This is a genomic window from Hydrogenophaga sp. GW456-12-10-14-TSB4, assembly GCF_059424305.1.
Map to the genome: position 1 here is coordinate 1 of NZ_JBWKZH010000030.1, position 52,724 is coordinate 52,724.

Consider the following 52,724-nt stretch of genomic DNA (forward strand, 5'->3'; position numbering starts at 1 on the left):
CCCCCGGCCCTTCCAGCCGCAAGCGTCGATCAGCCAGCCCGCCGCCAGCTTGATGCTGCCGTCGGCCATCGGGTAATGCACCACCTTCGGGTCGCGCGCGATGATGTCCGCGCACTGCTCCACGCTCACCGTCGGATTCTTGAAGAAACTGCCCGCGTTGCCGATCACCGCCGGATCCGGCAGCTTGGCGCGCCGGATCGCGCAGATCCAGTCGAAGATCTGCTGCGCATCCGGGCGGGCCACACCCGTTTCGTCCATCTTGCGCTCCAGGTCCGCATAGCCCAGCACCGGCTTCCAGGGCTTGGGCAGCCAGAAACGCACCCGCGTGATCAGGGCACGTCCCGCCAGGCCCAGGCCCTTCTCGCCCGCCGGCGTGTGCTTGAACACCGAGTCCCGGTAACCGAAACCGCACTGCGCCGCGTTCAGGGTGAAACGCTGCCCCGTCTGCAGGTCGATCGCGTCCAGCTCATGAAAACGGTCCTGCAGCTCCACGCCATAAGCGCCGATGTTCTGCACCGGCGAAGCGCCCACGCAACCCGGAATCAGGGCCAGGTTCTCCAGCCCCGGCCAGCCCTGCGCCAGCGTCCAGGCCACGGTCTCGTGCCAGTTCTCGCCCGCACCGGCCTCCACCAGCCAGCCCCGGGCGGATTCCTCCACCAGCCGGCGCCCGCGAATCTCCACCTTGAGCACCATCGGCTTGATGTCGCCCGTCAGCACCAGGTTGCTGCCGCCGCCCAGCACGAACGGCGGCGCCTCTCGCGTCAGCGCGGGCCATTCGGCGCCCGCCATGAGCGCAAGCAGATCCGCTTCGTCGCGCACGCGCGCCAGCCGCAGCGCGCGCGCCACGATGCCAAAACTGTTGTATGGCTGGAGCGCCACGTTGTTCTCGACTACCATCCCCGGATTGTCTCACCCACCCTCAGGATTCATCAGCCATGCCTTCTTTTGACACCGTTCTCGAAGCCGACTTCGTCGAAGTGAAAAACGCGGTGGACCAGGTGACGCGCGAGATCGGCACGCGCTTCGATTTCAAGGGCACCGGCGCCGCCATCGAGCTCAAGGAAAAAGAGAAGGAAATCATCCTGCACGGCGATGCCGATTTCCAGTTGCAGCAGATCGACGACGTGCTGCGTGGCAAGCTCACCAAGCGCGGTGTGGACGCGCGTTTCCTCGACGTCGGCAAAGTTGAAAAGGCCGGCGGCGACAAGGTCAAGCAGGTCGTCAAGGTGCGCAACGGCATCAGCACCGAAGACGGCAAGAAGATCCAGCAGGTCATCAAGGGCAGCAAGCTCAAGGTGCAGGGCGCGATCCAGGGCGACGCGGTGCGCGTGACCGGTGCCAAGCGCGACGACCTGCAGGCGGCCATGGCGCTGATCCGCAGCGAGCTCAAGGACCTGCCGCTCTCGTTCAACAATTTCCGCGATTGAGGTGAAAACCGCCCTCGCAGCGCTGGTTTTTTGCATGGCGCTGCCGGCCCTCGGCCAGCAGGTCGCGCTGTCGGGCGTGGCCGGCGGCAAAGCACTGGTGAACATCGACGGCGCCGCGCCCCAGTTCATGAGCCCGGGCCAGACCCAGCAGGGCGTGAAGCTCCTGAGCCTGCAGGGCGAGGCGGCGGTGTTCGTCATCAACGGCCAGCGCCTGACCCTGCAGGTGGGCGACGCGCCGGTCAGCCTGGGCCGGTCCTCGGCCGGCCAGGACAGCGGCGCGCAGCGCATCGTGCTCACCGCCGACGCGCAGGGCCACTTCCTGCCGACCGGCCAGATCAACGGGCGCGCCGTGCAGTTCATGGTGGACACCGGCGCGACCTCCATCGTCCTCAGCGAGTCCGACGCCAAGCGCATCAACCTGGCCTACAGCAAGGGCCGCAAGGTGCAGGTGGGCACGGCCAACGGCCACGTCGTGGGCCACCAGGTGCAACTGGACTCGGTGCGCGTGGGCAATGCGCAGGTGCACGGTGTGGCGGCCATCGTGCTGCCCCAGCCCATGCCCTACGTGCTGCTGGGCAACAGCTTTCTCACGCGCTTCCAGCTGCAGCGCAACAACGACCAGCTGACGCTGGAGCGGCGCTATTGATCAGGCCGCCTGCTGTGCGGCTGTGACCACGATCTCGATGCGCCAGGCCGGGTTGGCCAGCGCCGCCTGCACCGTCGCGCGCGGCGGCGCGGTGCCCGGCACCACCCAGGCGTCCCACACGGTGTTCATGGCCGCGATGTCGCGGATGTCGGTGAGGTAGATCTGTGCGCGCAGGATGCGCGACTTGTCGCTGCCCGCTTCCTGCAGGCGCTGCTGCACCTGCTCCAGCACGTCCTGCGTCTGACCGGCGATGTCGGTGTCGCCGCGCTCGGGCACCATGCCCGCGAGGTAGACCACGCCGTTGAACACCGCGGCCTCGCTGTAGCGCGCGGCCATGCCGATGCGGGTGATGTCGGTGCTGCTCATTTCTTCTTTGCTCCCAGTTTGCTTTCCTTGCCGGCCAGCAGGCGGTTGATGTTCTCCGAATGCCGCCAGATCAGCAGCAGGGCCATGACGGCCAGGCTCAGCACCTGCACGCCCGGCGCCTCCCACACCACCCGGTTGCCGAGCAGGAAGAAGGCCGGCGCGAACACCGCCGTGACGATGGACGCCAGCGAGGAATAACGGAAGAAGACCGCGATGATCAGCCAGGTCGCGAGCGCGGCCAGGCCCAGCCAGGGGTTGAAGCCCAGGATGACGCCGGCCGCCGTGGCCACGCCCTTGCCGCCCTGAAAACGGAAGAACACCGGGTAGAGGTGCCCGAGGAACGCCGCCAGGCCCACCAGGGCCACCGTGCCGTCGCCCAGGCCGTAGGCCTCCCCCCACCACTTCACGGCCACCACCGGCAGCCAGCCCTTGAAGGCGTCCAGCAGCAGCGTGACGATGGCCGCCGCCTTGTTGCCCGAGCGCAGCACGTTGGTGGCGCCGGGGTTCTTGCTGCCGTAGGTGCGCGGGTCGTTCAGTCCCATGAGGCGGCTCACCAGCACGGCGAAGGACAGCGAGCCGATCAGGTAGGCGGCCAGCGTGGCCAGCAAGGGGTAGGTCATGAAGGGAGCTCCTCGTTCTTGTCGGACCGCTTCGCGGCGGTCGTGGGGCTGGTTATTCTGCCAGCGCGCAGTTCACCGGCCTGGCGCCCAGGGGACCAGCGAGCACCGCGGGGTCGATGCCGACGAGAAAGCCGCGCCGTCCGCCGTTGATCCAGATCTTCGGCAGCGCCAGCACCGTGGCTTCCACCCACACCGGCATGTCGCGCTTGAGGCCGAACGGCGAGGTGCCGCCCACGAAGTAACCGCTGTGGCGGTTGGCCACCTCGGGCTTGCAGGGCTCGACCGACTTGGCGCCGATCTGCCGCGCCAGGTTCTTGGTGGAGACGGTGCGGTTGCCGTGCATCAGCACCGCCAGCGGCTTGGCCGCCTCGTCCTGCATGATCAGGGTCTTGACCACCGCGAAGGGGTCGAACCCGAGCACTTGCGCGCTGTGCTGCGCACCGCCGTGCTCCAGGTACTCGTAGGGGTGCTCGGTGAACGCCACGCCATGCGCCTTGAGCCAGGCGGTGGCGGGCGTCTCACTCACGTGCGATTTCTTCGCCAAGCTTCACCTCATTGAGCGGGGTCGCGGTTCTCCCAACGGATGGCGTCGATCGCAGCCAGCAGCTCGGGTGAGAGCTTCGTGTCCCAGGCGTCCAGGCACTCGTCGAGCTGGGCCAACGTGGTCACGCCGATGATGGTGCTGGCCACGCGCCGGTTGGTGTAGCAGAAGGCCAGCGCGAGCTGCGAGGGCGTGAGGCCGTGTTTGCGCGCCAGCGCGTTGTAGCGGCGCGCGGTGTCCAGCGCCTCGGGGCGGCCCCAGCGTTGCTTGCGCATCGATTCGTAGATCGCCATGCGGCCGGCGTTGCCCACCAGGCCGGTCTCGTCGTACTTGCCGCTCAGCAGGCCGAAACCCAGCGGCGAATACGCCAGCAGCGACACGTCCAGGCGGTGGCAGGTTTCGTCGAGCCCGTTCTCGTAGCTCCGGTTGATCAGGCAGTACGGGTTCTGCACCGTGGCCACGCGCGGCAGGCCGTGCTGCTCGGCCAGGCGCACGAACTCGTGCACGCCGTACGGGGTTTCATTGGACAGGCCGACGGCCTTGACCTTGCCGGCCTTCACCAGCTCGGCCAGGGCCTCGAGCTGCTCCAGCACCGAAGGCGCCGGCTTGTCCTTGGCCGGGTCGAAATAGATCGCGCCGAAGGCCGGCACGTTGCGCGCTGGCCAGTGGATCTGGTAGAGGTCGATCACCTCGGTCTGCAGGCGGCGCAGGCTGGCTTCGCAGGCTTCGATGATGCCTGCCTTGCTCATCTCCGGCCGCAGCCAGGGCATGCCGCGCGCCGGCCCGGCCACCTTGGTCGCCAGCACCAGCCTGTCGCGCACGCCCGGCCGCCTGGCGAACCAGTTGCCCAGGATGGTTTCCGTCGACCCGCTGGTTTCGGCGCGCGCGGGCACCGAGTACATCTCGGCCGCGTCCAGGAACGTGACCTCGCGCTCCAGCGCACGGTCCAGGATGCGGTGCGCGGTCGCCTCGTCCACCTGCTCGCCAAACGTCATGGTGCCCAGGCAGATCGGGGGCACGGTCAGCGCGCTGGTGCCCAGTGAAACTTTTTTCATGCAAGTATTTGTAAATAGGAACAGGAGGAAGGTTTCGTTGCAAACCCGCAGGGGTATAAGTTTAGGGTGCGTTGCACGTTTCAGCTGCCCATCAACAAACAGTGGAGAAAAACCATGTCCAACTTCAACATCCGACTCACCCGAGGCCTGACGGTCACCACCCTCGCCGCCGCACTGGCCCTGGCCGGCTGCGCCAACATGAGCGAAACACAGCAAGGCACGGCCAAGGGCGCCGGCATCGGCGCGGTCGCCGGGGCGCTGCTGGGTGCCGCCACGGGCGGGTCGAAGGGCGCGGCCACGGGCGCGGTGCTCGGTGCGGGTGCCGGTGCGGTGGGCGGCTATGTCTGGTCCAACAAGATGCAGGAGCAGAAGAAGCAGATGGAAGCCGCCACGGCGGGCACCGGCATCGGGGTGAGCCAGACCACCGACAACCGCCTCAAGCTCGACGTGCCGGCCGACGCCGGCTTCGCCACCGGCCGCTCCACCGTGAGCCCCACGCTGCAGCGCGTGCTGGGCCAGTTTGCCGGCACGCTCAACGCCAACCCGGTGACCGCCGTGGCCATCGTGGGCCACACCGACAGCACCGGCAGCGACTCGGTGAACAACCCGCTGTCGTTCGACCGCGCCAACGCCACGCGCGACTACCTGGTCTCGCGCGGCGTCGCCGCAAGCCGCATCGCCACCGACGGCCAGGGCTCGCGCCAGCCGGTCGCCGACAACGGCACGCCCCAAGGCCGCGCCGCCAACCGCCGCGTCGAAATCTACGTGGCCGAACCCGCACAAACCGCAGCGCGCTAAGTCGGAGCGAGGCAGCCCCAACCAGTGACACCGAGGAACCGGCTTTGCCGGGCCTCTGGTGTCGCCCCCCTTCAGGGGGGTCGCGCGAAGCGCGGCAGGGGGTGCTTCAAAGTTTCGCCATGATGTGCCGCGCGACCGTGTAATCCTCCAGCGCGTACATCGACATGTCCTTGCCGTAGCCGCTGGCCTTCATGCCGCCGTGCGGCATTTCATTGGCCAGCATGAAGTGGGTGTTGATCCAGGTGCAGCCGTATTGCAGCTTGCGCGCCACGCGCAGCGCGCGCGACACGTCCTGCGTCCACACCGATGAAGCCAGGCCGTACTCGGAATCGTTGGCCCAGGTCACGGCCTCCTCGGGGTCGGTGAAGCGCGTCACCGACACCACCGGGCCGAACACCTCGCGGCGCACGATCTCATCGTCCTGCCGCGCCCCCGCGATCACCGTGGGTTCGTAGAAGAAGCCCCCGCCCGGGCGTATCTTGCCGCCGGCCGTGATTTCCATGTGGCCCAGCATCTGCGCGCGCTCCACGAAGCTGGCGACGCGGTCGCGCTGGCGGTCGGTGATCAGCGGGCCCAGCTCCACGCCCGCCTCGTCCTGCGTGCCCATCTGGATGGTCTTGACCGCGCTGCTGAGGTCGGCCACCAGCCGGTCGTACACCTTGGCGCCCGCGTAGAGCCGGCAGGCCGCCGTGCAGTCCTGCCCCGCGTTGTAGTAGCCGAAGGTGCGGATGCCTTCCACCACCGCGTCGATGTCGGCGTCGTCGAACACCAGCACCGGCGCCTTGCCGCCCAGCTCCAGGTGCGTGCGCTTGAGCGTGCCGGTGGCGGCCTGCAGGATCTTGCGGCCGGTGGACACATCGCCGGTGAGAGAGACCATGCGCACCAGCGGGTGCTCCACCAGCGGCTGGCCCACGCTGGGCCCCCGGCCGCAGACCACGTTGAACACGCCCTTGGGCAGGATCTCGGCCACCACGCGCGCGAGCATCAGCGTGGTCAGCGGCGTCTGCTCGCTGGGCTTGAGCACCACGGTGTTGCCGGCCGCCAGCGCGGGCGCGCATTTCCAGGCGGCCATCATCAGCGGGTAGTTCCAGGGCGCGATCGAGCCCACCACGCCGATGGGGTCGCGCCGGATCATGCTGGTGTGGCCCGGCAGGTACTCGCCCGCCACCGAGCCCGTCATGCAGCGCGCCGCGCCCGCGAAGAAGCGGAAGCAGTCGACGATGGCGGGAATCTCGTCCTCCAGCGCGCGCAGATACGGCTTGCCGCAGTTGAGCGATTCCAGCCGCGCGAACTGTTCGGCGCGCTGTTCGATCGCATCGGCCACCTTGAGCAGCAGGCGCGAACGCTCCATGGGCGTGGTCTCGCTCCAGCTGTCGAACGCGCGGCTGGCCCCCAGCACCGCCTTGTGGATCTGCTCGTACGAGGCCTCGGGCACCTGCGCGATCACGTCGCCCGTGGCCGGGTTCAGCACGCGCTCGCGCTCGCCCTCGCCGGCCACGAACTGGCCGTCGATGAACAGCTCGGTCGATATCGGGACTTGGAAATCGGGGGTCTTGCCCATGGTGGTCTCCGTCGGGGTGGAAGGGGTTCGGGCTCAGCGCCCGTTGGGTTGTTCGTCGGCGCGCGTGAGGACATACGCGGCCAGGATGGGAATGAAGGTGAGCGCGATGATGACCACCGCCACCACGTTGGTGACGGGCCGCTGGCGCGGGCGGATCAGCTCCTGCAGCATCCAGATCGGCAGCGTGGTCTGCTGGCCGGCGGTGAAAGTGGTGACGATGACCTCATCAAAGCTCAGCGCAAACGCCAGCAGGCCGCCGGCCAGCAGGGCCGAGCCGAGCTGCGGCAGGATCACGTAGCGGATCGTCTGGAAGCTGTCGGCGCCCAGGTCCATCGAGGCCTCGATCAGCGAAGGGCTGGTGCGTCGCAGCCGCGCGACCGCGTTGTTGTAGACCACCACCACGCAGAAGGTGGCGTGGCCGACCACGATGGTCCAGAAGCTGAACGGGATCTCCATCGTGTGGTACGCGGTGCGCAGCGCGATGCCGGTGATGATGCCGGGCAGCGCGATCGGCAGAATCAGCAGCAGCGAGATCGCGTCGCGGCCGAAAAATCGGGTGCGCGCCAGGCCGGCCGCCGCCAGCGTGCCCAGCACCATGGCCAGCGCGGTGGCGATCAGCGCAACGCGGAACGACAGGCCGATGGCGGCCCACACGTCCTCGCGCGCCCAGGCCGCGGCGAACCACTGCGTGGTGAGACCGGGCGGCGGGAACACGTAGCTTTTGTCTTCGGCGCTGAAGGCGTAGAGGATGATGAGCGCCAGCGGGATGTGCAGGAACAGCACGCCGGCCCAAGTCGCGGCCTTCAGGCCCCAGCCGGCTCTGGACGGGTCAGAGCGCATCGAAAGCCCCCAGGCGTTTGGCGATCCACAGGTAGACGCCGATCACCACGATGGGCACCAGCGAGAACGCAGCCGCAAAAGGCACATTGCCCGCCACACCCTGCTGGCGGTACACCACCTGACCGATGAACAGCGTGGAGTCGCCGATCACCTGCGGAATGATGTAGTCGCCCAGCGTGAGCGAGAAGGTGAAGATGGAGCCGGCCGCGATGCCCGGCATGGCGAGCGGAAAGATCACCCTCCAGAACGTGGTGCCGCTGCGCGCGCCGAGGTCGCTGGAGGCTTCGAGCAGCGAGCCCGGGATGCGCTCGATGGCGGCCTGGATCGGCAGGATCATGAAGGGCAGCCACATGTAGACGAACACGATGAACGTGCCCAGGCGCGAGAACGAGAGCGAGTTGCCGCCGATGCCGGGTGTGGACAGCACGAGATCGAGCAGCCAGGTCATGTGCACCTCGGCCAGCACCCAGGAGATCGCGCCCTCCTTGGCCAGCAGCAGCTTCCACGCATAGAGCCGCACCAGGTAGCTGGACCACAGCGGCAGCATGACCGCGATGTAGAGCAGCGCCTTCTGCGGGCCGCGCGCGTATCGCGCCATGTAGTAGGCGATGGGGAAGGCGATCAGCCCGCAGGCCAGCGTGACGCTGACCGCCATGGCCACGGTGCGCAGCACCACGTCCACGTTGGCGGGGTCGGTCATCTCGCGGAAGTTCTGCAGCGTGAAGCGCGAGCGGTCCACCACGCCGGAGAACTCGTCCAGCGCGAAGAAGCTGTTGGCCAGCAGCGCGAACAGCGAGCCCAGGTAGATCACGCCGAACCACAGCAGCGGCGGTCCGAGCAGCGCGGCCATCAGCAGGCCGCGGCGGGTGTAGAGCAGGTCGGAAAGCCGGCGCAGCGCGCCGCCGCGCGGCATCGGCGGTGGGGAGGCGGACAAGGCCAGGCTCATGGCGCCGCGCCTGGCTGCAACGGGTGCACCGCGTCGGCCTGCCAGTGCAGGTGCACCGTGTCACCGGGCGTGGGCAGTTCGGGGTTCAGCTCGGGGCTGAGGTCCACCGACACGGCCTCGCCGCCCCAGTCCACCCGCACGCGCGAGAACGAGCCGAAGTACTGCGCGTCGATCACCGCGCCGCTCAGGCGCGCCTGCGAAGACGCGCCCAGGCGGATGCGCTCGGGCCGCAGCATGACGCTGTCCACGCCCGCGATCTCGCGCGCCCGCGCGCCGTCGAACACATTGGCCGCGCCCACGAACTCGGCCACGAAGCGCGTGGCCGGCTGGTTGTAGATCGCCTGCGGCGCACCCACCTGCTCCAGCCGGCCGTTGCTGAACACGCCGATGCGATCGCTCATGGACAGCGCCTCGTGCTGGTCGTGCGTGATGAAGAGAAAGGTGATGCCCAGCTGCCGCTGCAATGCTTTCAGCTCGGTCTGCATCTGCTCGCGCAGCTTGAGGTCGAGCGCACCCAGCGGCTCGTCGAGCAGCAGCACCTGCGGCTGGTTGATCAGCGCGCGCGCCAGCGCCACGCGCTGGCGCTGCCCGCCCGAGAGCTGGCCGGGGCGGCGCGCGCCCACGCCCGAGAGCCGCACCAGGTCCAGCATCTGCTCGGCGCGCGCGTGCCGCGCCGACTTGTCAACGCCCTGCACCATCAGGCCGTAGGCCACGTTGTCGCGGATGTTCATGTGCGGGAACAGCGCGTAGTCCTGGAACACCGTGTTCACCGGCCGCGCGTACGGCGGCAGGTGCGACACGTCCTGCCCACCGATGAGGATGCGGCCCGAGGTCGGCAGCGTGAAGCCGCCGATCATGCGCAGGCAGGTCGTCTTGCCCGAGCCCGAGGGCCCGAGCAGGGTGAAGAACTCCCCGCCTTCGATGGTGAGGTCCACGCGGTCGACCGCGCGCACGGCCTGCGCGCCGCTGCCGAACACGCAGGAGACGGCTTCCAGGGTGACAGCGACCGTCATGGGATCAGCGACCTCCGAGGACCGCGATGTAATCCGACACCCACTTGTGGTACGGCACGCAGTTGTTGTTCTGCGTCGTGCACTTGCTCGTCGGCGTCTTCCAGAACGAGATCTTCTCGAAGCTGTTGTAGCCCTGGTTGGCGCAGCCCTGGTCGCCCAGCAGCTTGTTGCCCTTGCAGGCCGCCGGCACCGAGGGCACCGAGCCGAACCAGGCCGCGAGGTCGCCCTGCAGCTTGGTGTTGAGCGAGTGCTCCATCCACATATAGGCGCAGTTGGGGTGCTTGGCGTCGGCGTGCAGCATGGTGGTGTCGGCCCAGCCGGTGGCGCCTTCGGCGGGCACCACGGTGGCCACGGGGCGGTTCTTGCTCTTGAGGATGTTGGCCATGAACTGCCAGCTGCTGGAGGCCACCACGCCTTCGTTGGTGAAGTCGTCGATCTGCACAAAGGCGTCGTGCCAGTACTTGCCCACCAGCTTGCGCTGGCCGCGCAGCAGGTCCAGCGCGGCCTTGTACTGCGCCTCGTTGAGTTCGTAGGGGTCCTTGATGCCCAGGGCCGGGTTCTTCTTCATCAGGTAGAGCGCGGCGTCGGCGATGTAGATCGGGCCGTCGAAGGCCTGCACGCGGCCCTTGTTGCTCTTGCCGTCGGGCAGCGTGGTTTCCTCGAACACCACGTTCCAGCTGGTGGGTGGCTTGTCCTTGAAGACGGTGGTGTTGTACATGAGCACGTTCCAGCCCCACTGGTAGGGCGTGCCGTAGTGCGTGTTGTTCACGTAGTGCCAGGGCGCCTTCTGCAGGCGCGGGTCCACGGTCTTGTAGCTGGGGATCAGATCCACGTTGACGGGCTGCACGCGCTTGCCGGCGATCAGGCGCATGGAGGCGTCGCCCGAGGCGGTGACGAGGTCGAAGCCGCCTTCGTTCATGAGCGCGACCATTTCGTCGGAGGTGCCGGCGGTCTTCACGTTGACCTTGCAACTGGTCTTCTTCTCGAAGTCGGTGACCCAGTCGAAGTTCTTGTCGGTCTGGCCGCGTTCGATGTAGCCCGCCCAGGCCACGATGTCGACCTGGCCTTCGCCTTTGCCCAGTTTCTTGAGGGCCGATTGCGCCTGCGCGGCGGGGGCCAGGGTGGCCAGGGTGAGGGCCGTCGTCAGCAGACCCGCGACGGTGCGGGCGAGAGGGCGTTGTGCGAGTTTCATGGATCGATCACCTATGGGTTGATAGCGGTTTCAGAAACGCAGCCCACCGCCCGGCGGGCCGACTGCAGCGCATCGTAGGAAGGCCGGCCCGGCTTTCAAAATTCAATATTGCTGCGGTAAGCTATCTCGAAAATAGAGAGCAAGGGTTTACCCATATCTTTTTTGCACCGCAACAGGGCAGCTCCCTGGCGTGGTGCGCACCAGCATGAACCGGCACATCACGCTCAAGCAGTTCCGCTACTTCCTGGCGGTGGCCGAATCGGACTCCGTGGCCGCGGCCTCGCGCATGCTGAACATCGCGCAGTCGGCGATCACCAAGAGCGTGCTGGAGCTGGAGGACGGCCTGGGGCTGGTGTTGTTCGAGCGCAGCCCCAAGGGGATGCGGCTGACGCCGGAGGGGCACCGGTTTCTGGTGAAGGCGCGGCGGGTGATCGGCGCGGTGGCGGATGCCACGCGGGGTGTGCACCAGGGGGCGACGCCGTTGGCCGGTTCGCTCACGATCGGGGTGACGAGTCTGGTGGCGGGGTATTACCTGTCGGAGGTGTTCGCGCGGTTCCGGCGCACGTGTCCGGGGGTGGATCTGCAGGTGGTGGAGGATGCGCCGCCCTTTCTGGAGCACCTGTTGATCAACGGCGAGCTGGACATCGCGATCATGGTGAGCAATGCACTGGGTGAGCCGCAGGCCTTGGTGGCAGAGACGCTGACGCGTTCACCGAACCGGGTGTGGATGGCGGCGGACCACCCGCTGGCGTCGCAGGCGGAGGTGGGGCTGGCGGAGTGTGCACAGCACGATCTGGTGGTGTTGCAGGCGGACCGCATCGAGCTGCTGATGCGCAGTGTGTGGGCGCGCCATCAGCTCAAGCCGCGCACGGTGTTGCGCACGTCGTCTCTGGAGGCGGTGCGCTCTCTGGTGGGGGTGGGGGCCGGGCTGGCGGTGCTGCCAGATTTTCTGTACCGGCCTTGGACACTGGATGCGGAGCATGTGGAGGTGCGGACCTTGCGCGATGCCGTGCCGACTGTGGATGTGGGACTGGTGTGGCGGCGGGGGTCCCAGCCCCGGGCGGAGGTGCTGGAGTTCATCGAGGTGGCCCGGGATCAGTCTCGGTCTCGGCGGCCTTTGGCTTAGTGCTTTTCTTGCCTGGACCTCGCGCTGACGGCTGGCGTGGTCCGCGTTCTCCGGCGCTGCTCGCGGACGACTGCCCGGGTCCGCCAACATCACTTCGTCAACACCACCCCCTCACTCACCCTCTGTGGCAACCGCGAATCGGCGCCTGCGCCCGCGAACCCCACCATCCGTCGAGAGGGCGAGCGATTCAATCAAAAGTTGAATCTGGACTTCCCTTTTGCGCACCCACCCGCACCAGCGGCCCCGCACAAACGCAGGCTAAAGAGAAGCTCGCGCCCGCTCCTCCTCCAGCAACCGCAAAACCCGCCGCTGCACCTTCCCCGTGGTCGTCATGGGCAGCGCGTCGATGAACTCGATCTCCTTGGGGTACTCGTAAGGCGCCAACATCCCCTTCACGTGCAGCTGCAGCGCCTTCACCAGCGCATCGTCCCCGGAGCAGCCCGGGGCCAGCACCACAAAGGCCTTCACCACCGCCCCCCGCTCGGCATCCGGCTTCGGCACGACGGCCGCGTTCGCCACCGAAGCGTGCTTCACCAGACAGTTCTCGATCTCGCTCGGCCCGATGCGGTAACCCGCCGCCTTGAACACGTCGTCCGCCCGCCCCTGGTACCAGAGATAGCCGTCGGCATCGCGCGTCGCCAGATCGCCCGTGCGGCACCAGCTGTCTGCCGGGTCGCCCGTGTACTTCGCGCGCGTCGCGCCCTCGTTCTTCCAGTAGCCCAGAAAAAACACCGGGTCGGGATCGCCATGCCCATCCAGCCGGTGCACCGCCACATCCCCCGGCACCCCCACCGGGCATTCCTGGCCCTCGTCGTCCAGCACCGCCACCCGGTGCCCCGGGTAAGCCTTGCCCATGCTGCCCGGCTTCGCTGGCCACAACGGCGCGCAATTGCCCACGATGTAGTTGATCTCGGTCTGGCCGAACATCTCGTTCACCGTCACCCCCAGCTGATCGCGGCACCACGCGAACACCGCATCCCCCACCGCCTCGCCCGCGCTCATCAGTGCCTGCAGCTTCAACCGGTAACGCGGCCGCACCACCGGCACCGACTTCATCATCGCCTTCAACGCCGTGGGAAACAGGAAGCTGTGGGTCACCCCATGCCGCTGCATCAGCTCGAACGCCAGCTCGGGCGCAAAGCGCCCGCTGTAGCCCACGATGGGCCGGCCGAAGTACAGCGTGGGCAACAAGGCGTCCATCAGGCCGCCGGTCCAGGCCCAGTCGGCCGGCGACCAGAACACCGCTTTCGACACCACCGAGGCATCGAACGGGTCGAACCCGAACCAGTTCTGGCTGCACACGAAACCGCTCAGGTTGCCGATCAGCGCGCGGTGCGGGATCAAGGCACCTTTGGGGTTGCCGGTCGTGCCGCTGGTGTAGATCAGCACCGCGGCCTCGTCGGCATAGGTGTTCACGGGCGCGAAGTCCGTGGGCTCCTGCGCCAGCAGCTCGGTCCAGTCGAGGTCGGCGCGCATGCCCTCGGGCGTGCCGTCGCCATCGAGCCCGATCACCGCGCGCAGCAAGGGGCAGCGCTCGCGCACGCCCAGCAGCGCGGGCAGCGAAGGCTGGTCGCAGATCGCGACCACGGCCTCGCTGTCGTGCAGGCGGTACTCCAGCGCGTCGGGGCCGAACAGCTGCGACAGCGGCATGCCCACCGCGCCCAGCTGCAAGACCGCCATGTAGGCCACCGCGGTCTCGAAGCGCTGCGGCAGCACGATGGCCACGCGGTCGCCGCGCTGCACGCCCAGCGCGGCCAGGGCGTTGGACAGGCGGTTGGCCTGCTCCAGCAGCTCCATGTAGCGGTGGTGGCGCGGTTCGCGGCCCGGCGCGCAGGCGATCACCGCCGTGCGCAAGGCGGTGGCCGGCCGCTCGGCCCAGCGCCGCATGCAGACATCGGCGATGTTGAAATGCGTCGGCACCTGCCAGCCGAAGCGCCGGTGCAGGGGGTCGTAGAGGTCTTTCGCGGACTGGGGGAACTTGTCTCTGGCTTGACTCGATCGCATGGCCGGTCTCCGTCTCGTTCTCTATGATCGATCGAATGTACCAAGCCCTGAAACCATCCCGCACCGAGTTCGTCCCGGTGCGCCACCTCAACTACCACGTGCGCCAGTGGGGCCAGCCCGATGCCGCGCAAGCGCCCCTGGTGCTGGTGCACGGCTGGATGGACGTGTCCGCCTCCTGGCAATTCGTGGTGGACGCGATGCGCAGCGATCGCTGGATCATCGCGCCCGACTGGCGCGGCTTCGGCCTCACCAAGGCCGATGGCCCCGCACCCGACAACTACTGGTTCCCCGACTACCTCGCCGACCTCGACATCCTGCTCGACCACTTCGCCGGCGAGCGCGCGGTGGACCTGGTGGGTCACAGCATGGGCGGCAACATCGCCATGATGTACAGCGGGGTGCGCCCCCAGCGCATCCGCCGGCTCGTGAACCTCGAAGGCTTCGGCATGCCCGAGACGCGGGCCGCGCAGGCGCCCGGGCGCTTTGCGCAATGGATCGACGAGGTCAAGGCCCTGCACCGGGGTGAGAACGGCCTGAAGGCCTACGACTCGGTCGACGGCGTGGCGCAGCGCCTGATGAAGACCAACCCGCGCCTGCCGCGCGACAAGGCCGACTGGCTGGCGCGCCAATGGGCCGCGCAAAACGCCGACGGCGGCTGGGAGATCCTGGGCGACGCGGCCCACAAGGTGATCAGCGCGAACCTCTACCGGCTCGACGAGGCCCTGGAGCTCTACCGCCGCATCGGCGCGCCCGTGCTCTCGGTGACCGCCAGCGACGACAGCCTGAGTCAGTGGTGGAAGGGCAAATTCACCCTGGCGCAGTACCACGAGCGCCTGCAGGCCGTGCCCCGGCTGCGCAGCGCCGAGGTGCCCGATGCCGGGCACATGATGCACCACGACCAGCCGGAGGAACTGGCGCGCCTGATCGAGGATTTCCTCCAATCCCCGGACTGATGTACGGATTGTTGCAGTCGCAACGCCGGTGGCGTGCATACTTGTGCACTATGGTTCACACCTCGCCCACGACCCACGCCCGCCTCAACCTCACACGCCCTCTGGCTGCCTTCGCCCTGCTGGCGGCGCTGTCCACACCGGCCCAGGCGATCGACTGGACGCTGTGCCCCGGCATCGACGATCCGGTGGCGAAAGGCGCCACCGAACCGCGCTACGAGGCCTTTTTCTCCCCCTACACGCACCACTGGTCTCACGATCCGGAACACAAGCCCGTGTTCGCCTTCAGCCTGAGCCGCCTGCTGCCGAACGACCGCAGTTGCGGCATCAGCCTGTTCCGCAACTCCTTCGGCCAGCCTTCGGCCTACGCCTTCGTGGGCAAACAATGGCCCGGCCTGCTGCCCAGCCAGCCCAAGGTGTATGTGTCGGTGACGGCCGGCATCCTCTACGGCTACGTCGGTCAATACAAGGACAAGGTGCCCTTGAACGTGGGCGGTTTTTCACCCGCCGTGGTCCCGGCGATCGGTTACCAGCTTTCGCCCTCGTCGTCCCTCGAAGTGCAGGTCCTGGGTACCGCCGCCTTCATGGTCGGGGCCAAGTGGCGCTTCTGACACCGGGCACCGCCTGCAGGCCCCGGCTCTCCCGTGAGAAAATCGCCGTCTTTACCTACAGACAGCAGGAAAACGTCCCATGGAAGCCGAACGCAGCAACGCCATCCGAAGCCAGCTCGAAGACCTGACCACCCGGGTGGTCGAGCTCCGGAGGTATCTTTGACTACGATGCCAAGGCATCGAAGCTGAAGGAAGTCGAGTCCGCGCTCGAAGACCCGACGGTCTGGAACGACCCCAAGCGCGCCCAGGACCTGGGCCGCGAGAAAAAATCCCTGGAAGACGTGGTGCTGGTGCTCGACCGCCTCACCGGCGAGCTCAACGACAACACCGAGCTGTTCGAGATGTCGAGCGAAGACGGTGACACCGCCGGCCTGCTCACCATCGAAGGCGAAGCCGCCAAGCTGGCCGCCGAGGTGGAGAAGCTCGAGTTCCGCCGCATGTTCAACAACCCGGCCGATCCGTTGAACTGTTTCGTGGACATCCAGGCCGGCGCGGGCGGCACCGAGGCCTGCGACTGGGCCAGCATGCTGCTGCGCCAGTACCTCAAGTACGCCGAGCGCAAGGGCTTCAAGACCACCATCGAGGACGAGACCGAGGGCGACACCGCCGGCATCAAGAGCGCGACCATCAAGGTCGAGGGCGAGTACGCCTTTGGCCTTCTGCGCACCGAAACCGGCGTGCACCGCCTGGTGCGCAAGAGCCCGTTCGATTCCTCGGGCGGGCGCCACACCTCGTTCGCGTCCATCTTCGTCTACCCCGAGGTGGACGACTCGATCGAGATCGACATCAACCCGGCCGACGTGCGCACCGACACCTTCCGCGCCTCGGGCGCGGGCGGCCAGCACATCAACAAGACCGATTCGGCCGTGCGCCTCACGCACATCCCCACCGGCATCGTGGTGCAATGCCAGGACGGCCGCAGCCAGCACAGCAACCGCGACGTGGCGTGGAAACGCCTGCGCTCGCGCCTGTACGACCACGAACTTCGCAAACGCCAGGAAGAGCAGCAGAAGCTCGAAGACACGAAGACCGACGTGGGCTGGGGCCACCAGATCCGCTCGTACGTGCTGGACAACAGCCGCATCAAGGACCTGCGCACCAACGTCGAGATCTCCGCCACCCAGAAGGTGCTGGACGGCGACCTCGACCCCTTCATCGAAGCGTCACTCAAACAGGGAGTTTGATCCATGAGCTCATTGCGTGAAGGCCCCGCCACGGTGGTCCGCCGCGAGGACTACGCCGCCCCGGCCTACTGGATCGACACCGTCGATCTCAGTTTCGACCTGGACCCGGCCAAGACCCGCGTGCTCAACCGCATGCGCGTGCGCCGCAACCCGGACGTGCCGGCACAGGCCCTGCGCCTGGACGGCGAAGACCTCAGCGTCGCCCGGGTGCTGGTCAACGGCGCGGGCTGCTCCTTCAAGATCGAAGGCAGCCAGCTGGTGCTGGAGAGCCTGCCCGAGGGCAGCGAGGCCTTCGACCTGGAGATTTTCACGATCTGCGTGCCCGAGAAGAACACGCAGCTCATGGGCCTCTACGTGAGCCAGGGCACCTTCTTCACGCAATGCGAAGCCGAGGGCTTCCGCCGCATCACCTACTTCCTGGACCGCCCCGACGTGATGGCCAGCTACACCGTGACGCTGCGCGCCGACAAGGCGAAGTACCCGGTGCTGCTGTCCAACGGCAACCTGGTGGAAGAAGGCACCCTGCAAGGACCCGGCAATGAGGGCCGCCACTTCGCCAAGTGGGTCGATCCGCACAAGAAGCCGTGCTATCTGTTCGCCCTGGTCGCCGGCCAGCTGGTGGCGCGCGAGCAGCGCATCACCTCGCGCAGCGGCGGCAAGCACCTGCTGCAGGTCTATGTGCGCCCGGGCGACATGGACAAGACCGAGCACGCGATGAACTCGCTGATCGCCAGCGTGGCCTGGGACGAGGCCCGCTTCGGCCTGCCGCTCGACCTGGAGCGCTTCATGATCGTCGCCACCAGCGACTTCAACATGGGCGCGATGGAGAACAAGGGCCTCAACATCTTCAACACCAAGTACGTGCTGGCCAACGCCGCCACGGCCACCGACACCGATTTCGCCAACATCGAATCGGTGGTGGGCCACGAGTACTTTCACAACTGGACCGGCAACCGCGTCACCTGCCGCGACTGGTTCCAGCTCAGCCTCAAGGAAGGCCTCACCGTCTTCCGCGACCAGGAATTCAGCATGGACCTGTGCGCCGAACCCTCGGCGCGCGCGGTCAAGCGCATCGAGGACGTGCGCGTGCTGCGCACCGCGCAGTTCCCCGAGGACGCCGGCCCCATGGCCCACCCGGTGCGGCCCGACAGCTACGCCGAGATCAACAACTTCTACACCGTCACCGTCTACGAAAAAGGCGCCGAGGTGGTGCGCATGATGCAGACCCTGGTTGGCCGCGAAGGCTTCGCCAGGGGCATGAAGCTGTACTTCGAGCGGCACGACGGCCAGGCCGTCACCTGCGACGACTTCGCCCAGGCCATCGCCGACGCCAACCCCGAGAGCGACCTGCACCACCTGCTGCCCCAGTTCAAGCGCTGGTACAGCCAGGCCGGCACGCCGCACGTGCGCGCCGAGGGCGTGTACGACGCCGTCGCACGCAGCTACACGCTCACGCTGTCGCAAAGCTGCATGCCCACGCCGGGCCAGGCCGCCAAGGACCCGTTCGTGATCCCGGTCTCGCTCGGCCTGCTCAGCCCTGAAGGCCAGCAGTTGCCCCTGCAACTGGCGCACTGGACGCAGCCCGAGGCCGGCAGCCGCACCTTCGTGCTCACCCAGGCCAGCGAGAGCTTCACCTTCGTGAACCTGGACAGCGCGCCCGTGCCCTCGCTGCTGCGCGGCTTTTCCGCGCCGGTGGTGCTGGAATGCCACTACACCGACGCGCAGCTGCTCACCCTGCTCGCGTCCGACCCCGACCCGTTCAACCGCTGGGAAGCCGGCCAGCGCCTGGCCCTGCGCCGCGCGCTCATGGCCATCCTGGCCGAAGGCCCGGCGTCCACCGCCCCGCTGGACGGCGCCTTTCTCGGTGCCATGCGCGACGTGCTGCGCCACCAGCACCTGGACGCCGCGTTCAAGGAACTGGTGCTCACGCTGCCGAGCGAAACCTACATCGCCGAACAGCTCGCCGAGGTCGACCCGCAGCGCGTGCACGCGGTGCGCGAAGCCATGCGCGAGCAGCTCGCCACCGCCCTGCAGGACGACTGGGCCTGGGCCTTCGAGCACCACAAGGACAACGGCGCCTACCGCCCCGACCCGGTCAGCACCGGCCGCCGCGCGCTCGCCGGCCTGTCGCTCACCATGCTCTGCCTGGCCGCGCGCCACCACGGCGACGCCGTCTGGCCGGGCAAGGCCTACCAGCACTTCAAGGACGCCGGCAACATGACCGACCGCTTCAACGCGCTGTCGGCCCTGGTCGTGAGCGAGCACGCGCTCGCCCGCGATGCGCTCGCCCGCTTCCACGCCCTGTTCCGCGACGAGGCCCTGGTGCTCGACAAGTGGTTCGCCCTGCAGGCCGGTGCGCCCGACCGCAACGGCAATGTGCTGCCGGCGGTGCGCAAGCTCATGGCCCACCCGGACTTCAACCTCAAGAACCCCAACCGCGCGCGCAGCGTGATCTTCAGCTACTGCAGCGCCAACCCGGGCGCCTTCCACCGCGCCGATGCGGCGGGCTACCTGTTCTGGAGCGAGCGCGTGGTCGAACTCGACGCCTTCAACCCGCAGGTCGCCGCCCGCCTGGCGCGCGCGCTCGACCGCTGGAAGAAACTTGCCGAGCCCTACCGCAGCGCGGCGCGCGAGGCCATCGCCCGCGTGGCCGCCAAGCCCGACCTGAGCAACGACGTGCGCGAAGTAGTAACCCGCGCCCTCGCCGACTGAAACGGAAATCCTTCATGACCCAACGCATCTCCCTCACCCGCTACCTCGTCGAACAACAGCGCGTCGACGGCCACATCCCCTCCCAGCTCCGCCTGCTGCTCGAAGTCGTGGCGCGCGCCTGCAAGAGCATCAGCCAGGCCGTGAACAAGGGCGACCTGGGCGGCGTGCTCGGTGCGGCGTCCACCGAGAACGTGCAGGGCGAAGTGCAGAAAAAGCTCGACATCATCGCCAACGAGGTGCTGATCGAGGCCAACGAATGGGGCGGTCACCTCGCGGCCATGGCCAGCGAGGAAATGGACAGCATCTACGTGGTGCCCAACCGCTACCCCCAGGGCGAGTACCTGCTGCTGTTCGATCCCCTGGACGGCTCCAGCAACATCGATGTGAACGTGAGCATCGGCACCATCTTCAGCGTGCTCAAGAAGCCCGACGGCAGCGCCGGCGTGAGCGAGCAGGACTTCCTGCAGAGCGGCGCCCACCAGGTGGCCGCCGGCTACTGCGTGTACGGCCCGCAGACCACGCTGGTGCTCACCGTGGGTGACGGCGTGGCCATGTTCACGCTCGACCGGGAGCAGGGCTCCTTCGTGCTGACCCAGGAAAACGTGAAGATCCCGGCCGACACCAAGGAATTCGCCATCAACATGAGCAACATGCGCCACTGGGACGCCCCGGTGAAGCGCTATGTGGACGAATGCCTGGCCGGCCAGGAAGGCCCGCGCGGCAAGGACTTCAACATGCGCTGGATCGCCAGCATGGTGGCCGACGTGCACCGCATCCTCACGCGCGGCGGCATCTTCATGTACCCCTGGGACAAGCGCGAGCCAAACAAGCCAGGCAAGCTGCGCCTGATGTACGAGGCCAACCCCATGAGCTGGCTGGTCGAACAGGCCGGCGGCGCCGCCACCAACGGCCGCGAGCGCATCCTCGATATCAAGCCCGGCAAACTGCACGAACGCGTCAGCGTGATCCTGGGCTCGAAGAACGAAGTCGAGCGCGTCACGGCCTACCACCGGGAAGCCTGATCCACATCGGGCTATAATGTGAGACGTTGCCGGTGTAGCTCAGTCGGTAGAGCAGCTCATTCGTAATGAGAAGGTCGGGTGTTCGATTCATCTCTCCGGCACCAACAAACGCTGAAAAGCCCGCCATGAAGTTCATGGCGGGCTTTTTCTTTGGGCGGCATCGGGCCGCCGGCGCCTTCACTCGGCCTTGAGGCCGGAGCTTTGCACCACGCGGGCCATCAACTCGCGGTCGGCCAGGAAGAGCTTGTTGAACTCGGGCGGCGTCATGGCATGGGTCAGCACGCCCTGGGTGGCCAGGCGCTGTTTGACGGCATCCTGGGCCAGCACCTTGGTCACCGCCGCGTTGATCTGCTCGACCGTGGCCTTGGGCGTGTTCGCCGGCGCCAGCAGGCCGAACCAGGACTCGAAGATGTAGGACGGCAGACCGGCCTCGGCCACGGTGGGGACGTTGGGCAGCAGCGCCGACCGCTTGGACGAGGTGACCCCGATGATGCGAAGCCCCGCGTTCTGCACATAGGGACCGATGCCGGCGTTGGGCACGATCAGGGCCTGCACCCGGCCGGTGCTCACCTCGTTGGCGGCTTCCTGTGTGGACTTGAAGGGCACGTGCACGAGGTCGGCGTCCGCCACGTTGAGCAGGTAGGCCATCGCGAGGTGGGTGGAGCTGCCAATGCCGGCCGAGGCGTAGTTGAACTCGCCCGGCTTGGACTTGGCCAGCGCGATGAATTCCTTGAGGTTCTTCGCCGGCAGCGCCGCGCTGATCATGAGCACGTAGCTCTGCGTACCGATGTTGGCGACGGGCACGAAGTCCTTCACCGGCTCGTAGGTCGGCTTGGCCGCCAGTTGCGCCGTGACGAAATGGCTGGACGCGGCCATGAGCAGGGTTCGCCCGTCGGGCTCCGCACGGGCAACCGCCGTGGTGCCGATGGCACCGCCCGCGCCGCCCCGGCTGTCGACGATGACGGTGCGCTGAAGCTCGGTGCCCAGTTCGGTGTAGAAGGTGCGCGCCAGCGCCTCGCGCGCGCCGCCGGCGGCAAAGGGCACGATGATGCGCGTGACATGCGCCTGTGCCGATGCAACGCCGGACGCCGCGCTGGCCAGGGCGGCCAGGGCAAGGGCCATGAGGGTTCTCTTGTTCATGCGGTGGTCTCCGTGAGATCGGGCTGGAATACCGCTTCCAGTGCCCGGGTGGTGTCGTCAAAGAGCTCGTCGACCGACAGCGGCCGGGCAAGCAGGTGCTGCTGCTGCGCGTATTGGAGCAACAGGGCGAGGGAGGCCCGGTTCGGCGCCAGCCCGAAAGGCGTGAGGTCGAAGCCCCCGACGCGCGGTTCGGCGGCGATGCGCTTGCCTTCGCAGAGCAGGCGCCAGACCTCGCGCACGATGTCCGGGCGCTCGCGCGCCATGTCGGCATCGAGCGCGACCATGTGGTTGATGGACACCGCGCCATGGCGCAGCGACCAGTCGTGCGCGGCCTGCCTGGGGTGGGGGATCACGGGCTGCAGGCGCGGGTCGTCCGGCAGGCCGGTGCCGATGATGGCGGCGTCGAGCTCGCCGTCGTACAGGCGATCGAGCAGCGGCTTGTCGCCCTGCGCGCGCTCCATGCCGGACGGGTCGGCGAAACCATTCAGGTGCGCGTTCTCGAACGTCACCCAGCGCACCGCCTCCAGCTCCACGCCATGCTCGTTCTGCAGAATGCCCCGAACCCAGGTCACGGTGGTCTGGCCGACGGAGCGGATGCCCACGCGCTTGCCGGCCAGCGTGTCCGGCGTCAACGGCGCGCTGCGCTCGGCGTTGTAGACCAGGCACTGGTGCTGGTGGCGACCGGCCCCGATGACCGCCGGCATGAGCACCAGCGGTCGACCGGCGGCGCGTGCCTGGAAGAAGGTGGTCAGCGCGATTTCGGCCACCGCGAACTCACGGGTGTTGACCACGCGCGGAAACACGCGGTTGGAGACCTTGGCATCGCAGATGTCGAGCTCGAACAGCGGGGACCGGACGGTCCCTTCGCGCACGGCGCGGGTGCCGGGGTAGTTGCCGAGCAGGGTCGGCAGGCGAAGTGTCATGGCGGTGCCTCCTGGCTTCAAGCGGTGGCGGCCGCGGCGCGCGCGAGCTCGGGGTACAGGCGCCGCGCGGTGCCGCCCAGAATGGCCGCCTGCTCGGCGGCCGGGAGCGCGGCCAGCGCCTGGCGCACGCCGTTCAGCAACGCCGGCAAGGGACCGTCGGAGGCGGGGAAGTTGGAGCCCCAGGCAATCCGGTCGGCACCGAACACCTCCACCGCACGGCGGATGAACGCCTGCGGGGTGGAAGCGCCGGCGGCGGATTCGCGCACGTTGTGCGTGGTGTACTTGAGGAACAGGTTGGGAAAACGCGCCAGCGCAAACAGAGCCTGGGCCTTGGCATAAGGCACGCCGCCGTCCAGTTCGGGGCGCGCGAAATGGTCGAGCACCACCCGGGCCTGTGGAAACCGTTCCAGCAGCGCCACCAGCTGGGGCAGCCCATGGGCGCGCAGTTGCACGGCCACCGGCAGGCCGCGCGACACCGCGTATTCCCACGCGGGGAAGGCCCGCGGGTCGTCCAGCCGCGCGCCGTCGTGGCTCGTGGTGTGGCCAGCGATGAAGACGCGCAAGCCGTCGAGGCCGGCGTCCACCCAGCGCGCAATGGCCTGCGGTGCGTCGGGCGCCAGCATGTCCACCGAGAACACACCGGAGAACCGGTCCGGATGCGCGGCCACCGCCTCGGCCACATAGCGGTTGTCGTGGCCGTAGCAGGTGGAGGCCTGCACCAGCACGGCCTGCGCGATGCCGGCCTCGTCCATCGCGCGCAGCAGTTGCGTGTAGGTGACGGGGCGCTCGCGCGACCAGCCGGATTGTTCGCCCGTGAGCGGCGATAGGGGGTGGCGATCGGGCTCGTCGCTGATCACGTGCGGATGGATGTCGATGATGTCCGGTTTCATGGCTTGCACTTCCTTGTCTCGGTGGGTGCGGCCATCATGCGACGGCATCCATAAGCACACAAGACAGAAATATCGGCTTTATCATTAGCAGATACTTATGGCAAAGTCGAACGCCCATGACCGAGATCGACCGATTCTTCCGCGCGCAGTTGAAGCCGCGCCACCTGCAATTGCTGGTCGCGCTGGACGACCTTCGCAACCTCGGCAAAGTGGCGCTGAGCCTGCATGTGTCGCAGCCTGCGGTGTCGCTGGCGCTGGGTGAACTCGAGCGCGGCCTGGGGGTGCGCCTGTTCGAGCGCACGGCCCGGGGCGTCCACCCCACGATCTATGGCGAATGCATGATCCGCCAGGCGCGCAGCATGCTCAGCGGCCTGGCGCAGACGCGCGATGAACTGCGCGCGCTCATGTCCGGCGCGTCCGGTCGCTGCAGCGTGGGGGCGCTGCCGGCCATGACGCCCGCGCTGGTCCCCAGGGCACTGGCCTTGCTCAAGCAGCAGTCGCCCACCACGACGGTGGCCCTGCACGAAGGGCCGATGGACGTGCTCCTGCCCGCACTGCGGCGAGGCGGGCTCGACTTCATCGTCGGCCGCCTGCGCAGCGAGGCACTGGTCGACGACGGGCTCACGGAAAAGGCCCTGTTCGATGGCTCCAGCGCCCTGGTGGTGCGCGCGGGCCACCCGCTGGCGCGTCGGCGGCGCGTCGATTGGACGACGCTGGCGGACTTTGCCTGGATCCTGCCCCCTGTGGGCTCCCTGCCCCGCGAGCCGCTGGAGATCGCCTTTCACGAACATGGCGTGGGCCTGCCCGGCAACACGGTGGAAACGCTGTCCACCCACGTGATCCTGGCCTACCTGCAATCGACCGATGCCATCGGCGTGCTCTCGCGCATCGCAGCCCAGCACTACATCGGGCTCGGGCTGCTGGCCGTGTTGCCGCTCGAACTGCCCCCTCTGTTGCGCCCCATCGGACTCACCTGGCGGCGTGGTGCGGCGCTGTCGCCTGCGGCGCAACAGTTCATGCGCGCGATCGAGGTGTCCAGCGAGCAGCTCGCGCAGCCTCGGGCGCGCCGCGGGCGGGCACCGGGCCAGTCAGGGGGCTGAAGGCCGCCCGCCCGATCTCATTCCACCCGGATGTTGTTGGCTTTGGCGATCTTGCCCCACTTGTCGTATTCGGCGCACGAGACCTTGGCGAAATCCTCCACCGAGGTGCCCATGGCGACGAGCCCCAGGCCTTCGAGCTTCTTCTGCACATCGGGCGTGTGCAGGATCTTCACCAGCTCGGTGTTGAAGCGGCCGATGATGTCCTTGGGCGTGCCCGCGGGCACGTAGAAGCCCTGCCAGCCGTCGCCGTCGTAGCCGGGCAGGGCCTCGCTCACGGCCGGCACATCGGGCAAGGCCGAGCTGCGCTTGGGGCTGGTGACGGCCAGCGCGCGCACCTTGCCCGAGCGCACCAGCGGCACGGCGGTGGAGCGCGTGCTGGAGCCCGCGACGCCCTTCGACCCCGCCACGGCGCAGCACACCTTCCGACTGATCGTCATCGACTACATCGACCTGCTGGTGATGCCTTCGGTGGTGCGCCGGCTGCGCGAGGAAGCGCCGGGCGCGAAGATCCATGTGCTGCAGACCAACCCCAAGCACTTCGGCAAAAATGTGACCATCGGGCTCGACCTGGCCCAGATCTACAACGTGCAGATCGACACCGCGCTGCGGCCACACGGCGTGAGCCGCAACGTGCACATGATCAAGCCCAGCTTCCTGGCCCTGCCGTTCGTGCTGGAGACTTCCGACATGGTGGCCTGCGTGCCGGTCCGGCTGGCCCGTCGCATGACGCAGATGGCGCGCATCGACATGTTCGACATCCCGCTGGAGCTACCGCTGTTCGACGTGCGCATGCTGTGGCACCCGCGCACGCAGCACGCTCCGGCCAACGAGTGGCTGCGCCGCGTGGTGGTGGAGTGCGCGCAAGCGGTGGGCCGCTGAGTGCGTGCGCGCTCAGCTGAAGCGGGCCGGCGAAAACGGCCGCACGTCCACGCGCGGCGTCGCGCCCGTCATCATCGCGGCCAGCAGTTCACCGGTCACCGGGCCCAGGGTGAAGCCCTGGTGCCCGTGCCCGAAGGCGCACCACAGGCCGGGCACCGAGGGCACGGCGCCGAACACGGGCTTCATGTCGGGCATGCAGGGGCGCGTGCCCATCCAGGGCTCGGGTTCCACGCGCTCGCCGAGCGGGAAGCTCTGGCGCGCGATCTTTTCGGCCGCGTCGATCTGGCCGGTCGTGCGCGGTGCGTCGACGCTCGCCAGTTCGGCGCCGGTGGTGAGCCGCAGGCCGTCCTTCATGGGCGCGACCACGTAGCCGTATTCGGCATCGATGACGGTGCTGTTCAAGGTCTTGCCTGGCAGGCGGGCGTAGTGCAGGTGGTAGCCGCGCTTGGGGATCATGGGCGCCGAGTAGCCGAAGCGGGAGGTGAGCTCCAGGCTCCACGGGCCCAGCGCCACGACCACCTGTTTCGCCGTCAGCGTGCGCCCGTCGGCGGTGTCCACCTGCCAGCCCTCCGGACCGTTGCGGCGCAGCGTCATGGCGTCGCCCAGGTGCAGCGCGCCGCCGCGTTGCTCGAACAGGCGCGCATAGGCCTGCACCAGGTCGCCCGGGCTGCGGATGGCCACCGGGTCGGTCCAGCGCACGGCGCCGGCAAATTCGCCCACCAGCGCGGGCTCTTCGCGCGCCACGTCCGCGCCGCTGAGCTTGAGGTGGTGCACACCGGCCTGGGCGCGCTCGTCGGCCACCTGGAAGAAGTCGTGCAGCTCGCGCTCGCTGCGGTAGAGCATGAGGTAGCCCTGGCCGGCCACGAGGTCATCGGCGCCCGCGTCGCGCATCAGCTGCGTGTGCGTGTCCAGCGAGAGCGCGATCAGGGTCTCGTACTCGCGGGAGATCTGGCGGTAGGCATCGGGCGCGGAGTTCCGGTAGTAGGCCCACAGCGGACCGAGCATGCGCAGGGCATCGCTGGCCTGGTAACGCACATCGACGCGCCGGTTGGTCGCCCCCGACATCAGGAAGCCGAGGTCTCGCGGCAAGGCATAGGGCGCGATGGCCTCGCGCTGGATGATGCCGGCGTTGCCGTAGGAGGTTTCGAGCCCGGGTGCGCGCCGGTCGAGCAAGGCGACGGACTGGCCGCGGGCCTGCAGGTGCAGCGCGCAGCCCACGCCCACCATGCCCGCGCCGAGAACGATGATGTCGTGTGTCATGGTTCAGAGGATTCTAGTTGCTACCATTTTCATGGCAGGGTGATGACAGACCGAGGCCACCGCGGGGCCATGTGTTGTATCTCGGGGCAAACCCTGTTGCGGGCGCCCGATGTCACAGAGTTTTCGTGGCGCTTCGATGAAATACGAAGGACTTCCTGCAATGGTGCGGGAAGCAAGGGACCTTCACGGGTCCTGTGCAATTTCATCGGAGCAACCACATGAAGAAGAGCCTCGTCGCTCTGGCCGTCCTGGCCACCACGGGCGCCGCCATGGCGCAGTCCAACGTCACCCTGTACGGCCGCATCGACTCCTCGATCGGTTCCAACAAGGTCAACGGCGTGAGCAGCACGCAGATGTTCAGCGGCAACCTGTCCTCCACCCGCTGGGGCCTGCGCGGCAGCGAAGACCTGGGCGGTGGCCTCAAGGCGATCTTCGGTCTGGAGCAAGGTTTTGACAGCAGCGCCGGCACGCAAGCCGCCGGCAGCGCGTTCGATCGCCAGTCCATCGTCGGCCTGAGCGGCGGCTTCGGCACGGTCAAGCTCGGCCGTCACGACACCTCGTTCGACGACATCCGCGACCTGAGCGTCAGCAGCAACCTCTGGGACTCGGAGTTCACCCCGACCAAGATCGCCTACACCGCCGGTGTGGCCGACTACTCGAGCCGCGGCAGCAACCAGATCCGCTACGAATCGCCCTCCTTCGGCGGCTTCAGCCTCGGCGCCAGCTACGCGCTCGACGAAGACGCGACCGTGAAGGCCGACACCACCGCGTTCAACCTGCGCTACCGCGCCGGCAACCTGGACGTGGGTGTGGGCTACCAGGACCAGAAGGCCAACAACCGCGAGTACACCACCGTCGCCGGTGCGTACAACTTCGGCGTGGCCCGCCTGTCGGCCGGCTACAACCGCGCTGAAATCAAGAACGGCGCCAAGGCCAACGGCTACACCGTCGGCGTGAACGTGCCGGTGGGCAACCTGGACTTCTCGGTGGGCTATGCCTACAGCAAGGCCGAGAGCGTCGCTGGCGCCACCACCGCCAAGGGTTCCGCGCTGTCGGCCGGCGTGACCTACGCCTTCTCCAAGCGCACCCGCGTGTACGGTGCCTACCTCGACGGCGACGTGGAAAACGGCGCCGGCGTGACCACGACCGACCGCCGCATGTACTCGGTGGGCGTGCGCCACGACTTCTGAGCTTGCGCTCCGGCGATCGTCCTGACACACGATCGCCGTCATCCCGCTTTCGTTACTTCCTACTCTTCATGGGTTTGATGCCCTCCACCCGGTTGCGGGTGGAGGGCTTTTTGCCTTGCGTCGCCGCGGATCAGGCCGCGATGCCAGGGTTGCCGTCCATGCCGACGATGCGCGGGGTGTTGATCTTCACGCCCTTGATGACTTTCTTGTCGCGCAGGTAGCCCGAGACCACGTCCCAGATCGGCTCGCCCTTGGCGCCTTCCTGCACCGAGGCCCAGCCCGCGACCTTGTAGGTCTTGTTCGCTTCGATCGGCTTGCCCTTGAGCGTCATGTTGTTGATGCGCTGGCCCATCGCCGCCTTGGGCGAGACGGTGTACTGCATGCCGCCCACGCGCACCATGTCGCCGCCCTGCTGGTAGTAGGGGTCGGGGTTGAAGATGTTGTCGGCCACATCCTCGAGGATGGTCTTGATCTGCTCGCCGGTGAACTCGTTGAGCGTGGTGGCCGGGTAGGTCATGGCCATCTGGTCCATCATGCGCTCGTAGGTGATGGTGTCACCCGGCAACAGCGAGGTGCCCCAGCGCACGCCCGGCGAGAAGGCCATGTCGGCGCCCTTGTTCTGCATCAGCGCGTCGCAGATCACCTGGTCCCACGAGCCGTTGAAGTTGCCGCGGCGGTACAGCAGCTCTTCGGTGACGGCGAGCTTCTCGTCGAGCTTGTCCTTGAAGGGCGCACGCACCTTGTCGATGAAGGCCTGCATCTCGGCGTCGGCCGGCAGCAGGTTGGAGAACACGGGCATCAGCTTGTAGCGGAAGTCCTGCACCTTGCCGCCGCGCACGTCGAAGTCGAGCACGCCGACGAACTTGCTGTTGGAGCCGGCGTTGGTCACCAGCGTCTGGCCGCCGCCGTTCTTCACGATGGTGGGCGCGGGCATGCCGTCGTGCGTGTGACCGCCGAGGATGGCGTCCACGCCGCGCACGCGCGAGGCCATCTTGATGTCCACGTCCATGCCGTTGTGCGAGAGCACCACGACGACCTGCGCGCCCTTGGCGCGCACCTCGTCCACCATCTTCTGCATGTGCTCGTCCTGGATGCCGAAGGTCCAGTCGGGCACCATGTAGCGCGGGTTGGCGATGGGGGTGTAGGGGAAGGCCTGGCCGATCACGGCCACCTGCACGCCGTTCATCTCGCGCAGCGCGTAGGGCTTGAACACGAGGTCCTCGAAGTCGGTGGTCTTGACGTTCTGCGCGAGGAATTCCATGTTCCCCTTGAAGTCCTTCTCCACAATCTCCTGCACGCGCTTGGCGCCGAAGGTGAACTCCCAATGGGGCGTCATCATGTTCACGCCCAGCAGCTTGCAGGCGTCGACCATGTCCTGGCCGTTGGTCCACAGCGAGGTGGCCGAGCCCTGCCAGGTGTCGCCGCCGTCGAGCAGCAGCGCGTGCGGGCGGCTGGCCCGCAGCTGCTTGATCAGCGTGGCCATGTGCGCGAAGCCGCCGACCTTGCCGTAGGTCTTCGCGGCCTGGCTGAAGTTGAGGTACGAGAACGCGTGCGCGCTCGCGGTGCCGGGCTTGATGTTGAAGTGCCTGAGCAGCTTCTCGCCCACGATGTGCGGTGCGCGGCCCACGGCGTCGGCCACGCCGAGGTTCACGCTGGGTTCGCGGAAGTGGATCGGCTGCAGCTGGGCGTGGCAGTCGGTGAAGTGCAGGAAGCTCACGTTGCCGAAGGTCGGCACCTCGTACAGCTTTTCAGCCGCGCCGGGCGCGGCGGCCAGCACATCGCGGTGGTTCAGGGCCATGCCCGTGGCGCTGGCCACGGCAAGCACCTGCATGAATTCACGGCGACTGAAACTCATTTCGTTCCTTGATGAATAACTGATGACTGATATTTGAGCGAAATTTTTTTGAAGGGCCCCGGCTGCGCTGCGCAGCCGGGGCCCGTTTGCTCACTTGTTGACGGGCGAGGCCGGGTCGAGCAGCAGGGCCATCACGTCCTTGAGCTGCTTCTCGTTGAGGATGGCCATGTGGCCCACGCGCGGCATCTGCGAGCAGGCGTTGTAGGCGCGCGAGTTCCAGAGCTTGCCCCAGGTGTACTCCACGATGGCCTTGCCGCCGGCGCTGTTCGGGTCGGTGACGCCGCGCAGCTTGCCGTAGTTGTACAGGCTCGGGCCCAGGGTGCCGAAGGAGATCTCTTCCTTGCTGATCTGGTGGCAGTTGTAGCAGTTGCCGCCGTTGGGGTCGCCGGCCTTGTCGGTCCAGGTCATGCCGCGGCCGCTCTGGGCGATCTTCTCGCCCTCTTTCCAGTCGCCGAGGAACTTGCCGTCGCTGGGCCACTTCACGGTTTTCATGTTGGCCGCTTCGATGGCCTTGGCGACAGTCGGGTCGATGGTCTTGCCGGCCACGTCGGCGGCCGCGCATTCGCGGTTGGCGTCGTCCTGCACCAGGCGGTCGACCTTGGCGATGCCGCGGTCCTGGAAGGAGTTCTTGATGATGTCGGCGGTGGCCTTGTCGTACTCGGCCGCCGAGGGCGACACGGTGCACGCGGAGAGCGCGAGGGCCGCCACGGGCAGCAGGGCAAATGCAAGTTTCTTGTTCATGTTCGGTGTCTCCGGTTCAGCGCTTGATGGCGGGCACGATGGACTCGGCGGTCTTGGCGTTCACGCCCATGTAGACACCGAGTGCAATGGTCGCGTCGCTGCCGAACTTGGGCTCGGGGAAGCGCTGCTGGCGGAAACAGTCGTTCAGGCGCAGCTGCATGCCCCACATCTGCGAGTTGGACACGCGGTAGGCCGGCCAGGCGGCGAAGCCGATGCCGTCGCCCGGGTTCTTGGTGAGGTTGGGCAGGTCCTGCAGGCGGATGCGCTTGTCGCTCTCGCCGTGGCAGGAGGCGCACGAGAAGTCGTGCGTGCCGCCGCGCGTGAAGAACATGCGCTTGCCGGCTTCGTACATCAGCTTTTCCTGCGCGTGCGATTGCGGCAGGTTGAAGCGCATGCCCTTGGAGGCGGTCGCCACGTAGGTGGCCAGCGCCGTCACGTTGGCCATCTCGCCACGGCCGAACGGCGTCTTGGCGATCTCGGCGCCGTTGAAGCCCTGCAGGGTTTCCATGCAGGTGATCAGGCGGGTCTCCAGGTCCTGCACGCGGCCGGTGTCCTTGAAGAAGCGCGGCATCTCGACGAAGGCGCCCTTGATGACGCCGGGGCCCTTGCCCAGGTCGCACTGCTCCAGCGATGCGTTTTTCGGACCCCGTTTCTGTTTCCAGAGTTCTTCACCCTTCATCTCGAACAGTTCGGCGGGGTTGCCGTCCTGCAGCATCTCCCGGTACTTCGCGATGCCTTCGGCGGTCGCGTCCTGGGCGTGCGCGGCGCCCAGTCCGGCCGACAGGGCCGCCACAGCCAGCAGGCGACGGGAAAGGTGGTGTTTCATGGGGTCTCCTCGTTATCGTGGTGAGAAATCAAAAAACGGCCAGGCGGTGAAGGCTGGCCGTTTGTGCCTGCGCGGTGCTCAGGCGATGGTGGCTTCGTCGGTCCGCGTGTCGCCCTTGGTATCGACCCACTTCACCGTGACCTTGTCGCCCTTGGCGGCGCCCTTGAACTTGAACGACAGGAACGGGTTCTGCGCCACCGAGCCGGTGAACAGCGAGCTCAGCACGACCTTGCCGTTGTGCGTGGCTTCCACTTCCTTGATGAAGTGGGCGGGAATGAGGGCACCGGCCGCGTCGCGGCGCGTGCCCGGCTCCATGACGTGGGACATGAGGATGCGAACGGTGGTTTCGTCACCGGCGAGAGCGGCGCGGATGCGCATCGGATCGGCCATGATGGACTCCTGGGTATCTGTGAAAGGTTGGCTTGAAAGGACGTCGGGTTCGGGGGGCGATCAGCCGCCGCAACCGCCCAGCGTGACCTTGGTTTCCTTGGTGGCCGAGTAGAGCTTGCCGTCGGCCTTGACCACGGCGATCACGTTGCTGCTCTGGCCCATCTTCAGGCGGGTCTGCACGTCGGCGGCGGTGCCGGCCGGGATGATGAAGCCAGCCGACAGCGGCATCGGGTTCTTCTCGACGATCAGGTAGATCTCGGTGGTGTTGGGCAGCTTGCTGGTGGCGCCCACGGGCACCACGGCGCCGTTTTCGGCGATGTCCGGTGCGACCACTGTGACCTGGTCGCTGTTGGCGGGCGTGCCACCCACGGCCTTGAGCGCCTCGGCCAGGGTCTTCACCTCGAAGCCGGCGCGGTCCACGGCGGCCTGGGCCTGGCTCTGGGTGATGAGGCCCAGCGACACGAGCGTGGCGAACGCCCCGGTGGTCTTGAGGGCGACTCGGCGTGAGTTGTTCATGGGGAGCTCCTGGTGAAAATGGAAAAAAATGGGTCGAAGTTTACTTGTCGGGGGCGCCGGCGAGGATCCAGCCGGCCAGCAGTTTGAGCTCGTCGTCCTTCAGGCTCGGCTGCGGGGGCATGGGCACCGGGCCGTAGGTCCCCGAACCGCCGGACTTGATGCGCGCCGCCACGGCGTCGAGCGCATTCGCCTGTCCCTTGTGCTTGGCGGCCACGTCCTTGAAGGCCGGGCCCACCAGCTTCTTGTCCACCGCGTGGCAGGCCATGCAGGCGCTCTTGGTCGCCAGTGCCTTGGCGGCAACGGCGTCCTGGGCGTGGGCACCCGCGCTCCACAGCGCGCCGGATGCTGCCAGGCACAGCAGGATCGATTTCATGGACATAGCGTAAGGTCTCCTTGTCGTGGGGGGAATGGGGTTTACGAGTAAATGCAAATATTTAGAAGCATACCTTTCGGTGCCGAAAGGCCGCTGCCCGAACGGCCAATGGCCCTCACTTGGCACCGCTGGCGATCCAGCGCGCGATCGAGCGGGCGTCGGCTTCGCTGAGCTGGGGTTGCGGGGGCATGGGCACGGCGCCGTACACGCCCGAGCTGCCGCCCTGGATCTTGCCCGTCAGGTAGGCCTCCAGATCGGCCTTGCCCTTGTGCTTGGCCAGGATCTCGGTGAAGCCCGGGCCCACGATCTTGTTCGTCATGCCGTGGCAGGCGGTGCAGCTGTTGGCACCGAGCAGGGCCTTGGGGTCCTTCACCGCCGGCGCAGCCGCGACCACCACGGCGGCGGGCGCGGGCCCGCTGCCCACCGGGCCCTTGGGCGGCGGCTTGGTGGTGTCGGCGCCGCGCACCGGGCCGATCACGCGGTTCTGCTCCTGGATGTTGCCGTGCGCGTCGCGCGCGAAGTCCGGCAGCGAGGAGCGGATCGTCGACTCCACCGGACAGTCCTTCATGCAGGCCACGTTCTTCACGTCGCCCTTGCCTTCGAGCTTCCAAAGCGGCTCGTGGAACACCATGCCGTTGCGGTTGGGCATGCGCTTCTGCACCTCGGCGATGTTCTGGTCGCTCAGCGTGAAGTCGGCCGGCACCACCTCGGCCAGGCTCAGCAGGTAGGCCGTGACAGCGTAGACCTCGTCGGTCTTGAGCGTCTTGGGCGCGTTCCAGGGCATGGCGCGGTTGATGTAGTCCCACAGCGTGGAGAGCGTGGCCACCTTCATCATGGTGGTCTTCTGCGGGAAGATGCTGCCGGGCTCGAGGTTCTTCACCCGGCCGCGCTCGATGTCGGCCTTGGTGGTGCCACCCACGATGGGGGTGAACACCTCGTTCGATTCGCCGAAGCTGCCGTGGCAGGACGCGCACTGCGCCTCCCACACCTGCTCGCCCAGCGCGACGCTGCCGGCGCCCTTGGGCAGGCCCTTGAAGTCGGGGCGCACGTCGATGTCCCAGGCCTTCACTTCGGCCTGGGTCGCGTCGCGGCCCAGCTCGTGCCAGGGCTTGCCCTGCGCCAGCGCGGTGCCGGCCGCGAGCGCGGCGGCCAGGAGGATCGTGGTTTTCAGGAACGGCTTCATCAGAACACCTGCACGTTGGAGACTTCACCGTTTTCGGCGACCCGCCATGACTGGATGGCGTTCTGGTGGTAGATCGAGCGCGTGCCACGCACGGCACGCAACTGGTTGATCTTGGGTTGCACGTAGCCGGTGCTGTCGATCGCGCGGCTCTGCAGCACGGCGGGCTTGCCGTCCCAGACCCAGTCGATGTTGAAGCGCGTCAGCGCCTTGGGCAGCAACGGGCCTTCCAGCCGCGCGGTGCGCCAGTTGCGCCCGCCGTCGGTGCTCACGTCCACCCGCTTGATCGCGCCCCGGCCCGACCAGGCCAGGCCGGTCACGTTGTAGTAACCCTTGTCCAGCAGCGTCTGGCTGCCCGAGGGCGTGGTGATCACGCTCTTGCACTCCTGGATGCCGGTGTACTGGCGGTGCGTGCCGTCGGGCATGTGGTCGATGTAGTGCACCGCCTCGTCCTTGGTGGCCCACTTCTGATCCCCCACTTCCAGGCGGCGCAGGTACTTCACCCAGCTCACACCCTGAATGCCCGGCACCACCAGGCGCAGCGGGTAGCCGTTCTCGGGGCGCAGCATCTCGCCGTTCATGGCCCAGGCCACGAGGCAGTCGTCCATCGCGCGGTCGATGTCGATGGTGCGCGTCATCGACGAACCGTCGGCGCCTTCGGCCAGCACGTACTTGCCGTTCTTCTTGTCGTAGCCGCACATCTCCAGCAGCGTGGAGAGCAGCACGCCGGTGAACTCGGAGCAGCTCACCATGCCGTGCGTGTACTGCACCGAGGGCAGCGCCACGTTGCCCCACTCCGGCGCGGAGTTGGCGCCGCATTCGATGAAGTGGATGCGCGAAACGCTGGGCAGGCGCATCAGGTCGTCCATGGTGAAGACGCGCTCGCGCTTGACCAGGCCGTTGACCATCAGGCGGTGCTGGGAGGGATCGATGTCCCACCAGCCTTGGTGGTGGCGCTCGAAGTGCAGGCCGCTGGGCGTGATGATGCCGAACAGGCCTTGCAGCGGCGTGAAGCTCACCGAGGCCTGGGGCACGCGCGTGAGGCCCGGACTCTGGCGGCGCTGCAGGTTGCCTTCCCATTTGCTGGGCAGGCCGTAGCCCAGCGTGGCCACGGGCTGGCCCAGGCCGGTGCTGTGCGCGGGCAGCTTGAGGATGGCTTCTTCGCCTTCGGCCGCCAGGGTGCGCGTGGAGGCAGCGGCGCTGGTCACGGCGCCTGCGCCCATGGCAAGGGCCTTGCCCATGAAGCTGCGGCGGGCCTTGCGCGCCTGCTCCAGCTTCTCGGTGCTCAGGTGGTTTTCCGGGGCGGGCAGAACGCGCCCGATGACGTCACTCAGGTCTTTGGACACGGTGGGATTTCCTTGTGGGGTGGGCGATGGCCTGTCGCCTTGGGATGGGGAACTATATGAGTGATTGCTGATATTCGGATTAGTGTAAACCCGTATTCGACACAGCAAGAACCGATCGTGTGCGCCCGCTTTCCTATGTGGGCCATCCGCAGGTGCTTCCTAGAATGAATTTCGATGGTTTTACCGTCGAAATCACATCAATTAAGGAGCTGGAGACATGAAATACCGCGCACGCGCGCTGCTGGTCCCGCGGGGTTGTGCCTCGGCGCCGGCAGCACCACCGCAGCGGCCAATCGATCAACCTGAGGCGGTGCCCCAACCCAAAGTGGCGGCGCGCTATCGCTTTTTGCTGCACCCCGCCGTGGCGGTTCACCCGCGCGAATCGAGCCGCTGCCGGCGCGCGAGCTGCGGGAAGAAGCGGCGCCAGAGCAAGGCCAGCAGGCAGGTCGCCGAGCCGCCCAGCACCACCGCGGCCACCGGCCCCACCAGCGTGGCCGCCGCCCCCGACTGGAACTCGCCGAGCTGGTTGCTCGCGCCGATGAACACCGAGTTGACCGCGCTCACCCGTCCGCGCATCTCGTCGGGCGTCTCCAGCTGCACCAGGGTCTGGCGGATCACCACGCTGACCATGTCGGCCGCGCCGTTGACCATCAGCGCCAGCATGGAAAGCCAGAACAGCTTGGACAACCCGAAGGTGATGGTGGCCAGGCCGAACACTGCCACCGAGAGCAGCAGCTTGAAGCCCACGCGCGTGGACGGCGGGTTGCGCATCAGGTAGAGCGACATCGCCAGCGCGCCCACCGCCGGGGCGGCGCGCAGCCAGCCCAGCATGCCGGGGCCGCCCTCCAGGATCTCGCGCGCGTAGATCGGCAGCAGGGCGATCGCGCCGCCGAACAGCACGGCAAACAGGTCGAGCAGGATCGCGCCCAGGATGATGGGCCGCTGCGCGATGAAGCGCACGCCGGCGAACAGGTCGTCGACCGAGGCCCCGCGCGAGACGGCCTTGCGCGGCACCATGCGCAGGCGCGCCACCAGCAGCATGGCCACCACGCACAGCACGGTGGAGGTGGCGTAGACCACCTCGATGCCCAGCACCATCAGCATGCCGCCGATGGCCGGCCCGACGATCACGCTGGCCTGCGAGCCGGTGGACGAGGCCGCCATGGCGCGGCTCAGCAGGCGCGGTGGCACCGTGGTTGGCGTGGTGGCCTGCAGCGCCGGCATCTGGAACGCCCGCGCCGCGCCCAGCGCGAGCGAGGCCAGCAGCAGGTGCTCGCGCCCCAGCCCGCCGAGCCAGGAGCCCAGCGAAAGCCCGGCCGCCATCACGGCCTGCAGCAGCAGGCACAGCGCCATGATGCGCGAGCGGCTCCAGCGGTCCGCCGCCAGGCCCGCCGGCAGGGTGAGCAGCAGCACCGGCAGGAACTGGTACAGGCCCACGAGCGCCAGCGCCCAGGGGTCGCGGGTCATGTCGTACATCTGCCAGCCGATGGCCACCAGCACCATCTGGATGCCGATGGTCCAGGCCACGCGCGCGCACAGCAGCAGGCGGAAGGGAACGATGCGCAGCAGGGCCGCCACGTCGGACGGCTCGGGCGGCGCCGAGGGAAGGGCTGAGGTCATGGGGGCGGGAAAGGCGCGGGCGGCTCAGGGCCGGCCGGCGATGGCGTCGGCGTTGCGCCTGAGGCTCTTGAGAAAGGCGTCCTGTACTTCGGTGGGTTTCCAGTCGTGGTGGCGGGTGATGCCCACCGTCGGCTCGCTCCAGGGTACCACCACCGGCAGCGGCGCGAGCAGGCCGAAGCGGCGCTCGCTGAGAGCCTCGGTCCAGCTTAGGTCGGCCAGTCTGGTTGTGTGCTTCACGCTGAATGTCTCCTCGTTTGTTCGTGATTGGGGCTGCGCAGATCCGCGACCCCGCGTTGGTTGGCGAGGTGGATTCTTCTTGGCATGGCCTTCGCGCGCCAATCCAAAAGCCGCCCGGGGTCATCGCTTTTGGCTGTACCGGCCGGCCTAGGGTTTTCACGCTGAAGGGCCCCCGGACGCACTGCTAGGATGAAGAATTTACATATTCGCAATGGCTGATAGATAGGCGCAGAAGGGGCCGTCTGCTACAGTTTTGGATGCATTTACATTTCAACACCCCACTGGAGATCACGATGGTGAAAACAATGAAATGGCTGGCGGCGGGCGTGCTCTGCGCCGCCGCCATGGGAGCGCAAGCCCAGGTCAATCAGATCAAGGTGTGGGCCGCGGCCTGCGCCAACTGCCACGGCACCGATGGCCGCGCACAACCCGGCGCCATCGCGCTGGCCGGCCAGGGCAAGGACGACCTGCTGCAGAAACTGCTGGACTTCAAGGCCGGCAAGCGGCCCGCGACCATCATGCACCAGCTCGCCAAGGGCTACACCGATGAACAGCTGGCCGACATCGCCGGCTATTTCGCCGCCCAGAAGAAGTAAGGAGCCCACACCATGCAACGCCGTCAATTCGTTCAAACGCTGGGGGCCGGTTCGGCCGTCGCCAGCCTGGGTCTCCTGAATGGCTGCGCCACCACCGGCAGCGGCGCCAAGGTCGTCGTGGTCGGCGGCGGCTATGGTGGCGCCACCGCCGCCAAGTACGTCCGCCTGTTCTCGGACCACGGCATCGACGTGACCCTGGTCGAGCCCAACGCGGCCTTCGTTTCCTGCCCCATCTCCAACCTGGTGCTCGGCGGCCACAAGACCATGGCCGACATCACCACGCCGTACGACAACCTGAGCAAGCGCCACGGCGTGAAGGTGGTGCGCGACATGGTGGCCAGCATCGACCCGGCCAAGCGCACGGTCAAGCTGGCCAGCGGTGGCGAGCTGCCCTACGACCGCCTGATCCTCTCGCCCGGCATCGACTTCATGTGGGACACCCTGCCCGGCATGGCCAAGCCCGGCGCGACCGACAAGGTGCTGCACGCCTGGAAGGCCGGCCCGCAGACCGTGGCCTTGCGCCAGCAGCTCGAAGCCCTGCCCGACGGCGGCGTGTACGCCCTGTCCATCCCGCTGGCACCCTACCGCTGCCCGCCCGGCCCGTACGAGCGCGCCTGCATGGTGGCAAGCTACTTCAAGAAAGCCAAGCCCAAGAGCAAGGTCATCATCTTCGACGCCAACGACGACATCACCTCGAAGAAGGGCCTGTTCATGAAGGCCTGGGACGAGCACTACAAGGGCCTCATCGAGTACCGGCCCAAGCACAAGGTGGTGGACGTGGACGCCGCCACCAACACGCTGAAGTTCGAGTTCAACGACGACTTCAAGGCCGGCGTGGCCAACGTGCTGCCCACGCAGCGCGCGGGCGACATCGCCGTGAAGACCGGCCTGGCCACCGCCAACGCGCGCTGGTGCGAGGTGGACTTCCTGACCTTCGAGTCCAAGGCCGCGAAGAACATCCACGTGCTCGGCGATGCAATCCAGATCGCGCCCGGCATGCCCAAGTCGGGCCACATGGCCAACCAGCACGGCAAGACCTGCGCGGCCGCCGTGGTCTCGCTGCTGCAGGGCAAGGAAGCGCCCTCGCTGCCGATCTACGCCAACACCTGCTACAGCTTCGTCACCGCCACCGACGTGGTGCACGTGGCCAGCGTGCACAAGTACGACGCGGCGCAGAAGACCATGCTGGCGGTGCCCGGCTCGGGCGGCCTGTCCAGCGCGGCAAGCGAGCTCGAAGGGCAGTACGCCATGGCCTGGGCGCGCAACATCTGGGCCGATTCGCTGGCCTGATCCCCCGCCCCGTGAAAGCCCCGCTCGCGGGGCTTTTTCTTGTCCGTTGTCCGTCGAGGAGTCCCATGAAACGCCGTTCCTTCGCTTCGCTCGCCCTGCTGCCCCTGTTCGCGCGGCCCGCCCTGGCGGCCGAGCGCATCGGGGTGCTGATGCTGCACGGCAAGAACCCGGGCGGCCCGGCCAGCCCACAGTACGGGCCCGTGAAGACGGCGATGGAAAAGCAGGGCTGGCTCGTCTCGCTGCCCGACATGCCCTGGTCGCGCAACCGCTACCTGCAAGGCCATTGGGACGGCGCCATGGCCGAGATCGCCCAGCACGTGAAGGCCCTGCAGGACCAGGGCGCCACGCGCATCGTGCTCATGGGCCACAGCATGGGCGTGCCGGCCGCCATGAGCCATGCCGCGCGCGGCGGCACCGCGCACGCGCTGGTGCTGCTCGCCCCGGGCCACGTGCCGCAGGGCTACTTCACCCTGCCCAGCCTCACGGCGGTGCGCGACAGCATCCAGACCGCACGGGAGCTCGTGGCCGCCGGCAAGGGCGATGAAAGCCAGCGCTTCATGGACATCAACCAGGGCCGGCAACAACCCGTCATCACCACGGCGAAAAACTTCCTCTCGTACTTCGACCCCGAGTCGGACGCCGACATGGGCGTGACCGCACCGAAGCTGCCGCCGGGCCTGCCCGTGCTCACCGCGGTCGGGGAGAAGGACCCCTTGTTCACCCGCGTGCGCGCCTACTACGTCGACAAGCTGCCGGCGAACCCGAAGACACAGTTGCTGGAAGTCCCGGGCGGCCACCTGGACACGCCCCAGGTGGCGCTCGACCAGGTCATGCAGTGGGTTCCCCAGGCGATCGGGGCCTGAGCCGTATACTTCGTTCCGCGCCGTTGCTGGCGCATCCGCTAGGGGTGTTGCCCCGGGTTTTCCGCCCGGGTGCGACTGAGAGAGTCCCTTTGAACCTGATTGAGGTAATCCTCGCGCAGGGAAGCAGGCCGGATACCGCCGCCGCACCGCGCCGCAGGGCATCCGGCCCAGCCCACCTGCTTCAACACTGCTTGGAGCGTTTCCATGTCGATGAACCCTTCCCCGGCCAACCAGGCCCTGACCCCCGTGCCGCAAGGCAACCGGGTCTTCCACTTCCACGAACACGCCGCCCTCTGGTTCAGCCTGGGCACCGGCTTGCTGGTGATGCAGATCGGCGCCTACCTCGTGCCCGCCGTGGGCACGCGCGACGCGGTCATCGCCATCGTGCTGGGCTCGCTGATCGGTGCCGGTCTGCTGGCCTGGACGGCGCGCCTGGGCTGCCAGACCGGCCTGTCCAGCGCCGGCCTGATGCACGCCACCTACGGCAGCGCCTTCGCGCGCCTGCCGGTGCTGCTCAACATCGCGCAGCTGGTCGGCTGGACCACCTTCGAGCTGGTCATCATGCAGGAAGGCACGGTCGCCATCCTGAAGCAGGCATTGGGCGCCGAACCCGGCGGCCTGCTCGACGGCACCGGCGGCAAGCTGCTGGCCACGCTGCTCTGGGGCGGCGTGCTCACCGCGCTCATGGCCGGCTCCATGCTCACGCTGGTGCGCCGCTTCGTGAGCCGCTTCGGCCTGCCGCTGGTGATCGCCTCGCTGGCCTGGCTCACCTGGCAGTTCGGCACGCGCCTGCAGGCGCAAGGTTTTGAAGGCTTCTGGAACCGCCCGGGTGCGGGCGGCATGGGCCTGTTCTCGGCCATGGACCTGGTGATCGCGATGCCGGTGTCCTGGCTGCCGCTGGTGGCCGACTACGCGCGCCACGGCAAGCGCACCGCCAGCACGCTGGGCGGCACCTGGCTGGGCTATGCGCTGGCCAACATCTGGTGCTACGCGCTGGGCGTGCTGGTGGTCAGCACGGTGGAACCGGGCACCAACCTGGTGGGCTCGCTGCTGCTCGCGCAGGGCGGCCTGATCGCGCTCGGCCTGATCCTGCTCGACGAAATGGACAACGCCTACGGCGACGCGCACTCGGGCGCGGTCTCGGTGCACAGCCTGCGCCCGCGCTGGAGCATCCGCGCCGCCGGCCTGGGTTTCGCGGTGGTCTGCACCGGCCTCGCGCTGCTGCTGCCCATGCACACGCTGGAACCCTTCCTGCTGCTGCTCAGCTCGGTGTTCGTGCCGCTCTACGGCGTGATCCTGGGCCGCCTGGGCTCGGGCGCGACCATCGGCTCGAACCGCACGGTGGACTGGAGCGCCGCCGCCCTGTGGGTGCTGGGCATCGCCTGCTACCACCTGCTGTCGAATTTCGCGCCACAGCTCGGTTCGGCCCTGCCCACGCTGGCGCTGACCTTTGTGCTCGCCGCGCTGTCGCGGCCGCGCAATGCCGGCGGGCTCAGCCCGGCACGGGCCTGACCCTCATGCCGCCGCGCCGCTTCGCCTCAGCCCCGGGGCCGCTTGTGCAGCGCAAGCGGTGCGTGGCCGTGGTTGAGCGGCCCGTGGCCGGCGCCGGTGTACACATCGGAGCCTTCGGCGATGGCCTGCAGGATGTAGCTGCGCGCCTGGGCCACGGCCTGGCCCAGCGGCTTGCCGAGCGCGAGGTAGGCCGCGATGGCCGACGACAGCGTGCAGCCCGTGCCGTGCGTGTTGCGGCTCGCGATGCGCGGCGAGGCCAGGCGTTGCGCGGTCCCGTCGGCGCTCACCAGCAGGTCGGCGACCTCGTCGCCCGGCAGGTGGCCGCCCTTGAGCAGCACCGCCCTGGCGCCCAGCGCGAGCAGGTCGCGCGCGGCGGCGTCGAGCTCGCCCGCGTCGGCAATCGGCCGGCCCAGCAGCAGCGCGGCCTCGTCCAGGTTGGGCGTGACCACCGTGGCCAGCGGGAACAGCTCGTCCACCAGCACCTGCACCGTGTCGGGCGCGATCAGGCGGTCGCCGCTGGTGGCCACCATCACCGGGTCGAGCACCACCTGCTTCACCTCGTAATGCCGCAGCGCCCAGGCCACCGTTCGCACGATGTCGGGCGCGTGCAGCATGCCGATCTTCACCGCATCCACCCCGATGTCGTCGAGCACCGCGCTCAGTTGCGCCTTGAGCATCTCGGGCGGCACGCCGTGGATGCCGCTCACGCCCAGCGTGTTCTGCGCGGTCAGCGCGGTGATCGCCGTCATGCCGTAGCAGCCCAGGGCCGCGAAGGTCTTGAGGTCGGCCTGGATGCCGGCGCCCCCGCCGCTGTCGGAGCCGGCGATGGAGAGGACGCGGGTGTAACGTTGCGCTTCGTTGCTCATGGCGCGCATTGTGGCAGCGCCGAAAGCCCCTCATGAATCTTTCCCCCAACAAACCCGACGCGGTGGTGCTCGGCGCCGGCCTCATGGGCCGGCTGCTGGCCTGCGCATTGGCGCAGCGCGGGCACCGCGTCGAAGTGATCGACGCGGGCGGGCCCGAGGCCGCGCACGCCGCCGCCCGCGTGGCCGCCGCCATGCTCGCGCCGCTGGCCGAATCGGCCGTCACCGAACTCAACGTGGTCCGCATGGGCCAGCACGCGCTCACGCGCTGGCCGCAGCTGCTGGCCGCGCTGGAGCGCCCGGTGTTCTTTCAGCAGAGCGGCACGCTGGTGCTCTGGCACCGCCAGGACGCGGCCGAGGCCGAACGCTTCGCCGGCCAGCTCGCGCGCACCAGCGCCGCCCTGCCCTCGCTGCCGCAGGCGCAGCGCCTGGACGGTGCCGCGCTCACCGCGCTGGAGCCGGCCCTGGCCCACCGCTTCGCGCAAGGCCTGTACCTGCCCGACGAAGGCCAGCTCGACAACCGCGAGCTGCTCGCCGCGCTCGCGCACCAGATGCAGGTGCTGGGCGTCACGGTGCGCTGGCACACGGCGCGCACGCCCGATGAAGTGGACCCGGGCCCGCACGCCTGGCTGTTCGACTGCCGGGGCCTGGGCGCCCAGCCGCAATGGCCCGCCTTGCGTGGGGTGCGCGGCGAGGTCGCGCGCATCCACGCACCGGGCGTGAGCCTCTCGCGCCCCACCCGCCTGGTGCATCCGCGCTACCCACTGTACATCGCGCCCAAGCAGGACGGCCTGTTCGTGATCGGCGCGACCGAGATCGAGTCCGACGACCTCTCGCCCGCCAGCGTGCGCTCCACGCTGGAGCTGCTCAGCGCGGCCTACACCGTGCACCCGGGCTTCGGCGAAGCCCGCATCGTCGAGCTGGGTGTGCAGCTGCGCCCCACCCTGCCCGACAACCTGCCCGCGCTGCGCCTCACCGGGCCGCGCAGAATGGCGATCAACGGCCTGTACCGCCATGGCTTCATGATCGCGCCGGCCGTGCTGGACGCGGCGCTCGAAGTGATGGACCAGGGCCACTCACCGCTGGCCGATGCCCTCGGCCTGGCGGTCATCCGCTGAACGAACGGAACCTCGCATGAATGTGATCATCAACCAGGAAACCCGCGAACTGCCCGAAGGCGCCACGCTGGCCGATGCCCTGCTCGTCTGGGAGCCGCCGGCCGTGTTCGCTGCCGCCGTCAACCTGCAGTTCGTGCCCCGCACCGGCTACGCGCAGCACCGGCTCAACGACGGTGACCGCATCGAAATCATCGCCCCCATCACCGGGGGCTGAGGAGAGACCCGCCATGGACATGAACACCCCACCGCTCACCCAGGAAGACCCGCTGGTGCTCTACGGCGAGACCTTTGCCGGCCGCCTGCTGCTGGGCACCTCGCGCTACCCCTCGCCCGCCACGCTGGAAGCCGCCGTGAAGCGCTCGCAGCCTGCCATGCTCACCGCCTCGCTGCGCCGCCAGGGCGCCGCGCAGCCCGAGGCCGGCGCGGCGTTCTGGAAGCTGCTGCAGGAACTGGCCGTGCCGGTGCTGCCCAACACCGCAGGCTGCCACACCACGCAAGAGGTGATCACCACCGCGCAGATGGCGCGCGAGGTGTTCAACACGCCGTGGATCAAGCTCGAACTCATCGGCGACGACTACAGCCTGCAGCCCGACACGCTCAACCTCGTGGACTGCGCGCGCCAGCTGATCAACGACGGCTTCAAGGTGCTGCCGTACTGCACCGAAGACCTGGTGCTGTGCCAGCGCCTGGTGGACGTGGGCTGCCAGGCCGTGATGCCCTGGGCCGCGCCCATCGGCACCGGCCAGGGCCCGGTGAACCCCTACGCCATGCGCCTGCTGCGCGAGCGCCTGAGCGTGCCGCTGATCGTGGACGCCGGCCTGGGCCTGCCCTCGCACGCCTGCACCGTGATGGAATGGGGCTTCGACGCGGTGCTGCTCAACACCGCCGTGGCGCTCGCGCAGTCGCCGGTGGACATGGCCGGGGCCTTCGCCGACGCCGTGCGCGCCGGCCGCGCCGCCTTCCGCTCGGGCGCCATGCAGCCCCAGGCCAGCGCACAGCCCAGCACGCCCGTGATGGGCACCCCGTTCTGGCACCACGGCTCATGAGCGCAGCGCAAGGCCGCTCCCAAACAAGCTCGCACCGCAGTGCGCCGCACGGAGGTTTCACATGAGCATCACCGTCAGCTCCACCGAAGCGATGGCCCAGGCCATCGTGGATGCGCACCGCGCCACGCTCGCCCTGCCCGTGGCGGCCCATGCGGTGCCGCCCGCGCCCGCCTCCGACGACCCGGTGTTCGTCGCCGCGCTGCAGGCCGCGCACGAGCTCGGCTTCATCGACATCGACGCCGTGTGCGTGGCGCGCGCCTGGTCCACCCGCGCGCGTCGCACCGGCCGCCTCGACGCCGAACACTGGCCCGACGAGCCGGCCGATTTCGACATCGCGCCGTTCCCGCGCGAGCACGCCTTCGCACCCTGCCCGCCCGAGCTCGGCCTCTATGCCGTGATGCCCGACGCGGACTGGACGGTGCGCATGGCGCGCGCCGGCGTGCCCACGGTGCAACTGCGCTTCAAGTCCGGCGATGCGCAGGCCATCCGCGCCGAGATCCGCGCTGCCGTGACCGGCGTGCAGGGCACGGGCGCGCTGCTGTTCATCAACGACCACTGGCAGGAGGCCATCGAGGCCGGCGCCTATGGCGTTCACCTGGGCCAGGAAGACCTGCAGGCCATGGCCCCGGAAGACCTGGCCGCCATCCGGCGCGCCGGCCTGCGCCTGGGCCTGAGCACGCACGGCTACGCCGAGATGCTGATCGCCGACCGCCACAACCCCAGCTACATCGCCATGGGCGCGGTGTTTCCCACCACGCTCAAACAGATGGCCACCGCGCCCCAGGGCACGGGCCGCCTGCGCGCCTACGCGCCCCTGCTGCGCGGGGTCACGCACATGGCGATCGGCGGCATCGACCTCGGCAACCTGCCCCAGGTGCTGAAGAGCGGCGTGCGCTCGGTGGGCGTGGTGCGCGCCCTCATGGCCGCGCCCAACCTGAATGCGGCGGTGGCCGAGTGGAAGGCTGCGCTGTCGCGCGACTGATCAGACCGGCCGCAGCGGCACGTGCGGGCCGGCGGCCGGCAGCACCCGGATGCGGTCCTGCGCGGAGACCGTGCCGCCGTGCAGCACCACCGCCATCACCCCGGCCTTGCGCACCAGTTCGCCGTCGGCCGTGTGCTCGAGCACGGCGGCCTTCAGGCCGGGCTGAAAGCGGTCGATCTGCACGCAGGGGTTGCGCAGGCCCGTGATGCGCACCCGGGCCTCGGCGCCCAGCTGCAACACGGCGCCGGTGGAGAGTTCCAGCAGATCGATGCCCTCGGTGGTGATGTTCTCGCCCAGGTCGCCCGGGTGCACCACGTGCCCCTGACTTGCCAGGGCCTTGAACAGCTCGGCCTGCAACAGGTGCACCTGCCGCAGGTTGGGCTGGCTCGGGTCGCGCGCCACGCGCGAGAGGTGCTGCACCGTGGCGCCGCAATGCGCATCGCCCTCCACGCCCAGGCCTTCGAGCAGGGTGATGGCATGCACCCGCTCCTTGGAGAAGTGGTGCAGGCGGCTGCGGTGGACCGCGATCACACAGGCGTTCACGTTCATGGTGTTGCGGGCGCCGTCCGTGCCCTGGCGCACAGACCCGCCCTGCGGACGAAGAGCACATTGGAACGCATGAACCTGTCCTCACACAAGGAGCGACCATGAACCTCTTTTCCCACCGATGGAATGCATCGCCTCGCCACGCCCTGCTGGCGAGTGCCGCTGTGGCCGTGCTCGGTCTGGCCGGCTGCGGCTCCCGTCCACCCGCCGGCAACCAGGCCTACCCGCCGCCGGTCTACCAGAACCCGTCAGCGGGCCAGCCCGTGTCGCCCGACTACAGCCGCCGCGCCAACGAAGCGCTGTACGAAGTGCCGGTGAGTTCGTCGCGCGCGGTCTACGGTCCCGGCGGACAACGCTGCTGGATCGAACGCGAGGAAGTCGAGCGCCGGCGCAGCGTGCCGGGCGCCATCGTCGGCGGTGTCATCGGCGGCATCCTGGGCCACCAGATCGGCGGCGGCAGCGGCCGGGACATCGCCACCGTGGGCGGCGCGGTGGCCGGCGCGGCCGTCGGCTCGAACGTCGGCCGCAACAACCCGCAGACGCAGGACGTGCAGCGCTGCACCAACGTCAGCGACGGCGCGCCGGCTTACTGGGACGTGAGCTACGTGTTCCGGGGCGTGCAGCACCAGGTGCAGATGACGCAGGCGCCCGGCCGCACGATCCTGGTCAACGGGAACGGCGAGCCGCGCATCTGAGGCCCCGGCTCACCCGCCGTCGGCCACGTGGCGGGCGGCGCGCCGGACATCCGTCAGCCGGGTCCGCATGACCAGGGCGGGCCGTTCCCCCTCCAGCCACTCGTTGGGTGTCACGAACCACAGCGCCATCCCCACCGGATCCAGCGCGCCCGAGAGTTCCGCACACACCATGGGGACTTCCGGATGCAGGGCCGCGCGCGGCAGGTCGAACTGGAACATCGGCAGAACGATGCCCCAAGGGCTCTCCATCGACAGTGCCATGCCCGAGACGATCCATCGCGCCACCAGCGACACGGGCTGGGAGACCAGCGGCTCGTCGTGCCCCAGGGTTTGCTGCCGGATGAGATCGGCCAGCTCGTCGCCGACAACCAGCCCGCCCGTGTCGGCAAACGCCGCTGCCATCAATCGCCATCGGTCCGGTTCGATCGCGACGGGGGGTTTGATCGCCCTGAACCGGTGGACGGGAGCGGCGGCAGGCAGGTAAAGATCGGCCATGGAATCCCCCAGCAAGATGGCCCTGCGCGCGGTGCGCGAGGTCATCCAAGAATGCCCAGGCCGGCGGCCGGGGTTGACCGCATGACACGCATTGACATGAGGGGGGCACACGCCGGCCCCCAGCGAGCACAAAACGCCGTGAGGGCTCAGCCGCCCAAGGCCACGTACCGGTCGGCCCGAGCGGCCTGCCGGACCGCCGGCAGCATGTTCCGCAAGGCCACGGCGGGCCGCTCGCCGTGCAGCCACTCGTTGGGCGTGACAAACCAGAGCGCCAGTTCCGCGCCTTCCAGCACGCCGTGCAATTCCGCCAACACCACAGGCACCCCCGGGTGCAGGGCCGCGCGCGGCAGATCGAACTGGAACACGGGCAGCATATGGCCCCACGGGCTTTCGATCGACACCACCGAACGCGAGACGATCCATTGCGCGACGAGCGAAACCGGCTCACGGAGGCGATCGGCGAGTTCGTCGCCGCTGATCAGGCCGCCAGTGTCGGCGAAGGCCGACGCGGTCGCCATCCATTGGCAGGACGACGGGCGGTCATCATCGACCACCGTGCTGCGAAACCAGGTCGAGGCAGGCGCATCGGGCATGGAAACTCCTCCGGGCGTGGGCTGCCTCGCAGCTTGAGGCGAGGCCCCTCACCCGTCTGTGCGATGGCACACAATGGCTGGCGCCCCGCGTCTTGTCGTCCAATAGGGGGATGACAACGACCTCCCCCTCCCCCGGCGCCGACACCGAGCGGCGCCTGACCGAATTGGAAATCAAGGCCAGCTACGCCGACGACCTGCTCGACACGCTCAACCAGCTGGTGGCGAGCCAGCAGGCGCAGATCGACCTGCTGCTGCGCGAAATCGGCCGCCTGCGCCAGGGCGGCGAGCCGAGCGCCGCGCCGGTCGTGCGCAATCTGCGCGACGAACTGCCCCCGCACTACTGACCGCCGCCGACCTGCAGCGATGCGCCCGTGGCGTAGAACTGCCCGCCGGCCACGTAGTGCAGGGTGCGCAGCTGGTCGGGCGCACCGTCGAAATGCCAGCGCCCGGCGCGGAACACGCGCTCGTCCGCCCAGGCACCCACCACCTCGCCGATGAACAGGTCGTAGGCCGTCTGGTTGTGCGGTTCGGGAATCAGCCGGCACGCCAGCCAGGCCACGCAGCCCTCCACCAGGGGCAGGGCTTCATGGCCGGGGGCGTGAAAGGTCTTCACCCCGTGGCGCGCGAGCTTGTCCGGCACGGTGAGTGCGCTGTCGCTGCCCACGCCGAAGGCGAGCGCGGCCAGACCCACCGGCGGCACACACAGCGCAAAAGCGCCGCTGCCCTCCACCAGCGCGCGGGTGCGCGTGGCCTTGTCGATCACCACCGTCACCTTCGGCGGTGAAAAATCCAGCGCGCAGGCCCAGGCGGCCGACATCACGTTGACCTCGCCCGCATGGGCCGAGGACACGAGCACCGTGGGGCCGTGGTTGATGAGGCGGTAGGCCTTGTCGAGTGCGACGGGCGTGAAATGGGGCAGGGGCATGGGGCTCATGCCGACGATTGTGCCGACCTCAACCCTCGCCCAGGCGCTGGTGCACCTGTGCTTCCCGCGCCAGCGCTGCGTCGAAGTCCCCCAGGTGTTCCCGGTGCACCAGTTGCTTGACCTCGGCCAGCAGCGCCGGGCTGCTGCGCGCGAGCCGCTGCGCCAGCTGGCGCGCCTGGTCCGCCAGCGCCTCGTCGTCCACCACCTGCCACACCAGGCCCCAGCGCTCGGCGTCCACCGCGCCCAGCTCCTGCCCCAGCATCAGCAGGCCCTTGGCCTTCTGCAGGCCGATCAGGCGCGGCAGCAGCGCGGCCACGCCGCCGGTGCCGAACAGGCCCACCTGCACCTCGGGCAGCACGAAGCGCGCCCCGCGCGCGGCCACGGTGAGGTCGCCGTTGAGCATCAACTCGAAGCCCGCGCCCACCACCCAGCCCTGCACCGCCGTCACCACCGGCTGGGGGCAGCGCACCAGCAGCGAGGCCAGGGCCTGCAGGGTATCGACGAACGCGGGGGTGGGCGGGTCGTCGCGGTCCTTGCCGGCGCAGAAAGCGCGCCCCTCGCCGGTGAGCAGGATCGCGCGCACCGCCGGGTCGGCCACGCCGGCCTGCAACGCCGACAACAGGTCGCGCGCAAGGGCCAGCGTGAGCGCGTTGAGGCGTTCGGGTCGGTTCAGGCGCAGTTCGAGCACGCCCGCGTCAAGGGTCTGGATCAGGTGCATGGGCCAGAGCGTACACGCGGGGCTGGCCTGTCAGGTCGACAACCACTGAGCCAGAGACACCTTCCCGATGCGCGCGCCCGGGCCGGGCATCAGCGCGTCGCCCACCAGCGGCGAGCCGAAGTAGGTGGCCCGCGGGTCCGACACCACCTCGCGCGGGTCCTGGCGCGCCTGGAACACCTGGCGGACCAGCCGGTCCAGCGGCACGGCCTCGGGCCCCGCCACTTCGCAGGTGCCGTTGAGCGGGGCCTGCACGGCCACGTCCGCCAGGGCCGCGGCCACGTCGCTCGCCGCGATGGGCTGCAGCGGCGCCGAGGGCAGGCGCACGGTCTGCCCTTCGGTGGCCACGTGGGCGATCGACATCAGGAACTCGTGGAACTGGGTGGCGCGCACGATGGTGTAAGGCACACGCCCTTCCAGGATCAGCGCTTCCTGCGCCACCTTGGCACGGAAATAGCCGCTCGCGGGCACGCGCTCCGAGCCCACCACCGACAGGGCCACGAAGTGCCCCACGCCGGCGCGCGCACTCGCGTCCAGCAGGTTGCGGGTGGAGGCGCGGAAGAAGTGCATCACCGCCTCGTCCTCGAAGGACGGTGAATTGCTCACGTCCACCACCACTTGCGCACCGGCCAGGGCCTCGCTCAGGCCCTCGCCGGTGACGGCGTTGACACCCGACGAGGGCGAGGCCGCCGTCACCGCGTGGCCGGCCTGCCGCAGCAGGGTGCTGAGTTGTCTGCCGATGAGGCCGCTGCCTCCGATGACCACGATGTTCATGCGATCTCCTTGTCGGCCACGGGGGCGTGCATGCCCACGGCCATGCGGTTCCAGGCGTTGATCTGCGCGATGGTCCAGCACAGCTCGACGATCTCCTGGTCGCTGAGCTGGCCTTGCAGTTGCTCGAAATCGGCGTCGTGGCTGCCGTGGTTCGCCGTCAGGCGGGTCAGGGACTCGGCCCAGTTCAGCGCGGCGCGCTCGCGCTCGCTGTACAGGCCGGTCTCGCGCCAGGTCACGAGGCTGTTGATGCGCTGCCAGCGTTCGCCGTGCTTGCGCAGGTCGCGCACGTGCATGTCCACGCAGAAGGCGCAGCCGTTGAGCTGCGAAACGCGGGTCTTCACGAGCTCGATCAGGATGGGGCCGAGCGAGGAGCCGGCGGTGGTGGCGCCGACGGCGGCCATGGCCTGGTAGGCCTTGGGGGCGATCTCGGTCCAGGGGAGTCGGGGTGATTTCATGCTTCGTCTTTCAGAGGGGTTGGGGAACACACCTCTGAAGACGGTCAGGGCCTCGGGTTTGTGACAGCCAGGTCGCGGCCCAACGCGGCGGCAATGCGCGCGAGCTTGTCGGGGTTGCGCTGCACGTGCAGGCGCAGGATGCGCTCGCCGTCGGTCACGAAGGACTGCGCCGATTCCAGCCCGCCCCGGATGAAGCGCAGCAGGCCCCATTGCCCGTTGAGCACCACGACCTCGAAGCGCACGCCCTCGCCGAAGCGCCGGTGCGTGGCGTAGAAGAGCTGTGCAATGCGCCGCCCGCCCACCAGCGGCACGCCGAAACTCGGCACCTTGCCCCCGCCGTCGCCGATCAGCTGGGCGTCCTCGGCCAGCAGCGACTGCAGCCTGTCGAACTGCCCGGTGGCGGCTGCGTCGGCAAAGCCGCGCAGCAGGCGCAGCTGGGCCTCGCGCGGCACGATGTGGCGCGGCCGGTCGTCCTGCAGCTGCGCCTTGGCCCGGTGCACGATCTGGCGGCAGGCGCTCTCGGTCTTGCCCAGCGCCTCGGCCACCTCGCCGTAGTCGGCGTCGAACACCTCGCGCATCAGGAAGGCCGCGCGCGCCTCGGGCGCGAGCCGCTCCAGCATGGCCAGAAAGGCCACCGACACGTCGTCGGCGCGCTCCAGCAGCTGCTCGGGCGTCACCGGCGCGTCGGCCATCAGGGGCTCGGGCAGCCAGGTGCCGATGTAATGCTCGCGCTGCACCTTGGCGCTGCGCAGGCGGTCGATCGCCAGGCGCGTGGTAACGGTGACCAGCCAGGCCTCGCTGCTGTCCAGGTCGGCGTGCGCGGCCTCGTGCCAGCGCAGCCAGGCGTCCTGCACCACCTCCTCGGCCTCGGCCGGCGAGCCCAGCATGCGGTAGGCGATGCCCTGCAGCCGGGGGCGCAGGCGGTTGAAGGTGGTGGTGGGATCGTTCATGACAGCCTAGACGGATGAGCCCCCGCGTTTGTGACACCCCACGCTATGTGCCATCGCCCGCCATGCGCTGCACCGAGGCGTGGAACGCCTCGCAGGCGAACTCGTTCTCGCCGAAGCACAGGGCCTCGTTTGCCCCGCTGTCCAGGCCGCGCTGCATGCTGGCCGCGAGCGCGAAGTCCTCGTCGATCGCGGTCCAGAACATGTCGAAGTTGCGCTGCCAATAACTGTCGCTGCGGGTGGCCAGGTGCTGGCGCGGCGCGATGAGCCAGCCGTCCACCTCCGTGGTGGCGGCGTCGGCGGGCGAGAGTGCGAAAGCGTTGATGTGGTCGCCCTCCCAGAGCAGCAGGGTGCTCGGGAACAGGAAGTAGATGGTGTTGATGGTCTTCGCGAAGCCCTCCAGCGTGGCCGGCGGTTCGCTCAATTCCTCGAAGCTGCGCTTGGGCAACACGATGCGCTGGTGGTCGCCCACCTGGTCGTGCACCACCACGTTGTCGTGGAACAGGTAGGCGATGGTCTCGCGGTGGGCGTAGGCGAAGTGGTAGCTCTCCAGGTTGGCGTCGAGCACCAGCTTCCAGTTCGAGGCCTGGGTGAAACGGCGGTGGCGCTGCGCGCGCGCGGCGTCATCGAAACCCAGGCCGTCGATCTCCTCGCCCAGCGGGCCGAAGTACGCCGCCCAGTCGAACGCGGGCAAGGCGGTCGCCACCACCCAGACCAGGCCGAAGCGCTGCACGCAGGGCAGCTCGACCAGGCCGGAAGCGGCCTTGGGCGCGTGGGGGAAATCGCGGTCGTGCGGGCGGCCGATGCAGGCGCCGTCGTTGCCGTAGGTCCAGCTGTGGTACGGGCAGACGAAGCGCTCGCGCCCCTGGCCGCAGGCGCCTTCGGGCACCAGCGCCGCGCCCCGGTGGCGGCACACGTTGATGAAGGCGCGCAGCTGCCCGTCGGCATGGCGGGCGAGCAGCACCGGCACGCCATGCACCGAACGCGCCAGCCAGTCGCCCGGCGCCTGCAGCGCGGCCGCGTCCGCCACCGCCTGGGGCAGGCGGCGCAGCGCGGTCAGCTCGCGCTGGTGGCGTGCAGGGTCGAGGTAGCGCGCCACGGGCGACCAGCTGCCGGGCAGACGCTGGCGGTGTCCTCCATTCAGCGTGGCCTTCACGCGATCGAACAGCTGGGCGGCGGGGGGGGTGGGCAGGGGCGCGTTCATGCCCGCCATCATCGCCAGCCCGAGC

The 52,724-nt window shown here is 68.5% G+C and carries 58 protein-coding genes, 1 tRNA gene and 1 riboswitch; of the genes, 23 read left to right on the forward strand and 36 right to left on the reverse strand.

The window, feature by feature from the left end; genetic code table 11:
• Nucleotides 1–897 (reverse strand): UDP-N-acetylmuramate dehydrogenase (gene murB, locus AC07ZS_RS15670; protein WP_494799456.1); only part of this gene is annotated, 897 nt, incomplete at its 3' end.
• 38 nt (nucleotides 898–935) lie between these two features.
• Here murB and AC07ZS_RS15675 point away from each other — a divergent pair.
• Together AC07ZS_RS15675 and AC07ZS_RS15680 are read left to right on the forward strand one after the other, a co-directional pair.
• Complete coding sequence (locus tag AC07ZS_RS15675) at nucleotides 936–1,427, forward strand: YajQ family cyclic di-GMP-binding protein (RefSeq protein WP_494799457.1); 492 nt, start codon at nucleotides 936–938, stop codon at nucleotides 1,425–1,427.
• A 34-nt stretch (nucleotides 1,428–1,461) separates the two neighbouring features.
• Nucleotides 1,462–2,073 (forward strand): retropepsin-like aspartic protease family protein, encoded by a 612-nt coding sequence (locus AC07ZS_RS15680; RefSeq protein ID WP_494799458.1) that lies wholly within the window; start codon nucleotides 1,462–1,464, stop codon nucleotides 2,071–2,073.
• Here the strand turns inward: AC07ZS_RS15680 and AC07ZS_RS15685 are convergent, their stop codons facing one another.
• From AC07ZS_RS15685 to AC07ZS_RS15700, 4 genes are read right to left on the reverse strand one after another with little or no spacing between them, the layout of a single operon-like run.
• Complete coding sequence (locus tag AC07ZS_RS15685; protein WP_494799459.1) at nucleotides 2,074–2,439, reverse strand: RidA family protein; 366 nt, start codon at nucleotides 2,437–2,439, stop codon at nucleotides 2,074–2,076.
• Nucleotides 2,436–3,059 (reverse strand): glycerol-3-phosphate 1-O-acyltransferase PlsY, encoded by a 624-nt coding sequence (plsY, locus tag AC07ZS_RS15690; RefSeq protein ID WP_494799460.1) that lies wholly within the window; start codon nucleotides 3,057–3,059, stop codon nucleotides 2,436–2,438. Before plsY ends, AC07ZS_RS15685 begins: the two co-directional genes overlap by 4 nt.
• A 52-nt stretch (nucleotides 3,060–3,111) precedes the next feature.
• Nucleotides 3,112–3,603, reverse strand: a complete 492-nt coding sequence (locus AC07ZS_RS15695) for an aminoacyl-tRNA deacylase (RefSeq protein WP_494799461.1) — start codon at nucleotides 3,601–3,603, stop codon at nucleotides 3,112–3,114.
• A gap of 8 nt (nucleotides 3,604–3,611) precedes the next feature.
• A complete protein-coding gene (locus tag AC07ZS_RS15700; RefSeq protein WP_494799462.1) occupies nucleotides 3,612–4,655 on the reverse strand; it encodes an aldo/keto reductase in 1,044 nt (347 codons plus the stop codon).
• Nucleotides 4,656–4,769: 114 nt separating this feature from the next.
• Between AC07ZS_RS15700 and AC07ZS_RS15705 the strand changes: the two genes are divergently transcribed.
• Nucleotides 4,770–5,453 carry a YiaD family glycine zipper/OmpA-like lipoprotein gene (locus AC07ZS_RS15705; protein WP_494799463.1) on the forward strand — a complete coding sequence of 228 codons (684 nt, stop codon included), beginning with the start codon at nucleotides 4,770–4,772 and terminating at the stop codon, nucleotides 5,451–5,453.
• A 106-nt stretch (nucleotides 5,454–5,559) separates the two neighbouring features.
• Here the strand turns inward: AC07ZS_RS15705 and AC07ZS_RS15710 are convergent, their stop codons facing one another.
• Genes AC07ZS_RS15710 through AC07ZS_RS15730 form a run of 5 tightly spaced genes read right to left on the reverse strand, consistent with a single transcriptional unit; the run spans nucleotide 5,560 to nucleotide 11,005 of the window.
• A complete protein-coding gene (locus tag AC07ZS_RS15710; RefSeq protein WP_494799464.1) occupies nucleotides 5,560–7,014 on the reverse strand; it encodes a gamma-aminobutyraldehyde dehydrogenase in 1,455 nt (484 codons plus the stop codon).
• 33 nt (nucleotides 7,015–7,047) lie between these two features.
• Entirely contained in the window at nucleotides 7,048–7,854 is an 807-nt protein-coding gene (locus AC07ZS_RS15715) for an ABC transporter permease (protein ID WP_382323625.1), read from the reverse strand.
• Nucleotides 7,844–8,800, reverse strand: a complete 957-nt coding sequence (locus AC07ZS_RS15720; protein ID WP_494799465.1) for an ABC transporter permease — start codon at nucleotides 8,798–8,800, stop codon at nucleotides 7,844–7,846. Before AC07ZS_RS15720 ends, AC07ZS_RS15715 begins: the two co-directional genes overlap by 11 nt.
• On the reverse strand, nucleotides 8,797–9,813 hold the full coding sequence (locus AC07ZS_RS15725; protein ID WP_494799466.1) for an ABC transporter ATP-binding protein: 1,017 nt from the start codon (nucleotides 9,811–9,813) through the stop codon (nucleotides 8,797–8,799). The genes AC07ZS_RS15720 and AC07ZS_RS15725 overlap by 4 nt, the downstream gene beginning before the upstream one ends.
• Before the next feature lie 4 nt (nucleotides 9,814–9,817).
• Nucleotides 9,818–11,005 carry an ABC transporter substrate-binding protein gene (locus AC07ZS_RS15730; protein WP_494799467.1) on the reverse strand — a complete coding sequence of 396 codons (1,188 nt, stop codon included), beginning with the start codon at nucleotides 11,003–11,005 and terminating at the stop codon, nucleotides 9,818–9,820.
• Nucleotides 11,006–11,210: 205 nt separating this feature from the next.
• On the opposite strand from AC07ZS_RS15730, the gene AC07ZS_RS15735 reads away from it, so the two are divergent.
• Nucleotides 11,211–12,131: a LysR substrate-binding domain-containing protein gene (locus tag AC07ZS_RS15735; RefSeq protein ID WP_494799468.1), complete on the forward strand. Its 921-nt coding sequence runs from the start codon at nucleotides 11,211–11,213 to the stop codon at nucleotides 12,129–12,131.
• 258 nt (nucleotides 12,132–12,389) lie between these two features.
• Here the strand turns inward: AC07ZS_RS15735 and AC07ZS_RS15740 are convergent, their stop codons facing one another.
• The gene (locus tag AC07ZS_RS15740) at nucleotides 12,390–14,135 is read right to left on the reverse strand and encodes an acetate--CoA ligase (protein ID WP_494799469.1); all 1,746 of its coding nucleotides are present in this window, start codon (nucleotides 14,133–14,135) and stop codon (nucleotides 12,390–12,392) included.
• A gap of 35 nt (nucleotides 14,136–14,170) precedes the next feature.
• Between AC07ZS_RS15740 and AC07ZS_RS15745 the strand changes: the two genes are divergently transcribed.
• From AC07ZS_RS15745 to AC07ZS_RS15770, 6 genes are all read left to right on the forward strand, one after another.
• Entirely contained in the window at nucleotides 14,171–15,088 is a 918-nt protein-coding gene (locus tag AC07ZS_RS15745; protein WP_494799470.1) for an alpha/beta fold hydrolase, read from the forward strand.
• A gap of 50 nt (nucleotides 15,089–15,138) precedes the next feature.
• Nucleotides 15,139–15,696 (forward strand): hypothetical protein, encoded by a 558-nt coding sequence (locus AC07ZS_RS15750; protein WP_494799471.1) that lies wholly within the window; start codon nucleotides 15,139–15,141, stop codon nucleotides 15,694–15,696.
• Between the two features lie 79 nt (nucleotides 15,697–15,775).
• Nucleotides 15,776–16,880, forward strand: a protein-coding gene (prfB, locus tag AC07ZS_RS15755) for a peptide chain release factor 2 (protein ID WP_494799472.1) whose coding sequence is annotated in 2 segments (ribosomal slippage) — nucleotides 15,776–15,856 and nucleotides 15,858–16,880 — 1,104 coding nt in all. Because the reading frame shifts where the segments join, the coding sequence is not laid out codon by codon here.
• Nucleotides 16,881–16,883: 3 nt separating this feature from the next.
• On the forward strand, nucleotides 16,884–19,592 hold the full coding sequence (gene pepN / locus AC07ZS_RS15760) for an aminopeptidase N (RefSeq protein WP_494799473.1): 2,709 nt from the start codon (nucleotides 16,884–16,886) through the stop codon (nucleotides 19,590–19,592).
• Between the two features lie 14 nt (nucleotides 19,593–19,606).
• Complete coding sequence (locus AC07ZS_RS15765) at nucleotides 19,607–20,614, forward strand: class 1 fructose-bisphosphatase (protein WP_494799474.1); 1,008 nt, start codon at nucleotides 19,607–19,609, stop codon at nucleotides 20,612–20,614.
• A 28-nt stretch (nucleotides 20,615–20,642) separates the two neighbouring features.
• Nucleotides 20,643–20,718, forward strand: a tRNA-Thr gene (locus AC07ZS_RS15770).
• Nucleotides 20,719–20,791: 73 nt separating this feature from the next.
• Here AC07ZS_RS15770 and AC07ZS_RS15775 read toward each other — a convergent pair.
• The 3 genes from AC07ZS_RS15775 to AC07ZS_RS15785 are packed head-to-tail and all read right to left on the reverse strand — an operon-like array spanning nucleotide 20,792 to nucleotide 23,567.
• On the reverse strand, nucleotides 20,792–21,754 hold the full coding sequence (locus AC07ZS_RS15775; RefSeq protein ID WP_494799475.1) for a tripartite tricarboxylate transporter substrate-binding protein: 963 nt from the start codon (nucleotides 21,752–21,754) through the stop codon (nucleotides 20,792–20,794).
• Complete coding sequence (locus AC07ZS_RS15780) at nucleotides 21,751–22,677, reverse strand: substrate-binding domain-containing protein (protein WP_494799476.1); 927 nt, start codon at nucleotides 22,675–22,677, stop codon at nucleotides 21,751–21,753. Before AC07ZS_RS15780 ends, AC07ZS_RS15775 begins: the two co-directional genes overlap by 4 nt.
• A 17-nt stretch (nucleotides 22,678–22,694) precedes the next feature.
• Nucleotides 22,695–23,567 (reverse strand): amidohydrolase family protein, encoded by an 873-nt coding sequence (locus tag AC07ZS_RS15785; RefSeq protein ID WP_494799477.1) that lies wholly within the window; start codon nucleotides 23,565–23,567, stop codon nucleotides 22,695–22,697.
• A gap of 116 nt (nucleotides 23,568–23,683) precedes the next feature.
• Between AC07ZS_RS15785 and AC07ZS_RS15790 the strand changes: the two genes are divergently transcribed.
• Nucleotides 23,684–24,667: a LysR substrate-binding domain-containing protein gene (locus tag AC07ZS_RS15790; RefSeq protein ID WP_494799478.1), complete on the forward strand. Its 984-nt coding sequence runs from the start codon at nucleotides 23,684–23,686 to the stop codon at nucleotides 24,665–24,667.
• A gap of 17 nt (nucleotides 24,668–24,684) precedes the next feature.
• Here the strand turns inward: AC07ZS_RS15790 and AC07ZS_RS15795 are convergent, their stop codons facing one another.
• Complete coding sequence (locus AC07ZS_RS15795; protein ID WP_494799479.1) at nucleotides 24,685–25,026, reverse strand: Bug family tripartite tricarboxylate transporter substrate binding protein; 342 nt, start codon at nucleotides 25,024–25,026, stop codon at nucleotides 24,685–24,687.
• Here AC07ZS_RS15795 and AC07ZS_RS15800 point away from each other — a divergent pair.
• Nucleotides 25,004–25,546, forward strand: a complete 543-nt coding sequence (locus tag AC07ZS_RS15800; RefSeq protein WP_494799480.1) for a LysR substrate-binding domain-containing protein — start codon at nucleotides 25,004–25,006, stop codon at nucleotides 25,544–25,546. The genes AC07ZS_RS15795 and AC07ZS_RS15800 overlap by 23 nt on opposite strands.
• A 12-nt stretch (nucleotides 25,547–25,558) precedes the next feature.
• On the opposite strand, the gene AC07ZS_RS15805 is transcribed toward AC07ZS_RS15800, so the two are convergent.
• Nucleotides 25,559–26,806 (reverse strand): NAD(P)/FAD-dependent oxidoreductase, encoded by a 1,248-nt coding sequence (locus tag AC07ZS_RS15805; protein WP_494799481.1) that lies wholly within the window; start codon nucleotides 26,804–26,806, stop codon nucleotides 25,559–25,561.
• Between the two features lie 218 nt (nucleotides 26,807–27,024).
• Here AC07ZS_RS15805 and AC07ZS_RS15810 point away from each other — a divergent pair, with 218 nt between their 5' ends.
• Nucleotides 27,025–27,996: a porin gene (locus AC07ZS_RS15810; RefSeq protein WP_494799482.1), complete on the forward strand. Its 972-nt coding sequence runs from the start codon at nucleotides 27,025–27,027 to the stop codon at nucleotides 27,994–27,996.
• 130 nt (nucleotides 27,997–28,126) lie between these two features.
• On the opposite strand, the gene soxB is transcribed toward AC07ZS_RS15810, so the two are convergent.
• The 10 genes from soxB to AC07ZS_RS15860 all read right to left on the reverse strand — a co-directional run bounded on the left by soxB (nucleotide 28,127) and on the right by AC07ZS_RS15860 (nucleotide 37,080).
• Nucleotides 28,127–29,851 carry a thiosulfohydrolase SoxB gene (soxB, locus tag AC07ZS_RS15815; RefSeq protein WP_494799483.1) on the reverse strand — a complete coding sequence of 575 codons (1,725 nt, stop codon included), beginning with the start codon at nucleotides 29,849–29,851 and terminating at the stop codon, nucleotides 28,127–28,129.
• Nucleotides 29,852–29,941: 90 nt separating this feature from the next.
• Nucleotides 29,942–30,592 (reverse strand): sulfur oxidation c-type cytochrome SoxX, encoded by a 651-nt coding sequence (gene soxX, locus AC07ZS_RS15820; protein ID WP_494799484.1) that lies wholly within the window; start codon nucleotides 30,590–30,592, stop codon nucleotides 29,942–29,944.
• A 16-nt stretch (nucleotides 30,593–30,608) separates the two neighbouring features.
• Complete coding sequence (gene soxA / locus AC07ZS_RS15825) at nucleotides 30,609–31,418, reverse strand: sulfur oxidation c-type cytochrome SoxA (protein ID WP_494799485.1); 810 nt, start codon at nucleotides 31,416–31,418, stop codon at nucleotides 30,609–30,611.
• A gap of 78 nt (nucleotides 31,419–31,496) precedes the next feature.
• Nucleotides 31,497–31,808, reverse strand: a complete 312-nt coding sequence (soxZ, locus tag AC07ZS_RS15830; protein WP_297395023.1) for a thiosulfate oxidation carrier complex protein SoxZ — start codon at nucleotides 31,806–31,808, stop codon at nucleotides 31,497–31,499.
• Nucleotides 31,809–31,868: 60 nt separating this feature from the next.
• Nucleotides 31,869–32,324, reverse strand: coding sequence for a thiosulfate oxidation carrier protein SoxY (gene soxY, locus AC07ZS_RS15835; protein ID WP_291121225.1), 456 nt, complete (start codon nucleotides 32,322–32,324; stop codon nucleotides 31,869–31,871).
• Between the two features lie 40 nt (nucleotides 32,325–32,364).
• On the reverse strand, nucleotides 32,365–32,697 hold the full coding sequence (locus AC07ZS_RS15840; RefSeq protein ID WP_494799522.1) for a c-type cytochrome: 333 nt from the start codon (nucleotides 32,695–32,697) through the stop codon (nucleotides 32,365–32,367).
• Between the two features lie 115 nt (nucleotides 32,698–32,812).
• Entirely contained in the window at nucleotides 32,813–33,880 is a 1,068-nt protein-coding gene (locus AC07ZS_RS15845; protein WP_494799486.1) for a c-type cytochrome, read from the reverse strand.
• A complete protein-coding gene (gene soxC / locus AC07ZS_RS15850; protein WP_494799487.1) occupies nucleotides 33,880–35,223 on the reverse strand; it encodes a sulfite dehydrogenase in 1,344 nt (447 codons plus the stop codon). Before soxC ends, AC07ZS_RS15845 begins: the two co-directional genes overlap by 1 nt.
• A 369-nt stretch (nucleotides 35,224–35,592) precedes the next feature.
• A complete protein-coding gene (locus AC07ZS_RS15855) occupies nucleotides 35,593–36,843 on the reverse strand; it encodes an MFS transporter (RefSeq protein ID WP_494799488.1) in 1,251 nt (416 codons plus the stop codon).
• A 24-nt stretch (nucleotides 36,844–36,867) separates the two neighbouring features.
• The gene (locus AC07ZS_RS15860) at nucleotides 36,868–37,080 is read right to left on the reverse strand and encodes a hypothetical protein (RefSeq protein WP_494799489.1); all 213 of its coding nucleotides are present in this window, start codon (nucleotides 37,078–37,080) and stop codon (nucleotides 36,868–36,870) included.
• 293 nt (nucleotides 37,081–37,373) lie between these two features.
• Here AC07ZS_RS15860 and AC07ZS_RS15865 point away from each other — a divergent pair, with 293 nt between their 5' ends.
• From AC07ZS_RS15865 to AC07ZS_RS15880, 4 genes are all read left to right on the forward strand, one after another.
• Nucleotides 37,374–37,676 carry a c-type cytochrome gene (locus AC07ZS_RS15865; protein ID WP_494799490.1) on the forward strand — a complete coding sequence of 101 codons (303 nt, stop codon included), beginning with the start codon at nucleotides 37,374–37,376 and terminating at the stop codon, nucleotides 37,674–37,676.
• Nucleotides 37,677–37,688: 12 nt separating this feature from the next.
• Nucleotides 37,689–38,966, forward strand: a complete 1,278-nt coding sequence (locus AC07ZS_RS15870) for an FCSD flavin-binding domain-containing protein (protein ID WP_494799491.1) — start codon at nucleotides 37,689–37,691, stop codon at nucleotides 38,964–38,966.
• Between the two features lie 65 nt (nucleotides 38,967–39,031).
• Entirely contained in the window at nucleotides 39,032–39,829 is a 798-nt protein-coding gene (locus AC07ZS_RS15875; RefSeq protein WP_494799492.1) for an alpha/beta fold hydrolase, read from the forward strand.
• 30 nt (nucleotides 39,830–39,859) lie between these two features.
• A riboswitch (TPP riboswitch) is annotated at nucleotides 39,860–39,968 on the forward strand.
• Nucleotides 39,969–40,039: 71 nt separating this feature from the next.
• Nucleotides 40,040–41,341: a purine-cytosine permease family protein gene (locus AC07ZS_RS15880; protein WP_494799523.1), complete on the forward strand. Its 1,302-nt coding sequence runs from the start codon at nucleotides 40,040–40,042 to the stop codon at nucleotides 41,339–41,341.
• Between the two features lie 26 nt (nucleotides 41,342–41,367).
• On the opposite strand, the gene thiD is transcribed toward AC07ZS_RS15880, so the two are convergent.
• Nucleotides 41,368–42,207 carry a bifunctional hydroxymethylpyrimidine kinase/phosphomethylpyrimidine kinase gene (thiD, locus tag AC07ZS_RS15885; protein WP_494799493.1) on the reverse strand — a complete coding sequence of 280 codons (840 nt, stop codon included), beginning with the start codon at nucleotides 42,205–42,207 and terminating at the stop codon, nucleotides 41,368–41,370.
• A gap of 32 nt (nucleotides 42,208–42,239) precedes the next feature.
• Here thiD and AC07ZS_RS15890 point away from each other — a divergent pair, with 32 nt between their 5' ends.
• The 4 genes from AC07ZS_RS15890 (at nucleotide 42,240) to AC07ZS_RS15905 (ending at nucleotide 45,350) form a co-directional block, all read left to right on the forward strand.
• On the forward strand, nucleotides 42,240–43,322 hold the full coding sequence (locus AC07ZS_RS15890) for an FAD-dependent oxidoreductase (protein ID WP_494799494.1): 1,083 nt from the start codon (nucleotides 42,240–42,242) through the stop codon (nucleotides 43,320–43,322).
• Between the two features lie 16 nt (nucleotides 43,323–43,338).
• Nucleotides 43,339–43,536 (forward strand): sulfur carrier protein ThiS, encoded by a 198-nt coding sequence (gene thiS / locus AC07ZS_RS15895; protein WP_291121245.1) that lies wholly within the window; start codon nucleotides 43,339–43,341, stop codon nucleotides 43,534–43,536.
• Between the two features lie 19 nt (nucleotides 43,537–43,555).
• Nucleotides 43,556–44,368, forward strand: coding sequence for a thiazole synthase (locus AC07ZS_RS15900; RefSeq protein ID WP_494799524.1), 813 nt, complete (start codon nucleotides 43,556–43,558; stop codon nucleotides 44,366–44,368).
• 61 nt (nucleotides 44,369–44,429) lie between these two features.
• Entirely contained in the window at nucleotides 44,430–45,350 is a 921-nt protein-coding gene (locus AC07ZS_RS15905; RefSeq protein ID WP_494799495.1) for a thiamine phosphate synthase, read from the forward strand.
• On the opposite strand, the gene AC07ZS_RS15910 is transcribed toward AC07ZS_RS15905, so the two are convergent.
• Entirely contained in the window at nucleotides 45,351–45,893 is a 543-nt protein-coding gene (locus tag AC07ZS_RS15910) for an MOSC domain-containing protein (RefSeq protein WP_494799525.1), read from the reverse strand. It abuts the gene before it with no gap.
• A 104-nt stretch (nucleotides 45,894–45,997) separates the two neighbouring features.
• Here AC07ZS_RS15910 and AC07ZS_RS15915 point away from each other — a divergent pair, with 104 nt between their 5' ends.
• The gene (locus AC07ZS_RS15915) at nucleotides 45,998–46,591 is read left to right on the forward strand and encodes a glycine zipper 2TM domain-containing protein (protein ID WP_494799496.1); all 594 of its coding nucleotides are present in this window, start codon (nucleotides 45,998–46,000) and stop codon (nucleotides 46,589–46,591) included.
• 9 nt (nucleotides 46,592–46,600) lie between these two features.
• On the opposite strand, the gene AC07ZS_RS15920 is transcribed toward AC07ZS_RS15915, so the two are convergent.
• Together AC07ZS_RS15920 and AC07ZS_RS15925 are read right to left on the reverse strand one after the other, a co-directional pair.
• Entirely contained in the window at nucleotides 46,601–47,131 is a 531-nt protein-coding gene (locus tag AC07ZS_RS15920) for a hypothetical protein (protein ID WP_494799497.1), read from the reverse strand.
• A 101-nt stretch (nucleotides 47,132–47,232) separates the two neighbouring features.
• Nucleotides 47,233–47,679 carry a hypothetical protein gene (locus AC07ZS_RS15925; protein ID WP_494799498.1) on the reverse strand — a complete coding sequence of 149 codons (447 nt, stop codon included), beginning with the start codon at nucleotides 47,677–47,679 and terminating at the stop codon, nucleotides 47,233–47,235.
• Nucleotides 47,680–47,789: 110 nt separating this feature from the next.
• Between AC07ZS_RS15925 and AC07ZS_RS15930 the strand changes: the two genes are divergently transcribed.
• Nucleotides 47,790–48,023, forward strand: a complete 234-nt coding sequence (locus AC07ZS_RS15930; RefSeq protein ID WP_494799499.1) for a SlyX family protein — start codon at nucleotides 47,790–47,792, stop codon at nucleotides 48,021–48,023.
• Here AC07ZS_RS15930 and AC07ZS_RS15935 read toward each other — a convergent pair.
• From AC07ZS_RS15935 to AC07ZS_RS15960, 6 genes are read right to left on the reverse strand one after another with little or no spacing between them, the layout of a single operon-like run.
• Nucleotides 48,017–48,604, reverse strand: a complete 588-nt coding sequence (locus AC07ZS_RS15935) for a flavin reductase family protein (protein WP_494799526.1) — start codon at nucleotides 48,602–48,604, stop codon at nucleotides 48,017–48,019. The two genes, AC07ZS_RS15930 and AC07ZS_RS15935, sit on opposite strands and share 7 nt — an antisense overlap.
• 28 nt (nucleotides 48,605–48,632) lie before the next feature.
• The gene (locus tag AC07ZS_RS15940; protein ID WP_494799500.1) at nucleotides 48,633–49,322 is read right to left on the reverse strand and encodes an enoyl-CoA hydratase/isomerase family protein; all 690 of its coding nucleotides are present in this window, start codon (nucleotides 49,320–49,322) and stop codon (nucleotides 48,633–48,635) included.
• A gap of 30 nt (nucleotides 49,323–49,352) precedes the next feature.
• Nucleotides 49,353–50,093 (reverse strand): SDR family oxidoreductase, encoded by a 741-nt coding sequence (locus tag AC07ZS_RS15945; RefSeq protein ID WP_494799501.1) that lies wholly within the window; start codon nucleotides 50,091–50,093, stop codon nucleotides 49,353–49,355.
• A complete protein-coding gene (locus AC07ZS_RS15950) occupies nucleotides 50,090–50,548 on the reverse strand; it encodes a carboxymuconolactone decarboxylase family protein (RefSeq protein ID WP_494799502.1) in 459 nt (152 codons plus the stop codon). Before AC07ZS_RS15950 ends, AC07ZS_RS15945 begins: the two co-directional genes overlap by 4 nt.
• A gap of 44 nt (nucleotides 50,549–50,592) precedes the next feature.
• Complete coding sequence (locus AC07ZS_RS15955; RefSeq protein ID WP_494799503.1) at nucleotides 50,593–51,498, reverse strand: RNA polymerase sigma-70 factor; 906 nt, start codon at nucleotides 51,496–51,498, stop codon at nucleotides 50,593–50,595.
• A 43-nt stretch (nucleotides 51,499–51,541) separates the two neighbouring features.
• Entirely contained in the window at nucleotides 51,542–52,699 is a 1,158-nt protein-coding gene (locus AC07ZS_RS15960) for an aromatic ring-hydroxylating oxygenase subunit alpha (RefSeq protein ID WP_494799504.1), read from the reverse strand.
• Nucleotides 52,700–52,724: the final 25 nt, after the last annotated feature.

Coding starts and splice junctions, on each gene's coding strand:
- AC07ZS_RS15675 (WP_494799457.1), top strand. CDS start 936: ATGCCTTCTTTTGACACCGTTCTCGAAGCCGACTTCGTCGAAGTGAAA.
- AC07ZS_RS15680 (WP_494799458.1), top strand. CDS start 1,462: ATGGCGCTGCCGGCCCTCGGCCAGCAGGTCGCGCTGTCGGGCGTGGCC.
- AC07ZS_RS15685 (WP_494799459.1), bottom strand. CDS start 2,439: ATGAGCAGCACCGACATCACCCGCATCGGCATGGCCGCGCGCTACAGC.
- plsY (WP_494799460.1), bottom strand. CDS start 3,059: ATGACCTACCCCTTGCTGGCCACGCTGGCCGCCTACCTGATCGGCTCG.
- AC07ZS_RS15700 (WP_494799462.1), bottom strand. CDS start 4,655: ATGAAAAAAGTTTCACTGGGCACCAGCGCGCTGACCGTGCCCCCGATC.
- AC07ZS_RS15705 (WP_494799463.1), top strand. CDS start 4,770: ATGTCCAACTTCAACATCCGACTCACCCGAGGCCTGACGGTCACCACC.
- AC07ZS_RS15710 (WP_494799464.1), bottom strand. CDS start 7,014: ATGGGCAAGACCCCCGATTTCCAAGTCCCGATATCGACCGAGCTGTTC.
- AC07ZS_RS15715 (WP_382323625.1), bottom strand. CDS start 7,854: ATGCGCTCTGACCCGTCCAGAGCCGGCTGGGGCCTGAAGGCCGCGACT.
- AC07ZS_RS15720 (WP_494799465.1), bottom strand. CDS start 8,800: ATGAGCCTGGCCTTGTCCGCCTCCCCACCGCCGATGCCGCGCGGCGGC.
- AC07ZS_RS15725 (WP_494799466.1), bottom strand. CDS start 9,813: ATGACGGTCGCTGTCACCCTGGAAGCCGTCTCCTGCGTGTTCGGCAGC.
- AC07ZS_RS15730 (WP_494799467.1), bottom strand. CDS start 11,005: ATGAAACTCGCACAACGCCCTCTCGCCCGCACCGTCGCGGGTCTGCTG.
- AC07ZS_RS15735 (WP_494799468.1), top strand. CDS start 11,211: ATGAACCGGCACATCACGCTCAAGCAGTTCCGCTACTTCCTGGCGGTG.
- AC07ZS_RS15740 (WP_494799469.1), bottom strand. CDS start 14,135: ATGCGATCGAGTCAAGCCAGAGACAAGTTCCCCCAGTCCGCGAAAGAC.
- AC07ZS_RS15745 (WP_494799470.1), top strand. CDS start 14,171: ATGTACCAAGCCCTGAAACCATCCCGCACCGAGTTCGTCCCGGTGCGC.
- AC07ZS_RS15750 (WP_494799471.1), top strand. CDS start 15,139: ATGGTTCACACCTCGCCCACGACCCACGCCCGCCTCAACCTCACACGC.
- pepN (WP_494799473.1), top strand. CDS start 16,884: ATGAGCTCATTGCGTGAAGGCCCCGCCACGGTGGTCCGCCGCGAGGAC.
- AC07ZS_RS15765 (WP_494799474.1), top strand. CDS start 19,607: ATGACCCAACGCATCTCCCTCACCCGCTACCTCGTCGAACAACAGCGC.
- AC07ZS_RS15775 (WP_494799475.1), bottom strand. CDS start 21,754: ATGAACAAGAGAACCCTCATGGCCCTTGCCCTGGCCGCCCTGGCCAGC.
- AC07ZS_RS15780 (WP_494799476.1), bottom strand. CDS start 22,677: ATGACACTTCGCCTGCCGACCCTGCTCGGCAACTACCCCGGCACCCGC.
- AC07ZS_RS15785 (WP_494799477.1), bottom strand. CDS start 23,567: ATGAAACCGGACATCATCGACATCCATCCGCACGTGATCAGCGACGAG.
- AC07ZS_RS15790 (WP_494799478.1), top strand. CDS start 23,684: ATGACCGAGATCGACCGATTCTTCCGCGCGCAGTTGAAGCCGCGCCAC.
- AC07ZS_RS15805 (WP_494799481.1), bottom strand. CDS start 26,806: ATGACACACGACATCATCGTTCTCGGCGCGGGCATGGTGGGCGTGGGC.
- AC07ZS_RS15810 (WP_494799482.1), top strand. CDS start 27,025: ATGAAGAAGAGCCTCGTCGCTCTGGCCGTCCTGGCCACCACGGGCGCC.
- soxB (WP_494799483.1), bottom strand. CDS start 29,851: ATGAGTTTCAGTCGCCGTGAATTCATGCAGGTGCTTGCCGTGGCCAGC.
- soxX (WP_494799484.1), bottom strand. CDS start 30,592: ATGAACAAGAAACTTGCATTTGCCCTGCTGCCCGTGGCGGCCCTCGCG.
- soxA (WP_494799485.1), bottom strand. CDS start 31,418: ATGAAACACCACCTTTCCCGTCGCCTGCTGGCTGTGGCGGCCCTGTCG.
- soxZ (WP_297395023.1), bottom strand. CDS start 31,808: ATGGCCGATCCGATGCGCATCCGCGCCGCTCTCGCCGGTGACGAAACC.
- soxY (WP_291121225.1), bottom strand. CDS start 32,324: ATGAACAACTCACGCCGAGTCGCCCTCAAGACCACCGGGGCGTTCGCC.
- AC07ZS_RS15840 (WP_494799522.1), bottom strand. CDS start 32,697: ATGAAATCGATCCTGCTGTGCCTGGCAGCATCCGGCGCGCTGTGGAGC.
- AC07ZS_RS15845 (WP_494799486.1), bottom strand. CDS start 33,880: ATGAAGCCGTTCCTGAAAACCACGATCCTCCTGGCCGCCGCGCTCGCG.
- AC07ZS_RS15855 (WP_494799488.1), bottom strand. CDS start 36,843: ATGACCTCAGCCCTTCCCTCGGCGCCGCCCGAGCCGTCCGACGTGGCG.
- AC07ZS_RS15865 (WP_494799490.1), top strand. CDS start 37,374: ATGGTGAAAACAATGAAATGGCTGGCGGCGGGCGTGCTCTGCGCCGCC.
- AC07ZS_RS15870 (WP_494799491.1), top strand. CDS start 37,689: ATGCAACGCCGTCAATTCGTTCAAACGCTGGGGGCCGGTTCGGCCGTC.
- AC07ZS_RS15875 (WP_494799492.1), top strand. CDS start 39,032: ATGAAACGCCGTTCCTTCGCTTCGCTCGCCCTGCTGCCCCTGTTCGCG.
- AC07ZS_RS15880 (WP_494799523.1), top strand. CDS start 40,040: ATGAACCCTTCCCCGGCCAACCAGGCCCTGACCCCCGTGCCGCAAGGC.
- thiD (WP_494799493.1), bottom strand. CDS start 42,207: ATGAGCAACGAAGCGCAACGTTACACCCGCGTCCTCTCCATCGCCGGC.
- AC07ZS_RS15890 (WP_494799494.1), top strand. CDS start 42,240: ATGAATCTTTCCCCCAACAAACCCGACGCGGTGGTGCTCGGCGCCGGC.
- thiS (WP_291121245.1), top strand. CDS start 43,339: ATGAATGTGATCATCAACCAGGAAACCCGCGAACTGCCCGAAGGCGCC.
- AC07ZS_RS15900 (WP_494799524.1), top strand. CDS start 43,556: ATGAACACCCCACCGCTCACCCAGGAAGACCCGCTGGTGCTCTACGGC.
- AC07ZS_RS15905 (WP_494799495.1), top strand. CDS start 44,430: ATGAGCATCACCGTCAGCTCCACCGAAGCGATGGCCCAGGCCATCGTG.
- AC07ZS_RS15915 (WP_494799496.1), top strand. CDS start 45,998: ATGAACCTCTTTTCCCACCGATGGAATGCATCGCCTCGCCACGCCCTG.
- AC07ZS_RS15920 (WP_494799497.1), bottom strand. CDS start 47,131: ATGACCTCGCGCACCGCGCGCAGGGCCATCTTGCTGGGGGATTCCATG.
- AC07ZS_RS15925 (WP_494799498.1), bottom strand. CDS start 47,679: ATGCCCGATGCGCCTGCCTCGACCTGGTTTCGCAGCACGGTGGTCGAT.
- AC07ZS_RS15930 (WP_494799499.1), top strand. CDS start 47,790: ATGACAACGACCTCCCCCTCCCCCGGCGCCGACACCGAGCGGCGCCTG.
- AC07ZS_RS15935 (WP_494799526.1), bottom strand. CDS start 48,604: ATGCCCCTGCCCCATTTCACGCCCGTCGCACTCGACAAGGCCTACCGC.
- AC07ZS_RS15940 (WP_494799500.1), bottom strand. CDS start 49,322: ATGCACCTGATCCAGACCCTTGACGCGGGCGTGCTCGAACTGCGCCTG.
- AC07ZS_RS15945 (WP_494799501.1), bottom strand. CDS start 50,093: ATGAACATCGTGGTCATCGGAGGCAGCGGCCTCATCGGCAGACAACTC.
- AC07ZS_RS15950 (WP_494799502.1), bottom strand. CDS start 50,548: ATGAAATCACCCCGACTCCCCTGGACCGAGATCGCCCCCAAGGCCTAC.
- AC07ZS_RS15955 (WP_494799503.1), bottom strand. CDS start 51,498: ATGAACGATCCCACCACCACCTTCAACCGCCTGCGCCCCCGGCTGCAG.
- AC07ZS_RS15960 (WP_494799504.1), bottom strand. CDS start 52,699: ATGAACGCGCCCCTGCCCACCCCCCCCGCCGCCCAGCTGTTCGATCGC.